General features: G+C 72.9%; 53 protein-coding genes and 1 tRNA gene (2 of these 54 cut by a window edge). 15 read left to right on the forward strand and 39 right to left on the reverse strand.

The window, feature by feature from the left end; genetic code table 11:
* Both AC0VX4_RS08580 and manA read left to right on the forward strand, forming a co-directional pair.
* A protein-coding gene (locus AC0VX4_RS08580; protein WP_240755396.1) for an LCP family protein crosses the window boundary here: on the forward strand, positions 1 to 105 show its final stretch. The gene continues 1,488 nt to the left of window position 1, outside the view; only the last 105 of its 1,593 coding nucleotides appear in the window; its start codon lies beyond the left edge, outside the window; it ends in the stop codon at positions 103 to 105.
* 41 nt (positions 106 to 146) lie between these two features.
* Entirely contained in the window at positions 147 to 1,391 is a 1,245-nt protein-coding gene (gene manA, locus AC0VX4_RS08585; protein WP_431794691.1) for a mannose-6-phosphate isomerase, class I, read from the forward strand.
* 23 nt (positions 1,392 to 1,414) lie between these two features.
* Here the strand turns inward: manA and glpX are convergent, their stop codons facing one another.
* Positions 1,415 to 2,437, reverse strand: a complete 1,023-nt coding sequence (gene glpX, locus AC0VX4_RS08590) for a class II fructose-bisphosphatase (RefSeq protein ID WP_475464254.1) — start codon at positions 2,435 to 2,437, stop codon at positions 1,415 to 1,417.
* Between the two features lie 107 nt (positions 2,438 to 2,544).
* On the opposite strand from glpX, the gene AC0VX4_RS08595 reads away from it, so the two are divergent.
* From AC0VX4_RS08595 to AC0VX4_RS08605, 3 genes are read left to right on the forward strand one after another with little or no spacing between them, the layout of a single operon-like run.
* The gene (locus AC0VX4_RS08595) at positions 2,545 to 3,135 is read left to right on the forward strand and encodes a DUF4245 domain-containing protein (protein WP_098471267.1); all 591 of its coding nucleotides are present in this window, start codon (positions 2,545 to 2,547) and stop codon (positions 3,133 to 3,135) included.
* On the forward strand, positions 3,132 to 3,803 hold the full coding sequence (locus AC0VX4_RS08600; RefSeq protein ID WP_002854504.1) for a carbonic anhydrase: 672 nt from the start codon (positions 3,132 to 3,134) through the stop codon (positions 3,801 to 3,803). Before AC0VX4_RS08595 ends, AC0VX4_RS08600 begins: the two co-directional genes overlap by 4 nt.
* Positions 3,804 to 3,858: 55 nt before the next feature.
* Positions 3,859 to 5,280, forward strand: a complete 1,422-nt coding sequence (locus AC0VX4_RS08605) for a class II fumarate hydratase (protein WP_065573341.1) — start codon at positions 3,859 to 3,861, stop codon at positions 5,278 to 5,280.
* 90 nt (positions 5,281 to 5,370) lie between these two features.
* Here the strand turns inward: AC0VX4_RS08605 and AC0VX4_RS08610 are convergent, their stop codons facing one another.
* Both AC0VX4_RS08610 and AC0VX4_RS08615 read right to left on the reverse strand, forming a co-directional pair.
* Positions 5,371 to 5,874 (reverse strand): prepilin peptidase, encoded by a 504-nt coding sequence (locus tag AC0VX4_RS08610; protein ID WP_475464255.1) that lies wholly within the window; start codon positions 5,872 to 5,874, stop codon positions 5,371 to 5,373.
* Between the two features lie 331 nt (positions 5,875 to 6,205).
* The gene (locus AC0VX4_RS08615) at positions 6,206 to 7,654 is read right to left on the reverse strand and encodes a PhoH family protein (RefSeq protein ID WP_049147419.1); all 1,449 of its coding nucleotides are present in this window, start codon (positions 7,652 to 7,654) and stop codon (positions 6,206 to 6,208) included.
* 228 nt (positions 7,655 to 7,882) lie between these two features.
* On the opposite strand from AC0VX4_RS08615, the gene AC0VX4_RS08620 reads away from it, so the two are divergent.
* Positions 7,883 to 8,524 (forward strand): rhomboid family intramembrane serine protease, encoded by a 642-nt coding sequence (locus tag AC0VX4_RS08620; protein WP_230277924.1) that lies wholly within the window; start codon positions 7,883 to 7,885, stop codon positions 8,522 to 8,524.
* On the opposite strand, the gene AC0VX4_RS08625 is transcribed toward AC0VX4_RS08620, so the two are convergent.
* Complete coding sequence (locus AC0VX4_RS08625; RefSeq protein ID WP_119217513.1) at positions 8,503 to 9,276, reverse strand: isoprenyl transferase; 774 nt, start codon at positions 9,274 to 9,276, stop codon at positions 8,503 to 8,505. The two genes, AC0VX4_RS08620 and AC0VX4_RS08625, sit on opposite strands and share 22 nt — an antisense overlap.
* Positions 9,277 to 9,381: 105 nt before the next feature.
* Here AC0VX4_RS08625 and trhA point away from each other — a divergent pair, with 105 nt between their 5' ends.
* Positions 9,382 to 10,101 (forward strand): PAQR family membrane homeostasis protein TrhA, encoded by a 720-nt coding sequence (gene trhA / locus AC0VX4_RS08630; protein ID WP_095353416.1) that lies wholly within the window; start codon positions 9,382 to 9,384, stop codon positions 10,099 to 10,101.
* Between the two features lie 152 nt (positions 10,102 to 10,253).
* On the opposite strand, the gene AC0VX4_RS08635 is transcribed toward trhA, so the two are convergent.
* Together AC0VX4_RS08635 and mca are read right to left on the reverse strand one after the other, a co-directional pair.
* A complete protein-coding gene (locus AC0VX4_RS08635; protein WP_101965739.1) occupies positions 10,254 to 10,658 on the reverse strand; it encodes a hypothetical protein in 405 nt (134 codons plus the stop codon).
* A 48-nt stretch (positions 10,659 to 10,706) separates the two neighbouring features.
* Entirely contained in the window at positions 10,707 to 11,699 is a 993-nt protein-coding gene (gene mca, locus AC0VX4_RS08640) for a mycothiol conjugate amidase Mca (RefSeq protein ID WP_101965738.1), read from the reverse strand.
* Between the two features lie 115 nt (positions 11,700 to 11,814).
* On the opposite strand from mca, the gene AC0VX4_RS08645 reads away from it, so the two are divergent.
* The 3 genes from AC0VX4_RS08645 (at position 11,815) to AC0VX4_RS08655 (ending at position 13,748) form a co-directional block, all read left to right on the forward strand.
* On the forward strand, positions 11,815 to 12,261 hold the full coding sequence (locus AC0VX4_RS08645; RefSeq protein WP_366365477.1) for a DUF4307 domain-containing protein: 447 nt from the start codon (positions 11,815 to 11,817) through the stop codon (positions 12,259 to 12,261).
* Positions 12,262 to 12,518: 257 nt separating this feature from the next.
* A complete protein-coding gene (greA, locus tag AC0VX4_RS08650; RefSeq protein WP_002856531.1) occupies positions 12,519 to 13,013 on the forward strand; it encodes a transcription elongation factor GreA in 495 nt (164 codons plus the stop codon).
* Between the two features lie 96 nt (positions 13,014 to 13,109).
* Entirely contained in the window at positions 13,110 to 13,748 is a 639-nt protein-coding gene (locus AC0VX4_RS08655; RefSeq protein ID WP_475464256.1) for a GPP34 family phosphoprotein, read from the forward strand.
* A gap of 10 nt (positions 13,749 to 13,758) precedes the next feature.
* On the opposite strand, the gene ilvA is transcribed toward AC0VX4_RS08655, so the two are convergent.
* From ilvA to AC0VX4_RS08755, 20 genes are all read right to left on the reverse strand, one after another.
* A complete protein-coding gene (ilvA, locus tag AC0VX4_RS08660; protein ID WP_410992788.1) occupies positions 13,759 to 15,090 on the reverse strand; it encodes a threonine ammonia-lyase in 1,332 nt (443 codons plus the stop codon).
* On the reverse strand, positions 15,090 to 16,307 hold the full coding sequence (locus AC0VX4_RS08665; RefSeq protein ID WP_145032142.1) for an AI-2E family transporter: 1,218 nt from the start codon (positions 16,305 to 16,307) through the stop codon (positions 15,090 to 15,092). The genes ilvA and AC0VX4_RS08665 overlap by 1 nt, the downstream gene beginning before the upstream one ends.
* Positions 16,304 to 17,275, reverse strand: a complete 972-nt coding sequence (locus AC0VX4_RS08670) for an aldose 1-epimerase family protein (RefSeq protein ID WP_475464257.1) — start codon at positions 17,273 to 17,275, stop codon at positions 16,304 to 16,306. Before AC0VX4_RS08670 ends, AC0VX4_RS08665 begins: the two co-directional genes overlap by 4 nt.
* Before the next feature lie 122 nt (positions 17,276 to 17,397).
* Positions 17,398 to 18,273, reverse strand: coding sequence for a Bax inhibitor-1/YccA family protein (locus AC0VX4_RS08675; RefSeq protein ID WP_475464258.1), 876 nt, complete (start codon positions 18,271 to 18,273; stop codon positions 17,398 to 17,400).
* 184 nt (positions 18,274 to 18,457) lie between these two features.
* A tRNA-Leu gene (locus AC0VX4_RS08680) sits at positions 18,458 to 18,534 on the reverse strand.
* Positions 18,535 to 18,625: 91 nt separating this feature from the next.
* On the reverse strand, positions 18,626 to 20,041 hold the full coding sequence (locus AC0VX4_RS08685; RefSeq protein ID WP_002856540.1) for an NAD(P)/FAD-dependent oxidoreductase: 1,416 nt from the start codon (positions 20,039 to 20,041) through the stop codon (positions 18,626 to 18,628).
* A gap of 53 nt (positions 20,042 to 20,094) precedes the next feature.
* Complete coding sequence (locus AC0VX4_RS08690; protein ID WP_002856542.1) at positions 20,095 to 21,693, reverse strand: DUF501 domain-containing protein; 1,599 nt, start codon at positions 21,691 to 21,693, stop codon at positions 20,095 to 20,097.
* 50 nt (positions 21,694 to 21,743) lie between these two features.
* Complete coding sequence (locus AC0VX4_RS08695; RefSeq protein ID WP_475464259.1) at positions 21,744 to 22,562, reverse strand: FtsB family cell division protein; 819 nt, start codon at positions 22,560 to 22,562, stop codon at positions 21,744 to 21,746.
* Between the two features lie 136 nt (positions 22,563 to 22,698).
* The gene (gene eno, locus AC0VX4_RS08700; protein ID WP_060774492.1) at positions 22,699 to 23,976 is read right to left on the reverse strand and encodes a phosphopyruvate hydratase; all 1,278 of its coding nucleotides are present in this window, start codon (positions 23,974 to 23,976) and stop codon (positions 22,699 to 22,701) included.
* Between the two features lie 177 nt (positions 23,977 to 24,153).
* Positions 24,154 to 24,960 carry a MazG nucleotide pyrophosphohydrolase domain-containing protein gene (locus AC0VX4_RS08705; protein ID WP_475464260.1) on the reverse strand — a complete coding sequence of 269 codons (807 nt, stop codon included), beginning with the start codon at positions 24,958 to 24,960 and terminating at the stop codon, positions 24,154 to 24,156.
* A gap of 7 nt (positions 24,961 to 24,967) precedes the next feature.
* On the reverse strand, positions 24,968 to 26,179 hold the full coding sequence (locus AC0VX4_RS08710) for an adenosine deaminase (RefSeq protein WP_475464261.1): 1,212 nt from the start codon (positions 26,177 to 26,179) through the stop codon (positions 24,968 to 24,970).
* A 24-nt stretch (positions 26,180 to 26,203) separates the two neighbouring features.
* Positions 26,204 to 26,851 (reverse strand): DedA family protein, encoded by a 648-nt coding sequence (locus tag AC0VX4_RS08715; RefSeq protein WP_002856558.1) that lies wholly within the window; start codon positions 26,849 to 26,851, stop codon positions 26,204 to 26,206.
* A gap of 4 nt (positions 26,852 to 26,855) precedes the next feature.
* Positions 26,856 to 28,190: a thymidine phosphorylase gene (locus tag AC0VX4_RS08720; RefSeq protein WP_475464262.1), complete on the reverse strand. Its 1,335-nt coding sequence runs from the start codon at positions 28,188 to 28,190 to the stop codon at positions 26,856 to 26,858.
* A gap of 74 nt (positions 28,191 to 28,264) precedes the next feature.
* Entirely contained in the window at positions 28,265 to 28,696 is a 432-nt protein-coding gene (locus AC0VX4_RS08725) for a cytidine deaminase (protein WP_475464263.1), read from the reverse strand.
* 2 nt (positions 28,697 to 28,698) lie between these two features.
* Complete coding sequence (locus tag AC0VX4_RS08730) at positions 28,699 to 30,006, reverse strand: ABC transporter permease (protein WP_002856564.1); 1,308 nt, start codon at positions 30,004 to 30,006, stop codon at positions 28,699 to 28,701.
* Positions 30,003 to 31,418 (reverse strand): ABC transporter permease, encoded by a 1,416-nt coding sequence (locus tag AC0VX4_RS08735; protein WP_369022653.1) that lies wholly within the window; start codon positions 31,416 to 31,418, stop codon positions 30,003 to 30,005. The genes AC0VX4_RS08730 and AC0VX4_RS08735 overlap by 4 nt, the downstream gene beginning before the upstream one ends.
* Positions 31,415 to 33,013, reverse strand: a complete 1,599-nt coding sequence (locus AC0VX4_RS08740; RefSeq protein ID WP_269600537.1) for an ABC transporter ATP-binding protein — start codon at positions 33,011 to 33,013, stop codon at positions 31,415 to 31,417. Before AC0VX4_RS08740 ends, AC0VX4_RS08735 begins: the two co-directional genes overlap by 4 nt.
* A gap of 126 nt (positions 33,014 to 33,139) precedes the next feature.
* Entirely contained in the window at positions 33,140 to 34,297 is a 1,158-nt protein-coding gene (locus AC0VX4_RS08745) for a BMP family lipoprotein (RefSeq protein WP_144824690.1), read from the reverse strand.
* Between the two features lie 145 nt (positions 34,298 to 34,442).
* Positions 34,443 to 35,699, reverse strand: coding sequence for an amidohydrolase (locus AC0VX4_RS08750; protein WP_144824691.1), 1,257 nt, complete (start codon positions 35,697 to 35,699; stop codon positions 34,443 to 34,445).
* A gap of 61 nt (positions 35,700 to 35,760) precedes the next feature.
* Positions 35,761 to 36,912, reverse strand: coding sequence for a mannose-1-phosphate guanylyltransferase (locus AC0VX4_RS08755; RefSeq protein WP_060775495.1), 1,152 nt, complete (start codon positions 36,910 to 36,912; stop codon positions 35,761 to 35,763).
* Positions 36,913 to 37,159: 247 nt separating this feature from the next.
* Here AC0VX4_RS08755 and sdhC point away from each other — a divergent pair, with 247 nt between their 5' ends.
* From sdhC to AC0VX4_RS08775, 4 genes are all read left to right on the forward strand, one after another.
* The gene (gene sdhC, locus AC0VX4_RS08760; protein ID WP_078025777.1) at positions 37,160 to 37,564 is read left to right on the forward strand and encodes a succinate dehydrogenase, cytochrome b556 subunit; all 405 of its coding nucleotides are present in this window, start codon (positions 37,160 to 37,162) and stop codon (positions 37,562 to 37,564) included.
* A 3-nt stretch (positions 37,565 to 37,567) separates the two neighbouring features.
* A complete protein-coding gene (locus tag AC0VX4_RS08765; protein ID WP_036314556.1) occupies positions 37,568 to 38,047 on the forward strand; it encodes a succinate dehydrogenase hydrophobic membrane anchor subunit in 480 nt (159 codons plus the stop codon).
* A gap of 77 nt (positions 38,048 to 38,124) precedes the next feature.
* Complete coding sequence (sdhA, locus tag AC0VX4_RS08770) at positions 38,125 to 39,912, forward strand: succinate dehydrogenase flavoprotein subunit (RefSeq protein WP_078025778.1); 1,788 nt, start codon at positions 38,125 to 38,127, stop codon at positions 39,910 to 39,912.
* Entirely contained in the window at positions 39,912 to 40,703 is a 792-nt protein-coding gene (locus AC0VX4_RS08775; RefSeq protein ID WP_036381948.1) for a succinate dehydrogenase iron-sulfur subunit, read from the forward strand. The genes sdhA and AC0VX4_RS08775 overlap by 1 nt, the downstream gene beginning before the upstream one ends.
* Before the next feature lie 179 nt (positions 40,704 to 40,882).
* Here AC0VX4_RS08775 and AC0VX4_RS08780 read toward each other — a convergent pair whose 3' ends face one another.
* The 8 genes from AC0VX4_RS08780 to AC0VX4_RS08815 all read right to left on the reverse strand — a co-directional run bounded on the left by AC0VX4_RS08780 (position 40,883) and on the right by AC0VX4_RS08815 (position 47,609).
* Entirely contained in the window at positions 40,883 to 41,410 is a 528-nt protein-coding gene (locus tag AC0VX4_RS08780) for a hypothetical protein (protein WP_095695385.1), read from the reverse strand.
* Between the two features lie 7 nt (positions 41,411 to 41,417).
* Positions 41,418 to 42,032 (reverse strand): hypothetical protein, encoded by a 615-nt coding sequence (locus AC0VX4_RS08785; RefSeq protein ID WP_179288602.1) that lies wholly within the window; start codon positions 42,030 to 42,032, stop codon positions 41,418 to 41,420.
* Between the two features lie 78 nt (positions 42,033 to 42,110).
* On the reverse strand, positions 42,111 to 42,725 hold the full coding sequence (locus AC0VX4_RS08790; protein WP_475464264.1) for a hypothetical protein: 615 nt from the start codon (positions 42,723 to 42,725) through the stop codon (positions 42,111 to 42,113).
* Between the two features lie 55 nt (positions 42,726 to 42,780).
* Positions 42,781 to 44,064, reverse strand: a complete 1,284-nt coding sequence (locus tag AC0VX4_RS08795; RefSeq protein WP_475464265.1) for an ABC transporter permease — start codon at positions 44,062 to 44,064, stop codon at positions 42,781 to 42,783.
* Entirely contained in the window at positions 44,061 to 44,822 is a 762-nt protein-coding gene (locus tag AC0VX4_RS08800; RefSeq protein WP_138976777.1) for an ABC transporter ATP-binding protein, read from the reverse strand. Before AC0VX4_RS08800 ends, AC0VX4_RS08795 begins: the two co-directional genes overlap by 4 nt.
* A 188-nt stretch (positions 44,823 to 45,010) precedes the next feature.
* Positions 45,011 to 46,093 (reverse strand): tryptophan--tRNA ligase, encoded by a 1,083-nt coding sequence (gene trpS, locus AC0VX4_RS08805; protein WP_144825423.1) that lies wholly within the window; start codon positions 46,091 to 46,093, stop codon positions 45,011 to 45,013.
* A gap of 26 nt (positions 46,094 to 46,119) precedes the next feature.
* A complete protein-coding gene (locus AC0VX4_RS08810) occupies positions 46,120 to 47,046 on the reverse strand; it encodes an exodeoxyribonuclease III (protein WP_060973412.1) in 927 nt (308 codons plus the stop codon).
* A complete protein-coding gene (locus AC0VX4_RS08815; protein WP_475464266.1) occupies positions 47,046 to 47,609 on the reverse strand; it encodes a hypothetical protein in 564 nt (187 codons plus the stop codon). The genes AC0VX4_RS08810 and AC0VX4_RS08815 overlap by 1 nt, the downstream gene beginning before the upstream one ends.
* 102 nt (positions 47,610 to 47,711) lie before the next feature.
* Between AC0VX4_RS08815 and AC0VX4_RS08820 the strand changes: the two genes are divergently transcribed.
* The gene (locus tag AC0VX4_RS08820; protein WP_227449108.1) at positions 47,712 to 49,214 is read left to right on the forward strand and encodes an MFS transporter; all 1,503 of its coding nucleotides are present in this window, start codon (positions 47,712 to 47,714) and stop codon (positions 49,212 to 49,214) included.
* 16 nt (positions 49,215 to 49,230) lie between these two features.
* On the opposite strand, the gene AC0VX4_RS08825 is transcribed toward AC0VX4_RS08820, so the two are convergent.
* The 5 genes from AC0VX4_RS08825 to glyA form a co-directional block, all read right to left on the reverse strand.
* On the reverse strand, positions 49,231 to 51,099 hold the full coding sequence (locus AC0VX4_RS08825; RefSeq protein ID WP_319799879.1) for an ABC transporter permease: 1,869 nt from the start codon (positions 51,097 to 51,099) through the stop codon (positions 49,231 to 49,233).
* Positions 51,100 to 51,102: 3 nt separating this feature from the next.
* Positions 51,103 to 52,089, reverse strand: coding sequence for an ABC transporter ATP-binding protein (locus AC0VX4_RS08830; RefSeq protein ID WP_227449109.1), 987 nt, complete (start codon positions 52,087 to 52,089; stop codon positions 51,103 to 51,105).
* 123 nt (positions 52,090 to 52,212) lie between these two features.
* Complete coding sequence (locus tag AC0VX4_RS08835) at positions 52,213 to 53,976, reverse strand: oleate hydratase (RefSeq protein WP_002856600.1); 1,764 nt, start codon at positions 53,974 to 53,976, stop codon at positions 52,213 to 52,215.
* A 101-nt stretch (positions 53,977 to 54,077) separates the two neighbouring features.
* A complete protein-coding gene (locus AC0VX4_RS08840) occupies positions 54,078 to 54,989 on the reverse strand; it encodes a bifunctional methylenetetrahydrofolate dehydrogenase/methenyltetrahydrofolate cyclohydrolase (RefSeq protein WP_475464267.1) in 912 nt (303 codons plus the stop codon).
* Between the two features lie 7 nt (positions 54,990 to 54,996).
* A protein-coding gene (gene glyA, locus AC0VX4_RS08845; protein ID WP_010079361.1) for a serine hydroxymethyltransferase crosses the window boundary here: on the reverse strand, positions 54,997 to 55,958 show its 3' portion. It continues 319 nt past the right edge of the window; the window shows 962 of its 1,281 coding nt (coding positions 320–1,281); the start codon falls outside the window, past its right edge; its stop codon occupies positions 54,997 to 54,999.

The raw sequence follows: 55,958 nt of genomic DNA on the forward strand, positions 1-55,958 counted from the left end.
GAGCCCTTCACCGCCGAGGACCTGATGACGGCCGAGGACCTGGGCCAGGAGGACGTGCTGAACCACGCGTCCTCGTCGAACGGGCTGTGCGTCCCCGCCCCGTGAGGCGCGACGCGCGGGCCGACGGGCTGACCTAGGCTGGGCGCATGCACGTCCTGAAGCCCGTGATCCGTGACTACGCCTGGGGCTCCCCCACGCTCCTCGCCGACCTGCAGGGACGCGAGCCCACCGGCCGCCCCGAGGCCGAGCTGTGGCTGGGCGACCATCCGGGCGCCCCGTGCGTCGCCGTCGTGGCGGATGGCGCCCACGTCGGTCTGGACGAGGTGGTGGCCGCGGACCGCGAGCGCTGCCTCGGTCCCGCCGCGCCGGAGGGCCGTCTGCCCTTCCTGATGAAGCTGCTTGCCGCGGGCGCCCCGCTGTCCATCCAGGCGCACCCCACCCTGGAGCAGGCCCGCGCGGGCTACGCCGCGGAGGAGGCCGCCGGCGTGCCGGTCGACGCCCCGGAGCGCAACTACAGGGACGCGAACCACAAGCCGGAGATGCTGCTCGCGCTGACCCCCTTCGCGGCGATGTGCGGCTTCCGCTCCCCCGAGGTCTCCTCGGACAGCTTCGAGGCCCTGTCTCGCGCCCTCACCGAGCGGGCGGACGGGGACACGTCCGCCGTCGCCGTCGCCGCCGCCCGGATCAGCCAGGCCCTCGCCGCCGGCGACCTCGAGGACGCGTTCACCTCGATCCTCGACCCCGACTCCGTGTGGGGCGCTCCCGGCGCCGTCGCGCAGGTCGTGGACGTGCTGCGGGCCGCGCCGGACCTGGCCGAGCGCGACCCCTCGCTGGCCACGGCCCTCGAGGTCGCCCAGCACCACCCGGACGACCCCGGCGTGGTGGTGGCCATCCTGCTCAACCGCGTGGATCTGGCCCCGGGTCAGGCCGTCCACCTGCCGGCCGGCAACGTGCACGCGTACCTGCACGGGCTGGGCGTGGAGGTCATGGCGGCCTCGGACAACGTGCTGCGCGGCGGACTCACCCCGAAGCACGTGGACGTGCCCGAGCTGCGCCGCGTGGTCACCTTCGAGGCGCTGCCGGTGCCCTCCACCGAGCCCGAGCGCGTGGCCGACTCCGTGGTGGCCTTCCGCCCGCCGTTCGAGGAGTTCGAGCTGCTCCAGGCCACCCTCGAGGACGACGCCGTCCACGGCCTCGACGTGCACGGGCCCGGGATCGCGGTGGTCACCCGCGGCAGGGCGCGCCTGGCCCTGGCCGGCCAGGAGATCGAGCTGGGCCCGGGCGAGGCCGTGTTCCTGCCCGCCGCCGAGACGGCGTCCGGCCCGCTGGCCGTCCGCGCCGCGGCCGGCGCCCCGGCCACGGTGCACGTGGCCGGCCTGCCGCGGGGCTGAACCCGGCAGTCCGGCCCGCGGGCTCAGCGGGCGTCGCGGTCCTCCAGCCACTTGGACCACTTCTTCACGTCGTGCTCGGCGTCCACGGTGCGGACCGTGCCGGACGACGAGCGCATCACGATGGACTGCGTGTGCACGCGGCCGTCGGCGAAGCGCACACCGCGCAGCAGGTCGCCGTCGGTGATGCCGGTGGCCGCGAAGTAGCAGTGGTCGGAGGTGACCAGCTCGTTCGTGGTCAGCACGGCGTCGAGGTCGAGGCCGGCGTCGAGGGCCTTCTGCTTCTCGGCGTCGTCGGTGGGGGCCAGGCGACCCTGGATGATGCCGCCGGTGGCCTTGATCGCGCACGCGGTGACGATGCCCTCCGGGGTGCCGCCGATGCCCATCATCATGTCCACGCCGGTGTCCGGGCGGGCAGCGGCGATGGCACCGGCGACATCGCCGTCCAGGATGAACTTCACGCGGGCGCCGGCCTGACGGATCTCCTTGACCAGGCCCTCGTGGCGGGGGCGGTCCAGCACGCACACGGTCACCTGGGAGACGGGCTTGTCCAGGGCCTTGGCCACGAGGTTCACGTTCTGCTTCACCGGCAGGCGCATGTCCACGAAGTCGGCGGCCTCGGGGCCCACCACGAGCTTGTCCATGTAGAACACGGCCGACGGGTCGAACATGGTGCCGCGCTCGGCCACCGCGAAGACGGAGAGCGCGTTGTTGTAGCCCATGGCGGTCAGGCGGGTGCCGTCGATCGGGTCCACGGCCACGTCCACGGCGGCGCCGGAGCCGTCACCGACCTGCTCGCCGTTGAACAGCATGGGGGCCTCGTCCTTCTCGCCCTCGCCGATCACCACGGTGCCGTCCATGGCCACGGTGTCCATGAACGCGCGCATCGCGTCCACCGCGGCGCCGTCCGCCTTGTTCTTGTCCCCGTAGCCCACCCAGGGGCTCGCGGCGATGGCCGCCGCCTCGGTCACCCGCACCAGCTCCATGGCCAGGTTGCGGTCCGGGACGTGGTTCTCGTAGCCGGTCTTCTCCGAGGACGCGCTGGTCATCGCTGCTCCGATCCTTGCTCGCGGCGCTCCGTCCGCACGGGACGGGGCGTGAGGGCGGCTCTGCCCCGGTCCTCATCCTACGGGGGCGGCCTCCCGCGGGTGGCACAATGCTGACCGTGAGCTCCGCCGACCCCCACTCCCCCGCCCCCCGCCCCGTCCTGACCGCCAAGCAGGCGCAGCGGGCCCGGCAGCCGTGGATGGCCATGGTGCTCTCCCTGGTGGCGCTGCTGGCGATCGTGGCCGTGGTCCTCCTGCTCAACCCGGAGCCGCCGCAGCGGCCCCGCGAGGACCGCGTCGACGTCGCCGCCGAGGCCGCCACGGTCCCCCACGACGACGGCGACCTGCCGGCCCTGGCGCCCGAGGTGCCGGAGTCCTGGTACGCCAACTACGCCCGCCTGCAGAAGCTGGACGGCGTCTCCACGTGGGACGTCGGCTGGGTGGTCACGGACACGGTGTTCGCGGGCCTGCAGCAGGCCGAGGACGTCGACCCCACCTGGGTGAGCCTGCGGGTGGACCAGGTCCCGACGTCGGAGACGATCGAGATCGACGGGATCGCGTGGGACCTCCACGCCGATCCGAAGAAGCCGGAGCGACGGCTCGTGGCGGAGGTGGACGGCACCACCGTGGTGCTGACCACCACCGGCGACCAGGCCGTCCTCGAAGACCTGGCGCACGGCGTCGCGAAGGAGACCCGATGACCCCCCACACCCGCCCCGAGACGACGCCGGCCCCCGACGTCGTCGTCCCCACCTCCGACCTCACGCCTGCTGAGGCGTGGGAGGTCCTCGCCGAGGGCAACCGCCGCTTCGTGGCGGGCGAGCCGAGCCACCCGAATCAGAACGCGGAGCGGCGCAGCGACCTGACCGCCGGTCAGGCCCCGGTCGCCGTGATCTTCGGCTGCGCCGACTCGCGCCTGGCGGCCGAGATCATCTTCGACCTCGGCCTCGGCGACGTGTTCGTGGTGCGCACGGCAGGCCACGTGATCGACGACGCCGTGCTGGGCTCCATCGAGTACGGCGTGGACGTGCTGGAGATCCCGCTCGTCATCGTCCTGGGCCACAACTCGTGCGGCGCCGTCACGGCGACGGTCGAGTCCTACATCTCCGGCACCATGCCGCGCGGCTTCGTGCGCCCCCTCGTGGAGCGCATCATCCCGTCCGTGCTGGCCGGTCGCCGCCGCGGCCTGGAGGAGGTCGACGAGTTCGTGGCCGAGCACGTGGACCAGACCTGCGACCACCTCCTGGAGACCTCGCAGTCCGTCCGCGCAGCCGTCGAGTCGGGGCGCACCGCCGTCGTCGGGCTCACCTACTCACTGTCCGAGGGCACCGCGCGGCCGGGCCGCGTGCACGGCGACCTGGCGGTCTGACGACGCCGGGCGTCCGGTGCGGCACCGGGCGCCCGCGCCGTCCTAGGATGTGACCATGACCGCAGAGAACACCGATCAGCAGTTCCGCATCGAGCACGACACCATGGGCGAGGTGAAGGTGCCGGTGAACGCGCTCTACCGTGCCCAGACCCAGCGCGCCGTGGAGAACTTCCCGATCTCCGGCAAGGGCCTCGAGCCCGCCCACATCCACGCCCTCGCGCAGGTCAAGAAGGCCGCGGCCAAGGCGAACGCCGAGCTGGGCATCATCTCGCAGGAGCGCGCGGACGCCATCGTCGCCGCCGCGGACCAGGTCATCGCCGGCGACCACGACGACCAGTACCCGATCGACGTGTTCCAGACCGGCTCCGGCACCTCCTCGAACATGAACACCAACGAGGTGCTCGCCACCCTCGCCACCCGCGCCCTGAAGGAGGCCGGCTCCGAGGACGAGGTGCACCCCAACGACCACGTCAACGCCTCCCAGTCCTCGAACGACGTGTTCCCGACCTCCGTGCACGTGGCCGTCACCGCCGCCCTCGTGAACGACCTCGTCCCGGCGCTGGACCACCTGGCCGTCTCCCTCGAGAAGAAGGCGGAGGACTTCGCCGGCATCGTGAAGTCCGGCCGCACCCACCTCATGGACGCCACCCCGGTGACCCTGGGCCAGGAGTTCGGCGGCTACGCCGCGCAGGTCCGCTACGGCATCGAGCGCATCCAGTCCGCGCTGCCGCGCGTGGCCGAGGTCCCGCTCGGCGGCACCGCCGTGGGCACCGGCATCAACACCCCGAAGGGCTTCTCCGCCCGCGTGATCGAGCTGCTCGCCGAGGAGACCGGCCTGCCGCTGACCGAGGCGCGCAACCACTTCGAGGCCCAGGCCAACCGTGACGGCCTCGTGGAGGCCTCCGGCCAGCTGCGGAACATCGCGTTCTCGATCATGAAGATCAACAACGACCTGCGCTGGATGGGCTCCGGCCCGAACACCGGCCTCGGCGAGATCGCCCTCCCGGACCTGCAGCCGGGCTCCTCGATCATGCCGGGCAAGGTCAACCCCGTGATCTGCGAGGCCGCGATCATGGTGTGCGCCCAGGTGATCGGCAACGACACCACCGTCGCCCTGTCCTCCACCAACGGCGCGTTCGAGCTCAACGTGGGCATCCCCGTGATGGCCGCCAACCTGCTCGAGTCCATCCGCCTGCTGGCCAACACGACGCGCGTCATGGCGGACAAGATGATCGACGGCATCGAGGCCAACGAGGAGCGCTGCGCCTTCCTCGCCGGCGCCTCGCCGTCCATCGTGACCCCGCTGAACAAGGTGATCGGCTACGAGGCCGCCGCCAAGATCGCCAAGCACTCCGTCGCGAACAAGATGACCGTGCGCGAGGCCGTCGTGGACCTCGGCTACGTCGAGCGCGGCGAAGTCACCGAGGAGCAGCTGGACAAGGCCCTGGACACCATGTCCATGACCCACCCGGAGTGATCCGGCGGATCCGGTGAGCGGCGCGACGCCGCCTCCCGAGCCACGACGACGAGCGGCCGTCCTCCCGTGCGGAGGGCGGCCGCTCGTCGTTCACGCCAGCACCAGCACTCCGGCGGCCGCCGCCACCATCGCCGGCCCGAACGGCAGCGCCGTCCGCCCCGTCGCCCGGCCCGCGAGCACCAGCACCCCGGCCACCACTCCGCCGAGCAGGATCGCGCCCACCCCCGCGGCGAGCACCGCCGTCGGACCGAGCACCCCCGTGTACACGCCCAGGCCGCCGGCGAGCTTCACGTCCCCCATCCCGAGGCCACCGCGGCTGAGCACGTGCAGCGCGAGCATCGCCACGGTGTAGCCGAGACCGCCCACCAGGCTGCAGAGCGCCAGGTCACCCCGGCCCGCCAGCAGCGCTCCCCCGGTCATCGCCGCCAGCCCGCCCAGCGCCAGCCGCAGCGTCCACCGGTTCGGCAGCCGATGCTCGCGCAGGTCCGTGCGCACGAGCACGCCCGCGCACACCGCGAACCACACCAGCCCCAGGGACCACAGCACCGCCGTCGCCGTCGCGCCGTGCGTCCACGCCCACCCCACCCCGCTCATGCGCCCAGCCTAGGCCGGGCGGCGCGCCCGCCGGGCCGCCGTCCACAGGGCGATCCGGCCACCTCGCGTTCACGGTCCGGCCACCCGGTGTTCTGCCCACAGCGCAACCGGAGCCGCCCATTGCGACGAGCCCTCGCGTGGGTCTACTGTGAAGTCACGAGCTTCCGGCCGTCTGATGGACGTACGGGGCTCACACAGACCCCATGGCCTCAATCCCGTTTCAAAGGGGCCATGGTGGCGGGCTTCCTCGGTCCCCCATCCCCCCTCCGCGGGGCCGAGCACCCCCGCCGGGGGCCGCTGCTTCGGCAGCGGCCCCTTTTTCATGCCCGGCTCAGGCTCGGCCCTCCTCCAGCAGGTCCGTGACCAGCGCGGCGATCGGGGAGCGCTCGGAACGGGTCAGCGTCACGTGCCCGAACAGCGGGTGGCCCTTGAGGCGCTCCACCACGGCCGCGATGCCGTCGTGCCGGCCCACGCGCAGGTTGTCCCGCTGGGCGACGTCGTGGGTCAGCACGACCTTCGAGTTGCGGCCCATCCGGCTCAGCACCGTGAGCAGCACGTTCCGCTCGAGCGACTGCGCCTCGTCCACGATCACCCACGCATCGTGCAGCGAACGGCCGCGGATGTGCGTCAGCGGCAAGATCTCCAGCATCCCGCGGTCCACCACCTCGTCCACCACGGACGGGGAGACCAGGGCGCCCAGGGTGTCGAACACGGCCTGCGCCCACGGGCCCATCTTGTCGCCCTCGGAGCCGGGCAGGTAGCCGAGGTCCTGGCCGCCGACGGCGTACAGCGGGCGGAACACGACCACCCTGCGGTGCTCGCGGCGCTCCATCACGGCGTCGAGGCCCGCGCACAGCGCCAGCGCGGACTTGCCGGTGCCCGCGCGGCCGCCGAGGGAGACGATGCCCACGCTCGGATCCGTCAGCAGCTCGATGGCCAGCCGCTGCTCGGCGGAGCGGCCGTGCAGGCCGAACACGTCGCGGTCCCCGCGCACCAGGCAGGCTCGGCCGCCCTCGCCGACCCGGGCCAGGGCGGAGCCCCGGGGCGCGGTGAGCACCAGCCCCGTGTTGACCGGCAGGCGGACCGCCTCGGCCGGGGCCTCCTCCGGCCCGGTCTCGACGCCCGTGCCGGTCAGGGTCCCCAGCGGGACGCCGGCCAGGTCGACCTCGCCGTCGTCGTAGAGGGCGTCCAGCCGCTCCTGCGCCACGCTGAGGGAGACGGTGCCGCGCCAGCCCGAGTCACGCACGAGCTCGTGGCGGTACTCGTCCGCGGCGAGGCCCATGGCCGCCGCCTTCACGCGCATCGGCAGGTCCTTGGACACGACCGTGACCGTGGCGCCCTCGTCCGCGAGCGCCTTCGCGACGGCGAGGATGCGGGAGTCGTTGTCCGTGCCGCGGATGCCCAGGGGCAGCACGTCCACGGATACGTGGTTCAGTTCGATCCGCAGCGTGCCGCCCTCGGGGGTGATCGGCACGGGCTGGTCCAGCGCGCCGTGGCGGCCGCGCAGGTCGTCGAGCAGGCGCAGGGCCGTGCGCGCGTAGTAGCCGAGGTCGGGGTCGGCGCGCTTGGCCTCGAGCTCCGAGACCACCACGAGCGGCAGGACCACCTCGTGCTCGGCGAAGTGCAGCAGGGCGCGCGGGTCCGAGAGCAGCACGGACGTGTCCACCACGTAGGTCCGCAGGCCGGTCGCCTCCGCCGGCCCCGCCTCGGCGCGCGCCTGGCCCGGCCGGCTCGGCGGCTCCTGCCGGGTCTGCGCGTGCTCCACGAGCTCTGCCACCATGTCTGCCTCCTGTGCCGGTGAACCATGTGGGCGGGGGTCCGCCCACGGGCCACGCTAGGAAGCGGCGTCGTCCGCCGGGGCCCGGCACGGTGAACCCGGGATGAAGTCGCGGTGACGGTCCGTCCGGGCCCCGCCACGGTCCCCGAGGGCCAGTGCTCTCTACACTGGAGACGCGCCGCCGACGTCCCGACGGCCGCCCGCTCCCCGTCCCCAGGAGGGCCCTTGAGCATGCACCGCCCGTCCCCCGGCCTGCCCGATCTGCCGGGCGGCCCGGCCCCCGCCCCGACCCTGGCCGAGCGCGCCGGCGGCCGCCTGCTGGGCGCCGTCGCGCCCACCGCCGTGCTGATCGCGGCCATGTGGGTCGCGCAGTTCGTGCTGATCTTCCTCGGCCGGGTGATCATCCCCGGCGTGGGGCTGATCCCGCGACGCCTCGAGGGCCTGGACGGGGTCCTGTTCTCCCCCGTGCTGCACGCCGGCTGGGCCCACTTGATCGGCAACACGACGGCGCTGCTCGTCCTCGGTCCGCTGGCCGCCCTGGTCTCGCGCCGACCGGTGGCCCTGCTCGTCTGCGCCTGGCTGGGATCGGGCCTGCTGACCTGGGTGATCGGCACCCCGGGCGTGCACATCGGCGCCTCCGGGATCGTGTACGCGCTGATCGCGTTCCTGATCGTCTACGGGATCGCGGTGCGGCGGATCGGGGCGGTCGTCGTCTCCGTGCTCGTCGCGCTCACGCACCTGGGCTCGAGCCTGATCGGCCTGCTGCCGGCCCCCGGCATCTCGTGGACCGGCCACCTGGCCGGGGCCGTCGTCGGGGTGCTGCTGGGCCTGTGGTGGGGCCGCGCCGACCGTCAGGTGCCGAACCGGCGCTGACGGCTGCCGTAGTCGCGCAAGGCACGCAGGAAGTCGACCTTGCGGAACGCGGGCCACATGGCCTCGCAGAAGTAGAACTCCGAGTACGCGGACTGCCAGAGCAGGAACCCGGAGAGCCGCTGCTCCCCGGACGTGCGGATGACCAGGTCCGGGTCCGGCTGGCCGCGCGTGTAGAGCCGGTCCGCGATCTGCTCGACGGTGACGGACTCGGCCACCTCCGCCGCGCTGTGGCCCAGGGCGTGCTCGTCCCGCAGCAGCTCGCGCACGGCGTCGAGGATCTCCTGGCGGCCCCCGTAGCCCACGGCCACGTTCACGTGCACGCCGTCGTGGCCCTTGGTCTGTTCGGCCACCTCGGCGAGCCGTCGCGCCATGGGCTCGGGGAGCAGGTCCACCGCGCCGACCGGCTGCACGCACACGGGGGCGCGGCCCTCGGCCGACTGGGCGAGGCGCTCCGCCGTCGTCTGGATGATCTCCAGGAGCGGGGCGAGCTCCTCCGCCGGACGCCGCAGGTTCTCGGTGGAGAGCATGTAGAGCGTGACCACGGGGATGCCGGCCTCGTCGCACCAGCCGATGAAGTCGAGGATGCGCTCAGCGCCGGCCTGGTGGCCCTGCTGCGTGGACGCCCCGAACGCGCGGGCCCAGCGACGGTTGCCGTCCACCAGCACGCCGATGTGCCGTGGCAGGCGCTCCGGGTCCAGGCCGCGCGTCAGCCGCCGCTCGTACAGGCGGTAGAAGGCCTCGGGTCGACCCACGGCGCGCTCCCCTCTCGGACGGTCCTGCGAGCCTCCAGGATACGCGCGCGGCACACAGCGACCATCCCGTGCCCCGGCCCCGGGCCGACCGACGACAATGGAGGCATGGACCCTGTGACACCCCTCCGCGAGACCGACGCCGCCCGTCGCCTGCGCTGGCGCATCGAGCGCATCCGCGACCCCGACCATCCGCTGTACAAGCCCCGACTGCGCGGTTGGATCCACGCGGTCATGGCGCCGCTGACGCTGGCGGCCGGCATCGTGCTCATCGTGCTCGCGCCGACCGCGACGCTGCGGTGGGCCAGCGCGGTCTACACCGTGACGGGCCTGCTGCTGTTCGCGGTCTCGGCGACGTACCACCTGGTGCAGTGGAACGAGGTGGTCTCCCGTGTCCTCAAGCGGTTGGACCACACGAACATCATGCTGGTCATCGCCGGCACCTACACGCCGCTCTCCCTGGCCCTGCTGGCTCCGGACCGGGCGCGGGTGCTGCTCACCCTGGTGTGGGTGGGGGCCGTGGCCGGCGTCGCGTTCCGGGTGCTGTGGACGGATGCCCCGCGCTGGCTCTACACGCCGGTGTACGTGGTGCTCGGGCTGGCGGCGCTGCTGTACCTGGGCGACTTCTTCGCCGCGGATGCGGCGGCGGGGTGGCTGATCGTGGCCGGCGGCGTCGCGTACATCACGGGCGCGGTCTTCTACGCGCTGCAGGCCCCCACGATCCACCGCGAGTGGTTCGGCTTCCACGAGCTGTTCCACGCCTTCACGGTGGCCGGCTTCGTGTGCCACGCCGTCGCCATCTATCGGGCGGTGCTCGTCGTCGCCTGAGGGTGGCGGGGACGGGGGTCTGCGCCCCGCCGGGCAGCGCCGAGGCCCGCAGACGCGCCGCTACGGCAGGGACGTAGCGGCGCGTCTGCGGGCCTCAAGGGTTGGGCGTCGAGTCCCGGGCGGCGCCTGAGCGTGCCCGGGCCCGACGGCGGTCAGTCGCGTCCGGTGTCCGGGGCCTGGGGCTCCGGGGCCGGCTCCTGGAGGTAGCCGGGGTACTTCTCCTGCAGGCGGCGCAGCCGGTCCTCGGAGTCCGCGTCCAGGTGCTCGCCGCCCGCGCGCGCCTCGTCCGGCAGGTGCTGCTGATGGCGCTCCACGAGCATGGCCTCGGCCTGCGGGGAGCGCTGCTGGACGCGGCGCACGGAGCGGACCATGACGCGGAAGACGATGATCGCCATGACCACCATGAGCGCGGTGAACAGGAACCCTTCGATGCCGGGGGTGACCTCCGCCTCCTCGAGCCCGGGGCGCAGCGTCGGCTCCGGGACGGCGGGCACCGGCGCGGGGCTCGCGGCCGCGAGCGCGGTGAGGACGAGGGGAAGGCCAGACAGGGGTGTCACGCCGCCCCACTCTACCGGCCCCGGCCGCACGGCCCGAGCCGGGTCGGCTCAGCGCAGGCCGGCGAAGAGGTCGTGCTCCGGCAGCTCGGAGGGCACGCGCGAGTCGATCAGCGCGAAGTCCTCCCACGGCCAGGCGCGCCGCTGCAGATCATGGGGGGCGTCGAAGAACATGCCGTCGGGGTCGATCTGGGTGCGATGCGCCCGCAGGGCGGCGTCGCGCTCGTCGAGGAAGCCGGTGACGTCCACCTGCGTGGTGACGTCGTGGTCCGCGGTGACCCACGGCGGGATGACCTCCGGGTCGGGCACGTCCTCCCCGGCTTCGCGGCGGCGCAGCACCTCGCGCATCGCGTCCATCGCGTCGAACATCATCAGGCGTCGGGCGAACGGCACGTCCTCGCCGTCGGCCTCGGCCACCGCGGCCATCGTGCGGAACTTCCGCGGGTTGAAGCCGCAGTCGTAGTAGACCTTCGAGACCTCCCAGGCGGGCCCGGCCTCGGGGTACTCGTCGGCGAGGCCCGCGGCCCGGTACGCCTCCATCGTCACGGCGTGGGCCTGCAGGTGGTCCGGGTGGGGGTAGCCGCCGACCTCGTCGTAAGAGATGAGCACGTGCGGGCGGAACCGGCGCACGAGCGAGATCAGCGGGGCCGCCGCATCCCGGAGCGGGATCTCGGCGAAGCAGTTCGCCGGGAGGGCCGGCAGCGGATCCCCCTCGGGCAGGCCCGAGTCGAGGAAGCCGAGCCAGGCGTGCCGGATGCCGAGGATGCGCGCGGCCTCCGCCATCTCCTCGCGGCGCACGGCCGCGATGTCCCGGTCGGCCCGGGTGGTGTCCCCGAACGACGGGTTGAGCAGGGTGCCGGCCTCGCCGCCGGTGCACGTGACGACCATGACCTCGGCCCCGGCCGCCGCGTAGGCGGCCATGGTGCCGGCCCCCTTCGAGGACTCGTCGTCCGGGTGGGCGTGCACCGCCATGAGGCGCAGCCCGGTGGAGGGCGGCAGGGCGGTGCCTGCGGCGGGCTGGGCCTGGGGGGTCTGATCGGCCACGGGGATCGCACACTCCTGTCCGGATGGCGGGGCCGCCGCGGGGGCGACGGCGTGAGGGGGCTGGGCCGACGTCCTTATCGGCCTCCGGCGGCGGGCAGCGGCTAGGGTGGAGGGGATGTCCCACCACGCCCCCGCGGTCCGCGCGCAGGACCCCACACTAGCCAACCGGTACGGCACGGACCACACGCGTCCGGACCGTCGTCGGCTGTGGGCGGGCCTCGGCGGGCTCGGGCTGGTCGTGGCCGTGCTGCTGTCCGTGTGGATCGGCCTGAACATGTCCGTGGGCGCCATCGAGTACAAGGACGTCGGCTTCACCATCGAGGACGACGGCCACGCGACCGTCACCTTCCAGGCCTCCGTCCCGGAGGGCGTGCAGGCCGAGTGCGATGTGCTCGTCACCGACTCCCACGCCGCCCCCGTCGGCTTCCGCACCGTCCGCCTGGAGACCCTGCCGGCCGACCGGCGGGACTCCCCCTCGGACGCGCAGCAGCGCTACACCGTGGACGTGCGCACCGTGGTGCGGGGCGACTCCGGCATCGTCGAGACCTGCCGCAAGGTCTGAGCCCTCCCGGCCGCTCCGCCCTCGGCGTAGCGGCCGCCTTTGGTGTGACGCACGCCGCCCGGATAGACTCGTCGGAGCATTCCCGCCCCGCCGGTGAGTCAGGCAGGCGTCGCACGGAGCCCTCGGGTCACGCGCGTCCTCCTGGTCGGCGGGGTCTTTCGCATGCGGGCGCGTCCGCCGGACGCGGATCGCGCACCGGATACGGTGCGCCGCGCCCCGGACTCCGCATCACCCGAGACAGAAAGGCGGAACAGAGCATGACCACCAGCCAGTCCGACGCCCCGTGGCTGACCCAGGAGGCGTACGACCGCCTCTCCAAGGAGCTCGAGCACATCTCCGGCCCCGGTCGCCAGGAGATCATCGAGCGCATCGAGGCCGCGCGCGATGAGGGCGACCTCAAGGAGAACGGCGGCTACCACGCCGCCCGCGAGGAGCAGTCCAAGAACGAGGGCCGCATCGCCGAGCTGAAGCACCTGCTCGAGACCGCCCGCGTCGGCGAGGCCGCCGAGAACGACGGCGCCGTGCACCCGGGCACCGTGGTGACCGCCGTCGTCGCCGGCGACGAGATGACGTTCCTCTTCGGCAACCGCGAGATCGCCGCGGACGACGAGTCGCTCGAGGTCTACTCCGAGCGCTCCCCGCTCGGCGAGGCCATCAACGGTGCCAAGAAGGGCGACAAGGTCTCCTACACCGCCCCGAACGGCAAGGACATCAAGGTCGAGGTCAAGGACGTCCAGCCCTACTCCGGCTGACCGACCCCGACTCCGACGACGGCCGCGGTCCCCTCCAGGGGCCGCGGCCGTCGTCCGTCCCGGGTCCCACCGCGCCCCCGTTGCTACTCTGGCCCCATGCTGACCGTCGAGAAGGCGCACCTGCTGCTCACCCGCGAGGACGGGCTCTCCGAGAGCCCCTCCCACCACCGCGTGGCCCTTGCGGCCGCCGCGCTGGCCGACCACCGCTCCGCCGGGATCGTGACCCTCGAGGACGTCCCCGTGGACCGGGCCCGCGTGCTCGTGACCGCGGCCGGCACCACCGGCGACCCCGTCCTGGACTCCTCCCTCGGACAGGTCGACGCCCTGGCCGGCCGACCGCTCGTGGCCACCGTGGCGGCCGGCAAGCCGGACCTGCGCAAGGCCGTCGTCGCCCATCTGACCGAGACCGGCCGCCTCACCGAGCGCAAGGCCTTCCTGGCCACCCGGCACGTCCCCCGCGGCACCGAGCGCGCCGAGCTGCTCGCGCACCTGACCGCCGTCGTCCTGGACGAGGCAGAGCCCTCCGACGAGGACGTGCTCCTGCTCGGCGTGCTGCAGCACCTCAACCTGGCCCGGCGCCTGCTGCCGGGCGCCCACGAGCGCTATGACCGTCGCGAGATGGTCCGTCGCATCGAGACGCTGACGCGCGCGGACCTCCTGGTCCAGGCCGTGCGCCGCGCGGTGGGCGGGACCTGCGGCACCATCACCGCGGCCGCCGCCGGCTCCGTGGCCTGAGCCGGCCCGGTCAGGGCAGCGGGGCCGGGCTGTAGCCGGCCCCGCGCAGCGCCTCCAGGACCTGGGCGGAGTGCTCGGCGCCGCGGGTCTCCATGTCGATCGTGATGTGCACGCCGCCCATGGACAGCTCCGGGCCGACGCGGGTGTGGTCCACGCGCACCACGTTGGCGTCCGTGTCCGCGATGATCCGTGAGATCGTGGCCAGCTCGCCCGGGCGGTCCCGCAGCGGGATGCGCACGGTCATATAGCGCCCCGCGGCCGACAGTCCGGCCTGGATGGACTTCAGCATGAGCATCGGATCGATGTTCCCGCCGGAGAGGATCACTGCGGTGGTGCCGAGCTCGAAGCCCAGGTCCGCCGTGCGGCCCGCCAGCAGGGCGGCCACCCCGACGGCGCCCGCCGGCTCCACGACGAGCTTGGAGCGCTCGAGGAGGTGGACGAGGGCGGCGGCGATCTCGTCGTCCGTGACGGTCACGACGGCGTCCACCAGCTCGGCGGCGATCCGCAGCGGCAGGGCCCCGGGCCTGCCGACGGCGATGCCGTCCGCGATGGTGGACACGCTCTCCAGCACCTGGACGCGGCCCTCCTCGAGGGAGCCGGGGAACGCGGCGGCGGTGGCCGCCTGCACGCCGATGACGCGCACCGTGCGCCCACGACGCCGGGCGGCCTCCTTGAGGGCCACGGCCGTGCCGGCGATGAGCCCCCCGCCGCCGATGCCCATGATCACGGTGTCCACGTCCGGCAGCACGTCGAGGATCTCGAGGCCGACGGTGCCCTGGCCCGCGATGACGGCCGGGTCGTCGAACGGCGGGATGAACACGGCACCGGTCTCCGTGGCCCACCGCTGCGCCTCGGCGAGGGACTCATCCACGGTGGAGCCGTGCAGGACGACCTCGGCACCGTGGTCCCGGGTGGCCTGCAGCTTGGGCAGGGCCACGCCGTGCGGCATGAAGATGCGGGCGCGGATGCCGAGCTTGGCGGCCGCGAGGGCGACGCCCTGGGCGTGGTTGCCGGCCGATGCGGCCACGACGCCGCGGCCGCGCTCCTCCTCGCTCAGCTGCGCCATCCGCACGTAGGCGCCGCGGACCTTGAACGAGCCGGCCCGCTGCAGGTTCTCGCACTTCAGGTGCACGTCCGTGCCCACGGCCCGGGAGAGCGCCCGGGAGTGCTGCAGCGGGGAGAGCTCGGCGATCCCGCGCAGCGTCTCGCGCGCCCGCTCGATCTCCTCGAGGGTGACGGGCAGCTCTGCCGGGGCCGGCGGACCGTCGGCGGGCCGCACCCACCGGGGCGACGGCGTCGGGACGGTCCGGTCCGGGGTGTTCGTGGCCTGCGCCGCGCCCATCAGGCGTCGTCCCCGTGCCGGGTGCCCGCGTCGGCCTCGGAGGCGAGGGCGGCGTCCTCGTGCGTCGAGGGGCGGTCCCGGTGGGAGCCGGCCGTCTCGTCCTCCGCGCCGCCCGGTTCGAGGGCGTGGTCCGTCCGCTCCGTGAGCTCCTCGGGAGTGTCGGCGGTGAGGGCGCGGACGAAGCTGTTCACGAAGGCCAGCACCGGCACGGCGAACACGGCGCCCGCCAGACCGAGGACGGTGGAGCCGGCGGCGACGGCCAGGAACACGGCCAGCGGGTGCAGCGCGACGGCCTTGCCCATCACGAGCGGCTGCAGGACGTTCGACTCGATCTGCTGCACGAGCAGCACCACGCCCAGCATGAGCAGCGCGTTGACCAGGCCGTTGGACATCAGCGCCAGGAGCACCGCCATCGCGCCGGTCAGGGTGGCGCCGATCATCGGGATGAACGAGGCCAGGAACACGAGCACGGCCAGCGGGATGGCCAGCGGCACCCCCAGGATCAGGGCGCCGATGCCGATGCCGACGGCGTCGATGAACGCCACGAAGATCTGGACCCGCACGTAGGAGCCGAGCGACTGCCAGCCCGAGCGGCCCGCGCGGCCCACGGTGGCCCGGTGCGCCTTCGGCACGAAGATCAGCAGGAAGCGCCAGATGCGGTCGCCGTCGTAGAGGAAGAAGATCAGGGAGAACAGGGCGATGAACAGGCCCGCACCGATGTTGACGGCCGTGGAGCCGAACGAGACGGCGCTGTTCATGACCGTGGTGGAGTTGTCCCGCAGCGTCTGCCACAGGCCCTCCAGCCCGGCACCGGAACGGGGGATCTCCACGCCCACGCCGGCCAGCCAGGCGATCGCGTCGTCGACGGCCTGGCCCAGCTGGTCGCCCAGTTGGGCGAAGCCCTGGACGATCTGCTGACCGGCGAGCCCCATGAGGCCCACCACGACGACGACCAACAGCAGCACGCACAGCAGGGCGGCCGCGACGCCCGGCACCTTGATGCGCCGCATCGCCTGGTACACCGGGGCCAGCAGGGTGGCCAGCAGCGCGGCCACCAGGATGGGGATCAGCACGAGGCTCACGAAGCTGAGCAGGTACACCACGACGCCGACGCCGATGACGACGGCCACCAGCCGCCAGGACCAGGCTGCGGCCACCGTCAGCCCATAGGGCACGTCCTTGTTGATCTTGGTCTGGGCCGCCAGGGTCGAGCTCACGCGCGATCCTCCTCGTGTGGGTGGTCGGGGACATGGGGGGTCAGACCCCACTGGACGCTCCAGCGGGCGTGCGGGGCGAGCCGGTGCAGGCCCTCCCCCGAGTTCAGGGCGTCCGCGGGAGCGGTGAGCGGCTCCACCGCGAGTGCCGTGTCACGGCCGGGCAGCCGGTCCGTGACGAAGACGTGGGTGTAGGCGAACGCGTGGTCGGTCCACAGGGTCACGGCGCGGCCGTCCGCGGCGAGCAGGGTCTGGCGGTGCCGGCCGTCGGCGTCCGGGGTCAGGCCGGTGAAGCACACGTCCAGGGCGGCCTCGCCCACGGCCCGGCCGCGGCGGAAGTCCAGGTCGGTGCCGTCCACCGGCAGGGTCTCCACGGGGATGAGGTCCTCCCCCGTGCGGATCCAGGCGTCCGCGGGCACGCGCAGGCTCAGCTCCGCCGTCGGGACGTCCCCGATCCGCAGGAACGGGTGGGAGCCGACCGCCACGGGCACGGTGGCGTCCGTGTGGTTCTGCACCTCGGCGGTGACGGTGAGGCCGCCGTCCGCCTCGAGCTCGTACGTGACGCGGTGGGTGAGCCGGAACGGCCAGCCGTGCTGGGGGTGGATCTCACCGCGCAGGGTCACCGCGTGGGCGGAGAACGTCTCGGTGACGAAGTGGGTGTTGCGCAGCAGGCCGTGGCTGGCGTGGCCGCGCGCGGGTTCGGTGACGTCCAGGCGCTGCTCGACGCCGTCCAGGATCCAGCGGGCGCCGGCGACGCGGTTCGGCCAGGGGCTCATCTGGATGCCGTTGGCGGCGGGCGGGACCACGTCCGGGCCGTACGGCTCGGTGAGGTCCACGCCGGACACGCGGTACCTGCGCAGGGCACCGGCCAGGCCGACGACGACGGCCTCCGCGGACCCGCGGTGCAGGCGGTGCTGGGTGCCGGTGGCGTCCGGGGCCCCGAAGGCGGGCAGGTCGCTGGTCTCGGTCACGGGACCTCCTGGGTGACGGCGAGGGACCCCCTCAATCTACGCCCTCGCGGACGCAGACCGCCCCGGCCTGTGCAGGACCGGGGCGGCGGTGCGGGTCTCCGTGCGGAGACGGGACGGACGGGTCAGTCGTTGCTGCGCAGGATGGAGAGGATGCGCAGGATCTCGATGTACAGCCAGACCAGGGTCACGGTCAGGCCGAACGCGACGGACCAGGAGTACTTCTGCGGGGCGCCGTTCTTCACGCCCACGGCGGCCATCTCGAAGTCCATGGTCAGCGAGTACGCCGCGAGAAGCACGGCGAGCGCGCCGATGATCAGGCCGAGGCCGCCGGTGCGCAGGTTCGCGATGCCCGTCCAGGTCAGGACCAGGTTGACGAGCATGAACACGAGGTAGCCCAGCATGGCCGTCATGACGATCTTGGTCATGCGCGGGGTGGGGCGGAACTTGCCCGAGGTGTACAGGGCCAGCATCACCGCGAACACGGAGAGGGTGCCGAGCACGGCCTGCACCACGATGCCCGGGTAGGACGCCTCGAACACGGCGGAGATGCCGCCGAGGAACAGGCCCTCGGCCAGGGCGTAGAGCATGATCAGCACGGGGGAGGGCTCGCGCTTGAACGAGTTGACCAGGCCGAGGACGAGGCCGGCGATCGCGCCGATGATCATCAGGCCCGGCGAGAACCAGCCCACGGCGCCCGCCACCACGACGAGCACGAGCATCAGGCCGGTCTTGCCGACGACGTCGTTGAAGGTCATCCGGCCGGTCTGCTCCGGGCCGGCGGAGGGCGCGCGGAAGGCGTCCTCCATGGACTGCTGGTGCGCGTACTGCTGGGCCGCCTGGCCGGCGCCGAACGCCTGGGCCTGGCCGTACGGGCTCTGCTGCTGGCCGTACGGGGACTGCGCGGACTGCTGCCCGCCCTGGTACCAACCGGGCTGCGCCTGTCCGCCGCCCTGCATCTGCTGCTGGAAGTTCTGAGAGTTCATGACCGGATTCGCCACGGCTCGCTCCTTCGGGTCGAGTCGGCCCGGTCGCACGCCGCCGCAGTGAGCAGCGCTCGTGCCCCGGGGTTCAGCACGATCCTATCGGGATGTCTGCGTCCGCGCGCGGGGCCGGAGCGTGGATCCGCGCCGGTTCACCGGCTGTTCACGGTGGGCGCAGAAGCGAGGCGCGCGGGGAGACGCGTGGTGCCCCCGGCGGGACTCGAACCCGCAACACGCCGATTTTAAGTCGGCCGCCTCTGCCAGTTGGGCCACGGGGGCGTGGCGGGCCCGTGGACGCGGGCCCGGGTGCGGACGACGCCGGCCCCGCCCGATGCGCTCGGACGGGGCCGGCGGCCCGCTGGCTGCGGGATCAGCCCTTCGAGGACTCGAGGGCCCGCTGCCGCTCGAAGCGGCCGGGCTCGAGCTCGACGCCCGCGGCGCGGCGGAACGGGTTGAACGGGGTGTCCAGGCCCGCCACCGAGGTGGAGTCACGGCCGAACAGGGTCTCGGCGACCCAGCCGGACAGGATGCGGAACTTCCGCTCCAGGGTGGGCATCGCGTAGCCGTGGTAGCCGCGGTGGGCCAGGAACGCCGGGATGCCGGCGATCTTGGTGCCCAGCGGGTTGCCCACGCCGCGGCCGAAGCCCAGCCCCGCCACGGTGCCCAGGGACTTGTGCACGTACTCCTGCACCTCGCCCTTGCCGTGGCGCACGGCCATGTAGTTGGCGGCCAGACGCTTGGCCTGACGGATGGCGTGCTGGGCGTTCGGGACGCAGAAGCCGCCCGGGCCGGCCCCGGTCAGGTCCGGCACGGCGGAGACGTCGCCGCAGGCCCACGCACCCTCGAGCGCGCCGGCCTCGCCGTCCTTGATCTGCAGGGTGGGGGTGGCCTCCACGCGGCCGCGGTCGTCCACCGGGAAGTCGGTGCTCTTGACCACGGAGTTGGCCACCACGCCGGCGCACCACACGAGGGTGTCCGCCGCGAAGGTCTCCGCCTCCTCCTTGGAGGGCATGGCCACGAGCTTCATGACGCCGTCCGTGGCGTCGCCCAGCGAGGTGTTGAGCAGGACCTCGATGCCGCGGTCCTTCAGGTGCTCCACCACGCCCTGGGCCTGCTCCTCGGAGACCTCGGGCATGATGCGGCCCATGGCCTCGACGAGGACGATCCGGATCTCCGACTGGGAGAGGCGCTCGTTGCGCTCCACGGCGTTGCGGATGAGGTTCTCCATCTCCGCGATGGCCTCGATCCCGGCGAAGCCGCCGCCCACCACCACGAAGGTCAGGGCACGCTTGCGCTCCTCGGCGTCCGTCATCAGGGAACCGGCGTCCAGGCGCTCCAGGATCTGGTTGCGCAGCTGGACGGCCTCCTCGACCGAGCGCAGACCGATGCCCTGCTCGCCCAGACCCGGGATCGGGAACACGCGGGTCACGGCGCCCGCGGTCATCACGATGTCCTGGTACGGGATCTCGAACTCGTCGCCGCCCTCGCCGCGCACCACGGCGGTGCGGCCGGCGTGGTCCACGGACACGACGGCGCCGCGGACGACCTCGGCGTCCTTGAGGTGCGTCTGCAGGTCCACGTTCACGTGGCGGCCCTCGATGTGGCCGCCCACGACCTCGGGCAGGAACGGGTAGTACGTCATGTACGGGCGGGGGTCGACGACGGTCACGACGCCGCCGCGCTCGGCGACCTTCTTCTGCAGCTCGCGGGCGACATGGAACCCGGCGTAGCCGCCGCCGACGATCAGCAGGCGCGGCTTGGGAGACAGTTCAGGGGTGAGAGACATACCGCCAGTCTACGCACGCACGGGCCCGGCCCCTCCACTCTCCGCCGTCGTGGTCAGGACCGCAGCGAGAGCACGATCCCGTCCAGGATGTCGTGCTCGCTCGCCCAGGCCTCGGTGACGCCCGCGACCTCGGCCACCCGCTCCAGGACGGTGCTCCACAGCAGCGCGCCCGCGCCGATCACGTCCACCCGTCCCGGGTGCATGAACCCCCGCTCGGCGCGTTCGGCCCGGGTCGCCGCCACGAGGCCCTCCGCCGCCGCGCGGAACTCGGCGATCGGCAGGCGCGCACCGTGGATGGCCTCGGGCTCGTACGTGCTGAGCCCGAGGGCCTCGGCGGTCACGGTGGTCACCGAGCCGGCCACGCCGACCACGCGCGCCACGCGTTCCAGCGGCAGGCGGGCGGCGGCGTCGTCGAGGAGACGGAGCGCGTCTGCGCGGGCCGCGGTGACCTCATCCGACGTCGGGGGGTCGGAGCGCAGATGACGCTCGGTGAACCGCACGCAGCCCATGTCCAGGCTGACCGCGCCCACGACCTCGCCCGCGGGCGTGCCGACGACCAGCTCGGTGGAGCCGCCGCCGAGGTCCACGACGAGCACGAGGTCCTCCGGGCCCAGGTCCGCGGTCTCGACGGCGGAGACGGCGCCCGCGAAGGACAGGCCGGCCTCCTCGGCGCCCGAGACGACCTCCGGCTCGACGCCGAGCCGCTCCCGGACGCCGTCGACGAACGCGGCCCGGTTGGAGACGTCCCGGCTGGCGGAGGTGGCCACGAACCGGACCCGGCCGGCGTGGTGGCGCTGGACCAGGCGGGCGTACTCCTCGACCGCCGCGAAGGTGCGCTCCAGCGCGGCGTCGGAGAACGCGCCGGTGGCGTCCACGCCCTCGCCCAGGCGCACCACGCGCATCTCACGCACGACGTCGGCCAGCGGCGCCGCCGGATCGGCCCCGGCCCCGGTGGTCTCATCCGTCCCGGCCGGCCGGGAGATCAGCAGGCGGATGGAGTTCGTGCCGCAGTCCACGCCGGCCACCGTGACCTCCTCGAGCGCGGCGACGCGCTCGAGGTGCTTCACGTGCCGGGAGAGGTCCTTCGTGGGCACCGCCGCGTCCTCGTCCCACGCGCCCTCGCACGCGCAGACCTCGGGCGTCCACCACGGGGCCACCAGGGCGATCGCCTCGTCACCGAGCGGGTTCACCCCCGGCCCGGCCGCGAGCGCGTGGCCCACGAGGGCGTGCAGGCACTTCACGCGCTCGGGCATGCCGCCGGCCGAGACCCCGGCGATCTCCGGGACGGGCCCCGTGCCGGCCTCGGCCCCGACCCGGTCCCGCTCGGCGATGTAGGCCTCGTGCGCGGCGCGGTGCGCGGCGGCGAGCACGGGGTCCTGGGCGAGGCGGTCGTTCATGCGCGCCATCTCCCCGTCCGCCTCCACGCGCGAGACCGCCGCCGTCAGCACGGGGTGCGTCAGGTAAAAGGTCGTGGGGAACGGGATGCCGTTGGAGAGGCGCGGCGCGGTGGTGGCCACGAGGGGGTTGCCGCACACGCAGCGGGCGCCGATCTCCACGACGTCCCGGACCGGGCGGCCGAGCTGGCGGGACAGGGTGTCCAGGTCCTTCTCGGTGACGGTGCGGTCCTGGGCGGGGCGGGGGCTGACGGTCATGGTGTCCTCAGGGGTGCGGGGGCGGTGCGGGCGGGGGCGGGACGCGGGACTCACTCGAGCCCGGCGCGGACGGCCGAGTCCCACAGGCCCTCGGCCCACGGCAGGCGGGTGTTGACGGTCTCGTCCGCGCCGGCGGCGGGCGTGTCCTCGGCCTCGGTGTCGGTCTCGGTCTCGGAGGGCCGCCCCGTCACGGAGTACAGGGTCTCCCCCGGCATGACCAGCTCGAGACGCTCACGCGCCTGCTGGGTCACGTAGGAGGGATCGTCCCACAGCTGGATCCGCCGCTCGTAGTCCTCGCGCTGAGCCTGCATGGCGGCGATCTCCTCGCGCGCGGCCGAGATCTCCAGCTGCTGGTTCAGGAACGCGCGCAGCGTGGGCGCCACCAGGACGGCGGCCACCAGCAGCACGGCGACGACGATGAGCGCGCGGCCCGTGATCTGCCGGGCCGGCACCGGCTCCGGCAGCGGGGCCCGACGGCGGGCGGCCGTGGCGGCGGCCGATGCGGCGCGGCGGGGGGCGGGCCGGGGCCGACGCCCGGCCGGGCGGACCGGCGCCGTCCGGCGCGGGGGTGCCGACGGGGACGCGGGGGCGGCGGTGTCCTCGGCGGGGGCCGTGTCGGCCCGGTCCGCGTCCGGGTGCCCGTCCAAGTGTCCGTGGTGACCGGCCTGGCGGCGCTCCTGGACGCTGTGCAGGTCGATGACCTCGGCGTCCGTCGCCGCGGGCGTCGGCGTGGTGGCCTCAGGGGTCGGCGTGGGCGCGTCCGCCTGCGGGGAGGCCGTCGTCGGGGCCGCCGGGGCCGCGACGGCGGGCCGGCGCGGGGCGCCCGTCGTCGGGTCGACACGGGGCACGCGGGGGCGGCGCGGACTCATCGCGGACTCCTTCGGACGCGTGGCGGGGACCCTCACAGCCTACTGCCCGCCCCTGGCAGGCTCCTGGCCGCCCCCGGGACGGGCGCGGGCCCGCCCGGAAGGATCCGGGCGGGCCCGCGCGTCGTCGTCGGGACGGTCAGCCGCGGAAGCGCGGGAAGGCGGAGCGGCCCGCGTAGACGGCGGCGTCGGCCAGGTCCTCCTCGATGCGCAGCAGCTGGTTGTACTTGGCCACGCGGTCCGAGCGGGCCGGGGCGCCGGTCTTGATCTGGCCGGCGTTGGTGGCCACCGCGAGGTCCGCGATGAACGTGTCCTCGGTCTCGCCCGAGCGGTGCGAGATCATGCAGTGGAACATGTGGCGCTGGGCCAGGGAGATCGCGTCGAAGGTCTCGGTCAGGGAGCCGATCTGGTTGACCTTCACGAGCAGGGCGTTGCCGGCCTTCTCGTCGATGCCGCGCTGCAGCCGCTCCACGTTGGTGACGAACAGGTCGTCGCCCACCAGCTGGACGCGATCGCCCAGCTGCGCCGTCAGGTGCTGCCAGCCGTCCCAGTCGTCCTCGTCGAGCGGGTCCTCGATGGAGACGATCGGGTAGTTGTCCACCAGCTCGGTGTAGTAGGCGGCCATCTCCTCGGCGGAGCGCTGCTGGCCCTCGAAGGTGTAGGAGCCCTTGTCGAAGAACTCGGAGGAGGCGACGTCCAGCGCCAGCGCGATGTCCTCGCCCAGGCGGTAGCCGGCCTTCGTCACGGCCTCGGCGATGAGGTCCAGGGCGGCGCGGTTGGACTCCAGGGACGGGGCGAACCCGCCCTCGTCGCCCAGGCCGGTGGACAGGCCCTTCTCCTGCAGCACGGTCTTCAGGGCGTGGTAGACCTCGGTGCCCCAGCGCAGGGCCTCACGGAAGGACGGGGCGCCGATCGGGGCGATCATGAACTCCTGGATGTCCACGTTGGAGTCCGCGTGGGCGCCGCCGTTGAGGATGTTCATCATCGGCACGGGCAGCACGTGGGCGTTCGGGCCGCCCAGGTACTTGTAGAGCATGAGGTCGGAGGCCTGCGCGGCGGCCGCGGCGACGGCCATGGACACGCCCAGGATCGCGTTCGCGCCCAGCTTGCCCTTGTTGGGGGTGCCGTCCAGGTCCCGCATCGCACGGTCCACGGCGCGCTGGTCCGCGGCGAACTCGCCCTCGAGCTCCTCCGCGATGCCCTCGACGGCGGCGACGGCGTCCAGCACACCCTTGCCGCCGTAGCGCTTCTTGTCCCCGTCACGGCGCTCGACCGCCTCGAACTCGCCGGTGGACGCGCCCGAGGGCACGGCCGCGCGGCCCAGGGAGCCGTCGGTCAGCAGGACCTCCACCTCGACGGTGGGGTTGCCGCGCGAGTCGAGGATCTCGCGAGCGTGGATGGCGTCGATCAGGGCCATGGACGGGTCTCCTTCAATCGAAGTCGGAAGTCGTGCCCGCGGCGTGGACACGGCCTCAGCCTAGCGGGGACCTCAGGTTCCGGTCGGCCGCGCGCCGGCGACAAGACCGCCGTTCCCCCCTGCTGCGATGTCGCTGGGGCGCGGTCGGGACTGCGGCCGGGCCGGAGCGGCGGCGCGTCAGCCGGACGGGCGCAGCGCCGCCCAGTCCCCGGCACGCACCCGGGCCACCGTGGCGCGCAGGGCCCGTTCGGGGTCCAGCCCCGCCGCCCGGGCCCGGCGCACCAGCGTGAACAGCTCCGCCCCGAGCGCGGCCTCGTCCGGCCACCCCGCCGCCGGGCGCTCCCCCGCCTCCGCGACCGGCGCCGGGACGTGCGCGGCGAGCGGGTCCGGCTCCTGCCGAGCCGCGCGGTCCACCACCTTCGCGGCGGCGGCCAGCGCCGGCAGCCGGGCCGGGACGTCGCCGACGTCGAGGCCCGGGCCGGTGCCGCCGTCGTCGTGGGCCGGGGCGGCGGGCGAGAGCCCCGCGGCCGCCCGCTCCCGCGCCTTGACCCGCTCCCAGGCCAGCTCGACGGCCTCGGGCGTGACGGCGGCGAGCTCCTCGGCCGGGCGCAGGCCGCCCTCGGGGGTGAGCACGAGCGGGTTGCGCCGGATCATCTTGGCGGTGAGGGCGTCGGCGGCGTCGTCCAGGCGGAACCCGGCCGTCTCCGCCGGGGCGCCCGGTGCCCGGGAGACGGCGGCGTGCAGGACCACCTGGAACAGGACGTCCCCGAGCTCGGCGGCCAGGGCGGGGTACGCGCCGTCGGCCCGACGCGCGGGCACGTCGGCCCACGCGGCGGTGTCGCGGGTCTCGATCTCCGCCACCGCCTCGTACGCCTCCTCCACGAGGTACTCGGCGAGGTCGGCGTGGGTGAGCGCAGCCGTCCAGGGGCAGTGGTCGCGCAGGGCCTCGACCACCGCCACCAGACGGTCCACACTCTCGCTCACGGGAGGATCAGTCGTCCTCGTCCTCGTCGTCCAGCTCCTTGAGGACCGGGCCCACGGCGTCGCCGGAGATGACCTCGCCCCAGCCGGCCACGAGGATCTCGGCGAGGTCCTCGCGCTCGTCCACGGACAGGAAGGCCGCCTCGGCGGCGTTGAGCTGCAGGTCCAACAGTTCGGAGAGCGAGTAGCCGAAGGTCTCGGCGAGCAGGTAGAGCTCGTCGGTCAGGGACACGTCCGAGACGAGCCGGTTGTCCGTGTTCACGGTGACGCGGAAGCCGAGCTGCACGAGCAGGTCGATGGGATGGCCCGCGATGCCCGCCGCGGCGTCCACCGCGCCGGTCTGCAGGTTCGAGGACGGGCAGACCTCCAGGGCGATCTGCCGGTCCCGCACCCACGCGGCGGTCTCGCCCAGGTCCACGAGGCCGGTCAGCTCGTCCAGCTGCTCGCCGTCCTCGTCCACGCCGCCGTACTCCACCGAGATGTCCTCGGCCAGGCGCACGCCGTGGCCCAGACGCAGGGCGCGGCCGTCCACGAGGGCCGAGCGGACGGAGTCCAGGCCGTCGCCCTCGCCCGCGTGCACGGTGACGGGCAGGTGGTGGGCGGCCAGCCACGTGAAGGTGTCGGCGAAGCGGGAGGGCGGGAACCCGGCCTCGGCACCCGCGATGTCGAAGCCCACGACGCCGGCCTCGCGGTGGCGCACGGCCAGCTCGGCGATCTCCTGGGCCCGGTCGGCGTGCCGCATCGCGGTGACCAGCTGTCCCACGCGGATCACGTGGCCCGCGGCGTCGGCGGCCTCGACCGCCTCGTCCAGACCGGCCTGCACGGCCTCGACGGCCTCGTCCAGGGTCAGCCCGCCGGCCAGGTGCTGCTCGGGGGCCCAGCGGATCTCGCCGTAGACGACGCCGTCGGCGACCAGGTCCTCGACGAACTCGCGGGCCACGCGGCGCAGCTGCTCGCGGGTCTGCATCACGGCGGTGGTCAGGGCGAAGACCTGCAGGTACTTCTCGAGGGACTCGCCGTTGGCGTGCTCGGCGATCCACTCGGCCAGGCCCTCGACGGTGTCCGCGGGGACCTCGACGCCGGCCTCGCGGGCCAGGTCGAGGACGGTGCCCACGCGCAGGCCGCCGTCGAGGTGGTCGTGGAGGGAGACCTTGGGCAGGACGGCCAGGTCGACCTCGAGCGGGGAGGGGGATGCGGTGTCCGGAAGCTGCGTCGTCGTCACGGGCGTCACTCTACGGCAGGGCGCTCAGCGCAGGGCCTCCTGCTCGGCCAGGGTGAGGCCCTTCACCCCGGAGCCCAGCCGGCGGCGCAGCAGGGCCTTGAGCAGACGGTCCAGCAGCAGGCCCACGAGCGCGGCACCCGTCACGGAGACGGCGATCTGCAGCACCGGATTCTCCAGCCAGCCCGCGGTCAGGCGCGCGATCATGATCGAGTACGCGGCCCAGCTGGCCGTGGAGAGCAGGTCCAGCGCCACGAACCGCACCGGCGGATAGCGGGTGGCGCCGGCCGTGAGGTTCAGGGCCACGCGGCCGCCGGGGATGAACCGGGCGGTGAACAGCAGCAGCGCGCCGTGGCTGTGCAGGTGGTGCCGGGCGACCTCGACCGTGGCCCGCACCCGCCGCAGCCGCATCCACCGGAACCGCTCCACGCCCACGGCACGGCCGATCGCGTACGCGGCCACGTCCCCCAGGAACGCGCCCGCGAAGCCGACCCCCCACAGCGCCCACAGGGAGAACGGGTGCCCGTCGCGGACGATCGCGCCGAGGGCCACCAGCACCGACTCCGACGGGAAGATCGGCACGATTCCGTCGAGCAGGCACAGCAGCAGCGTCAGCGGCAGGACCCACCACTGCGCGGAGGCGTGGAGGATCGCCTCCTCGAGCCACGCGAGCATCCGGTCAGCCGATCCGGTCCAGGATCACGGAGCGCTCGCGCAGGGTCCGGGCGTCGACGTCGTCGAGCTCGCCGACGGCCCACCCGCCGGCGAGCGCGGCCCTCGCCCGCTCGAAGCGCTCCGGCGTGTCCGTGTGCAGGGTCAGCACCTTCTGACCCTGGGCCACGCGCTCACCGGGGCGCACGTGCAACTCGACGCCGGCCGCGGCCTGGACGGCCTGGCCCTGCCGCTCCCGTCCGGCGCCGAGGCGCCACGCGGCCAGGCCCACGGCCATCGCGTCCAGCTCGGTGAGGACGCCGTCCGTCTCCGCGACGACGTCCTCGGTGTGGGCCGCCGTCGGGAGGGCCGCGCGGGGGTCGCCTCCCTGGGCCTCGATCATCCGGTTCCACACGTCCATCGCCCGGCCGTTGGCCAGGTGCTCGGCCGGGTCCACGTCCGTGACCCCGGCGCCGGCGAGCATCGCGGCGGCGAGCGCCACGGTGAGCTCCACGACGTCGGCCGGGCCGCCGCCGGCGAGCACCTCCACCGACTCGCGGACCTCGAGGGCGTTGCCGGCCGTCCGGCCCAGGGGCACGGACATGTCCGTGAGCAGCGCCGAGGTGTCCACCCCGGCGTCCCGGCCGAGGTCCACCATGGTCCGGGCCAGCTCGCGGGCGGACGCCTCGTCCTTCATGAACGCGCCCGAGCCGCACTTGACGTCCAGCACGAGGGCGCCGGTGCCCTCGGCGATCTTCTTGGACATGATCGAGGAGGCGATCAGCGGGATGGCCTCCACCGTACCGGTGACGTCGCGCAGGGCGTACAGGCGCTTGTCCGCCGGGGCCAGGCCCGAGCCGGCCGCGCAGATCACGGCGCCCACCTCGGAGAGCTGGCGCAGCATCGCCTCGTTGCTGAGGTCGGCCCGCCACCCGGGGATCGCCTCGAGCTTGTCCAGGGTGCCGCCGGTGTGGCCGAGGCCGCGGCCGGACAGCTGCGGCACGGCCACCCCGAAGGAGGCCACGAGGGGGGCCAGCGGCAGGGTGATCTTGTCCCCCACGCCGCCGGTGGAGTGCTTGTCCGCGGTGGCCAGGGGGCGGCCGTCCGGGGTGGTGAGCCCGCCGAAGTCCATGCGCTCGCCCGAGGCGATCATCGCGTCCGTCCAGCGGGCGATCTCGGCGCGGTCCATGCCGTTGAGCAGGATCGCCATGGCCAGGGCGGACATCTGCTCGTCCGCCACCACGCCACGGGTGTACGCGTCCACCACCCAGTCGATCTGCTCGGGGGACAGCGTCCCCCGGTCCCGCTTGGTGCGGATCACCTCGACGGCGTCGAAGGGCTCGGCCTGCGGCTGCGCGGTCATGGGGGTCTCCTCGGGGGACGGCTGCGACGGTCAGCCTCCGACTCTAGCGAGCGGGCCCGGGAGCGCGCCGCGGGTCAGGGACGGTCCGCCCGCTCCAGGTTGGCCGGGCCGAAGGCGTCCGGGAGCACCGCGTCGATCCCCCGCTCCCCCGCCGGGGTGAGCAGCACGAGCCCGGGGGCGCGGAACTCGTACAGCAGCTGGCGGCAGCGGCCGCAGGGCATGGTGAGCACGCCGTCGCCGTCCACGCAGACGAACGCGGCGAGTCGGCCGCCCCCGCCCATGCGCAGGTCGGCCAGCAGCGCGCACTCGGCGCACAGCGTCAGCCCGTAGGACGCGTTCTCGATATTGCAGCCCGAGACGAGGCGGCCGTCGTCGGTGAGCGCGGCGGCGCCCACCCGGAACCCCGAGTAGGGCACGTAGGCGTGCTCCGTGGCGGCCAGGGCCGCGGCCCGCAGCCGGTCCCAGTCCACGCGCGGCGCCGTCGTCGTGTGCTGCCCGTCCGCCACGGCTACTCCTTCACGTACGGCACGCCCGAGGCGGCCGGGCCGCGCGAGCGGCCCACGAGGCCGGCCACGGCGAACACCGTGACGAGGTACGGGAGCATCGCCATGAACTGGCTCGGCACCGGGGTGCCGAGGATCGCCAGGACGTACTGCATGTTGGTGGCGAAGCCGAACAGCAGCGCCGCGAAGAACGCGCCGATCGGGTTCCAGCGGCCGAAGATCACGGCCGCGAGCGCGATGAAGCCCTGGCCCGCCGTCATCTCCTTGGTGAAGGACGACGCGGAGACGAGCGTGAAGAACGCCCCGCCCATGCCGGCCACCGCACCGCCCAGCAGGACGGCGGCGTAGCGCGTGCGGTTCACGTCGATGCCCACGGTGTCCGCGGCCTTGGGATGCTCGCCCACGGCGCGCACGCGCAGGCCCCAGCGGGTGCGGAACAGGGCGAACCACAGCGCGATCACGAGCAGGTACATCGCGTAGCCCAGGATCGTCTGGTCGAACAGGATGGGCCCGAGCACGGGGATGTCCGCCAGGCCCGGAATCCGCAGGTTCGGGAAGTGCGGCGGCGCGTTGAGCTCGGTGTCCCCGCCCGTGAGGACGGTGGAGTACAGGAAGCTCGTCAGGCCGGCCACGAGCACGTTGAGCACGACGCCGACGATCACCTGGTTGACCAGGTACTTGATCGAGAACACGGCGAGCAGCCAGGACACGAGGACGCCGGCCACGATGGCGGCGGCCAGGCCCGCCCAGGGCGAGCCGGTGGCGGTGCCGACGACGGCGGCCGTGAACGCGCCCGCCAGCAGCTGACCCTCGATCGCGATGTTCACCACGCCCGAGCGCTCGGCCAGGATGCCGGCCATCGAGCCGAAGATCAGCGGGACGGCCAGCGCGAATGAGCCGGCGATCAGGCCGGTGAGGAACACGGTGGTGTTGTCCGCCGAGCCGATCACCCAGATGAGGAACGCGGCCACGAAGGCGACGGCGAACAGGGCGGCGGCCCAGCCGGGGGTGCGCCCCGAGCGCAGGGTCGCCAGCCAGGCCACCACGGTGAGCGCCGCCATGAGCCCGACGAACAGCCAGCCGCCCAGCACGGGGTCGGCGGTCAGGTCCGGGAGCACGACGGCGTCGGACGGGGTGGAGAGCCGGAAGGTCGCCGTCGCCTCGGGGGCGCCGAGGGCGAAGACGGCCAGGGCCAGCAGGGTCAGGACCGTCAGGGCGATCGGGGTGGTCCAGTGCCGGACCACGACCCGGGCGGGCTCGGCAGCCTCGGGGCGGACGACGTCGGCGTGGGGCCGGGCGGCGGTCGCGCTCATCGGGCGTCCCCCTTCTGCTCGTGCGGGCGATGGGTCGGGGCGGCGTCCGTGGGCTGGGTGGTCGGAGCCTGCGGGTCCGCGACGGCGGCGGCCGCGGCCTCCTGGACGCCCGTGGACGGGGCGGCGGCGTGGCCGGCTGCGCCGGTCACCGCGGCGCCGGCCACGGCGGGCTGGGTCACGGGGTCGGCGGCGCGGCGGGCGCGGGCGGCGCCCGGGGCGGGCAGCCGGAAGATGGCGCGCACCAGCGGCGGGGCCGCGATGAGCAGCACGATCACGGACTGGACGACGAGGACGATGTCGACCGGCACCCCGGTCTCGGTCTGCATGGTCACGCCGCCGGCGCGCAGGGCGCCGAAGAGCAGGCCCGCGAACAGCACGCCCACCGGGTGGGACCGGCCGAGCAGGGCCACCGTGATCGCGTCGAAGCCGAAGGACCCGGCCACGGACGTGTTCAGCGTGCTCTCCGTGCCGGCCACGTGGGTGGCGCCGGCCAGGCCGGCGAGGCCGCCGGAGATCGCCATGGCGGCCACGTAGGAGCCCTTCACGGAGATGCCGGCCGTGCGGGCGGCGTCCGGGTTGGCGCCCACGGCGCGCAGGCGGAAGCCGAGGGTGGAGCGCTGCATCAGCCACCACGTGAAGAGCACGGCCAGCAGCGCGACGAAGAAGCCCCAGTGCAGCCGGAAGTCGGTCCCCAGCAGCCGCGGGAACATGGCGGAGCGGTCCAGCGGAGCGGACACCGGGTTCGTGGTGGCGGGCGCCCGCAGGACGGGGGTGTTCAGCAGGTAGGCGAGCAGGTTCACGGCCACGTAGTTGAGCATGATCGTGAGGATCACCTCGTGCGCGCCCGTCCAGGCCTTGAGCACGCCGACGACGGAGCCCCACAGCACGCCGCCGAGCACGCCCATCACGACGACGAGCAGCAGGTGCACGCCGGCCGGCAGGTGCAGGTGCACGCCGAACCACGTGGCGAACATGGCGCCGAAGATGAACTGGCCCTGGCCGCCGATGTTGAACAGGCCCGCCCGGAAGGCGATGGCGATGCCCAGCGAGATGATGATCAGCGGGGTCGCCACGGTGAGGGTCTCGGTGAGCGGGTAGAGCATGCCCGTCGCGTCCGAGGCCCGGTAGTTGAAGACGGCGCCGCGGAACAGGGCCGCGAAGGCTCCGGCGAACGCGGCCCAGGCGGCGGACAGCAGGTCGCCCGGGCGGGCGAAGAAGTAGCCGGCGGCGTCGCGGACGTCCTCGTCCACGGCGATGATCAGCAGGCCGGAGATCAGCAGGGACAGCAGGATCGCCAGGGCGGTGACGGTGCCGTTGCCCGAGAGGATCCGGCGCAGGGCGGAGTCGGCGGGGGCGGGCCGGGCGGCTGTGTCGGACGCGGGGGCCGGGCGCTGCGGGGCGGCGGTGCTCACGGGCGCTCTCCTTCCGTGGTGGGGTGGGCGGCGGGCGCCGCGCCGGCGGTGCCGGGCGTGCCCGCGGCGACGTCCGCGCCGGAGGCGAGGGCCGCGTCGTCGGGGGTCTGGCCGGCCATCATGAGGCCGAGCGTCTCGCGCGAGGTGCCCCCCGGCACGATGCCGACGATCCGCCCGTGGTACATCACGGCGATCCGGTCGGCCAGCTCGAGGACCTCGTCCAGCTCGGTGGAGACGATCAGCACGGGGGTGCCGGCGTCGCGCTCGGCGATGATCCGGTCGTGCAGGAACTCGATCGAGCCGACGTCCACGCCGCGCGTGGGCTGCGAGGCGATGAACAGGCGCAGCCCGTCCACGAGCTCGCGGGCCATGACGACCTTCTGCTGGTTGCCTCCCGAGAGGGAGGAGACCGGCAGGTCCACGCCCTGGGTGCGGACGTCGAACTCGGCCACGCGGCGCTCGGCGAGCGCCCGCACCGCGGCGGGGCGCATCTGCACGGCATTGCCGGCCGGGGCGACGTCGTACCGGTTGAGCACCATGTTCTCCGCCACGGAGAACGGGCCGACGAGCCCGTCCGTGGAGCGGTCCTCGGGCACGAAGCCGACGCCGGCGCGGATGATCTGGCGGGTGGACCGGCCGATCAGCTCCCGGCCGTCCAGGGTGACGGAGCCGGTGGCCTTGACCAGGCCCATGATCGCCTCGGTCAGCTCGGTCTGGCCGTTGCCCTGCACACCGGCCACGGCGAGGACCTCGCCCTGGCGGACGGCGAAGGACACGGCGTCCAGCAGCACCTGGCCCGTGGGCGAGACGACGGAGAGGTCCTCGACGCGGAACGTCTCCTCCCCCAGGGTCGGGGCCGTCTTGCGCCGCTCGAGGACGACGCTCCGGCCCACCATGAGGGCGGCCAGCTCGGCGGCCTCGGCGGAGGGGTCCGCCGTGCCGACCACGCGGCCGCGGCGCAGCACGGTGATGTCGTCCGAGACGGCCTTGACCTCGCGCAGCTTGTGGGAGATGAACACGATCGCCGTGCCGTCCGCGCGCAGCTGGCGGATGATGCCGAGCAGCTCGTCGGTCTCCTGCGGAGTGAGCACGGCGGTCGGCTCGTCCAGGATGAGGATGCGCGCATCGCGGACGAGGGCCTTGATGATCTCGACGCGCTGCTGCACGCCCACGGGCAGGTCCTCGACGACGGCGTCCGGGTCCACGTCGAAGCCGTACTGGGCGGAGATCTCCCGGATCCGCCGGCGGGTGGCCTCGAGGTCGAGCACGCCCAGGGCGCGGGTGTGCTCGTCGCCGAGGGCCACGTTCTCGGCCACCGTGAAGACGGGCACGAGCATGAAGTGCTGGTGCACCATGCCGATGCCCGCGCGCATGGCCTCGCCGGGGCCGGAGAACCGGACGGGCTCGCCGTCGAGCAGGATCTCCCCCTCGGTGGGCTCGTAGAGCCCGAAGAGGACGTTCATCAGGGTGGACTTGCCGGCGCCGTTCTCGCCGAGGAGGGTGTGCACCCGCCCCGACTCCACGGTCAGGTTCACGTCCTCGTTCGCGGCGAACGAGCCGAAGCGCTTGGTGATCCCGCGCAGTTCGAGCCTCATCGAGGGCCTTCCGTCTGGTCGATGCTCGTGGTGCCGCTCTCGGCGGCGGGGGCGGGCCGGGCGCCCGCGCGCCGCGGGGCCGGTCCGGAGGGGTCCGGGCCGGCCCTGCGGCGATGGCGAGGCGGGTCAGGCCTCCGGGGAGTACTCCGAGCCGACCTTCAGCTCGCCCGAGACGATCTTGGCCTCGAGGTCCTTGAGCTCGTCCTTGAGCTCCTGCGGCACCGTGTCCTCGAAGTCGTGGAACGGGGCCAGTTCGACGCCCTTGTTCTCCAGCGTGCCCACGTAGGGCTCGGCCGAGAACTCGTCCTTCAGGTCTGCGGCGATCACGTCGGAGACGGACTGGCCCATGTTCTTCTTCACCGAGGTGAGGATCAGGTTGCCGTCCTTGGTGGACTCGTAGCCGTCCGAGTCCGGCCAGATGACCTTGACGTCCTTGCCGCCCTGGTTCGCCTCGCGGACGGCGTCCAGGGTGCCCAGGCCCACGGGGCCCGCCACCGGCATCACGATGTCGGCGCCCTCGTTGATGAAGTTGGCGGTGTTCGTCTTGCCGTTGGCCACGTTCTTGAAGTCGCCCGTGAAGGAGCCGGTCTTCGCGTCCTTGTCCCAGCCCAGGACCTTGACGTCCTTGTCCTTGACCTCGTTGTAGTGCTCCACGCCGCGGGCGAAGCCGTCCATGAAGATGGTGACGGTGGGCAACTCGGCCCCTCCGTAGGTGGCCACGGTGCCGGTCTCGGTGGTGCCCGCGGCCAGGTAGCCGGCCAGGAACGCCGCCTGCGCCGTGTCGTAGGTGAGCTTCTGCACGTTGTCGGTGAAGTCGCCGTCGACGACGTCCACGCCGAAGAAGTGGGTGTCGGTGTGCTGCGCGGCGATCGGCTTCATGGTGTCGCCGAGGAGGAAGCCAACCCCGACGACGGCGTCGCAGTCGGCGTTGACCATGGCGGTCACGTTCGGGGTGTACTCGCTGGGCTCGTTCGACTCGGCCTCGCTGGTGGTGATGCCGTAGGCCTTCTCGGCGGCCTTGAGGCCCTCGTAGGAGGACTGGTTGAAGGAGCGGTCGTCGAAGCCGCCCTCGTCCGAGACGATGCAGGCCTTGTAGTCCTTGTTGTCCGAGCCGACGCCGTCCACGGTGGCGATGGCCTCGCTCTCGGCGGCGCCGGAGCCCGAGGCCTCGGACTGCTCCGGCGGGGCGCCGCACGCGGTCAGCAGCAGGCCGGAGACGCCGAGCGCGGCGGCGGGGAGCAGGAGACGACGGCGGCGCGCGGCCGACGGGGTGGCGATGCCCATGGGGTTCCTCATTTCGGAAGGCACGGTGCGAGGTCCGCGGCCGGTGGCCGCGGAAAGACGGGGCCCGTGCGGGTGGCCCCGTCCGGATGTGCGCGAGTCTACCGAACGGTTGGCCCGTCCCCTCCGGCGGGTGCGGGCGGCGGGGTCAGTGGTGGTCCTCGCCCGTGAGCACCTGCAGCGCGGCGGCGGTGAAGACCCGCATGCCCACGCCGATGGCCCGCTCGTCCGGCGCGTAGTCCCCGCGGTGCAGATCGTAGATGGGGCCGCCCGGGGACCGGGTGCCCAGGCGCAGCATGGAGCCGGGCACCTTCTGGGTCATCCAGGCGAAGTCCTCGCCGCCCATCGACTGAGGCGTCAGGAGGATCGCGCGCGAGCCGAGCTCCCGCCGCGCCGCGGTCTCGATCAGCGCCGTCTCGCCCTCGGTGTTGTGCACCGGGGGGACGCCGCGCACGTGCTCGAGCTGCACGTGCACGCCGTACGGCGCGGCGACCTGCCGGACCACCTCGTCGAGCAGCGCACCGGCCTCCTCCCACACGTCCGCGTCGAGGCAGCGCATGGTCCCGGCCAGGTAGCCGGTGTTGTCGATCGCGTTGGGCGCGCTGCCGGCGGCGATCTGCCCCCACACCACGGAGACGGCCGAGCGCACGTCGATCCGCCGGGAGAGCACGGCCGGCACGTTCACGGCGATCTGGGACAGGGCGAAGACCATGTCCTCGGTGAGGTGGGGCCGCGAGGTGTGTCCCCCGCGTCCGGTGAGGGTGATCCGGATGGTGTCCGCCGCCGAGGTGATGGCGCCGATGCGGGTGCCGATCGAGCCGACGTCGACCTGGGGGTCGCAGTGCGCCGCCAGGATGCGGGGCACGTCGTCGAGGACCCCCTGGCGCAGCACGGCCAGCGAGCCGCCGGGCAGCCGCTCCTCCGCGGGCTGGAAGATGACGCGGACCGTGCCGTGGGCCCGCTCACCGGCCGCGCGCAGGTCGGCGTCGGCGGTGGCCCCGCGGAGGATGCGGCCGAGGGAGACGGCCACACCCGCCATGACGGCGGTGTGCATGTCGTGGCCGCACGCGTGCGCGACGCCGTCATTGACGGACACGTAGGGCAGGCCGGTCTCCTCCTCGACCGGCAGCGCGTCGATGTCGGCGCGCAGGGCCAGCACCACCGGCCCCTCCCCGACGTCCACGTAGGCGCCCGTGGACTCCATCCGCACGGGCGAGAGCCCGTAGCCGGACAGCAGCTCCACGATGCGGTCGGTGGTGCGGTACTCCTCATAGGAGAGCTCGGGATGCCGGTGCAGGTCCCGGCGGAAGGACACGATCTCGTCCTCGAGCTCGGCCACCACGGGGCCCACCGAGGGGACGGAGGTCGGACGGGGCCCGGTCAGCACGGAGTCGGAGGTGGTCATGGCCCAGCACCCTACTCCGGGGGTGCCGGTCGGTGGGGGCCGGACCCGGCCGGGGACACGGTCAGAGGACCTCGTCCACGCCCTCCGCCTTGAGCGCCTCGACGGCCTTCTTGACCTCCTGGGCGTGCTCCGTGGTGGTGACCAGCAGCGCGTCCTCGGTGTCCACCACGACGACGTCCTCGATGCCGATCAACGCGATGACGCGCTTCGTGTCCGTCACCACGACGCCGGACGCGTCGTCCGAGTACACGCGCGGGGTGTCCCCGATCACCGTGATGCCGGAGGCGTCCTTGACCGGGTTCAGGCGGGCGATCGCCGCGAAGTCCCCCACGTCGTCCCACGTGAAGGAGCCGGGGATCACGGCCACGTCGCCGACGGCGGCGGCGGGCTCGGCCACGGCGTAGTCGATGGCGGTCTTCGTCAGCTCGGGCCACACCCGGGCCATGACCTCGTCCCGCTCCGGCGTCTCCCACGCGCGGGCGATCTCCATCAGGCCGGCGTGCAGCGCGGGCTCGTTCTCCTCGAGGTGGGCCAGCATGAGGCCGACGGGCGCCACGAACATGCCCGCGTTCCAGAGGTAGCGGCCGGACTTCACGTACTGCTGGGCGACCTTCAGGTCCGGCTTCTCCACGAACGCGGCGACGTCGTGCGCGTCCGGAGCGCCGGCCACGCGGAGACGGCGGCCCCGGCGGATGTAGCCGAAGCCCGTGGCCGCGTGCGTGGGCTCGATGCCGATGGTCACGATCCGGCCGGTGGCCGCCGTCTCGACGGCCTGCCGCACCGCGTCCTGGAAGACCTCCACCGGGGAGATCACCTGATCCGCCGCGAACGAGCCCATGATCGTGTCCGGGTCACGCAGGGAGAGGATCGCCGCGGCCAGGCCGATGGCGGCCGCGGAGTCCTTGGGCGAGGGCTCGAGCACCAGATCCGTCTCCGCCAGATCCGGCAGCTGCATGCACACCGCCTCCCGGTGGGCCTCCCCGGTCACCACGAGCATGCCCGCGGCCAGGGGCGCCAGACGGTCCCACGTGGCACGGATCAGGGTCTGGCCCGAGCCGGTGAGGTCGTGGAGGAACTTCGGGGCGGCGGCCCGCGAGAGGGGCCACAGGCGGGTGCCCACGCCCCCGGCGGGGATCACGGCGTGGAAGCGGGACAGGGCCGTGCCCGGCGCGGCCTCGCGCGGGGCATCGGTCAGGTTCGGATCGGTGCTCACCGGCCCAGACTACGGAACCGTCCGGACGGGGGACCACTCGCCGCCTCCCAGGCGGGGCACAGCCCAGACCGAGCAGGACGGCGGCGGGGCGCCGCGCGTGTCACAGTGGCCGCCCCGGCCCCCGATCGGGCACGGAGGCGCGGGAAGGGTCTACCCTAGGCGGAGGAATCCACTCGCACACGCCCCTGCCCGTCGTCGTCCCACGGCGGAGGACCGGGATCGTGCATTCCCCCTGGAGGTATCAACCGTGTCTAGCGCCACTGCGCAGGCCCCGGCCAAGAACGGCCGCGGAACCCTGTACCGGGGCCACGGCGGCATGTGGTCCTGGGTGGGCCACCGCGTCACCGGCGTCGTCATCTTCTTCTACCTGCTCGTCCACGTGCTGGACACGGCCCTGGTCCGGGTCTCCCCCGAGGCCTACAACGCCGTGATCGGCTCGTACAAGACGTGGTACTTCGCGCTCGGCGAGGCCGGCCTCGTCGCGGCGATCATCTTCCACGCCCTGAACGGCCTGCGCATCATCCTGGTCGACTTCTGGAAGGGCGGCACCCAGCACCACAAGACCCTGCTGTGGATCGTGCTGGGGCTGTGGGTCGTCCTGACCCTGGGCTTCGCCATCCGTCACTTCAGCCTCGCACTCGGAGGTCACTGAGCCATGAGCACCACCGCTGAGACCACCATCGCGGCGCCCCGCAGCCGCCGTCTGGACCCCAAGTACACGCGCGACGGCGGCGGCCGCGGCAACTTCGAGATGCTCGCCTGGCTGTTCATGCGCATCTCGGGCGTCTTCCTCGTCGTGCTGATCGCCGTGCACCTGACCACCAACCTGCTGGTGGGCGACGGCATCCACGCCATCGACTTCGGCTTCGTGGCCGGCAAGTGGGCGCACCCGCTGTGGCAGTTCTGGGACCTGGCCCTCCTGTGGCTGGCCATGCTGCACGGCGCCAACGGCGTGCGCACGATCATCAACGACTACACCCGTCGCGGCAGCGCCCGCTTCTGGCTGACGATGATCCTGTACATCGCCACGGCCGTGATCATCATCCTCGGCACCCTGGTGATCTTCACCTTCGATCCCTGCATGGTGGACGCCTCCGGCGCCCTGCTCGAGGGCTCCCCGGCCTTCTGCGGCTGACCTCGGAAACGCTCACCCTGCGGTGCGGCCGGCCCGAGCGGCCGCCGCGTCACAGACACCCAGAAAGAGAGACCTGAATGCAGGTGCACAAGTACGACGTGGTGATCGTCGGCGCCGGCGGCGCGGGCATGCGCGCGGCCATCGAGGCCGGTCAGCGCGCGCACACCGCCGTCCTCACCAAGATCTACCCCACGCGTTCCCACACCGGCGCGGCCCAGGGCGGCATGTGCGCGGCCCTCGCCAACGTCGAGGAGGACAACTGGGAGTGGCACACGTTCGACACCGTCAAGGGCGGCGACTACCTGGTGGACCAGGACGCCGCGGAGGTCATGGCCAAGGAGGCCATCGACGCGGTGCTGGACCTCGAGAAGATGGGCCTGCCCTTCAACCGCACCCCCGAGGGCAAGATCGACCAGCGCCGCTTCGGCGGCCACACCCGTGACCACGGCAAGGCGCCCGTGCGCCGCGCCTGCTACGCCGCGGACCGCACCGGCCACATGATCCTCCAGACGCTGTACCAGAACTGCGTCAAGCACAACGTGGAGTTCTTCAACGAGTTCTACGTGCTCGACCTGCTGCTGGTGGAGGAGGACGCCGTGCGCGAGGACGGCACCGCCTACAAGCAGAAGCGCACCGCCGGCGTCGTCTCCTACGAGCTGGCCACCGGCGAGATCCACGTCTTCCAGGCCAAGTCGGTCATCTTCGCCACCGGCGGCGCCGGCAAGGTGTACAAGACCACCTCGAACGCCCACACCCTCACCGGCGACGGCATGGCCATCGCCTACCGCGCGGGCCTGCCGCTCGAGGACATGGAGTTCGTGCAGTTCCACCCGACCGGCCTGGCCGGCCTGGGCATCCTGCTCTCCGAGGCCGCACGCGGCGAGGGCGGCATCCTCCGCAACGCGGACGGCGAGCGCTTCATGGAGCGCTACGCCCCCACCATCAAGGACCTCGCCCCGCGCGACATCGTGGCCCGGTCCATGGCCGAGGAGGTCCGTCAGGGCCGCGGCGCCGGCCCCAACAAGGACTACGTGCTGCTCGACCTGACGCACCTGGAGCCCTCGCACATCGACGAGAAGCTCCCGGACATCACCGAGTTCGCCCGCACGTACCTGGGCGTCGAGCCCTACACGGAGCCGGTGCCGGTGTTCCCCACCTGCCACTACTTCATGGGCGGCATCCCCACGAACATCCAGGCCGAGGTCCTCCAGGACAACGACACCGTCGTGCCGGGCCTGTACGCCGCCGGCGAGGTGGCCTGCGTGTCCGTGCACGGGTCCAACCGCCTGGGCACCAACTCGTTGCTGGACATCAACGTGTTCGGCCGCCGCGCCGGCATCTACGCCGCCGAGTACGCCGCGCAGGCGGACTGGGTGGAGCTGCCCGAGGGCGGCGAGCTGCCGACCGTGGAGCACATCGAGAACCTGCGCTCCGCCACCGGCTCCGAGCGCGTCGCGGACATCCGCGCCGAGCTCCAGGAGTCCATGGACGCGGACATGCAGGTCTTCCGCGACGAGGACTCGATCCGCCGCGCCCTGGCCAAGATCGAGGAGCTGCGCGGGCGCTACGAGAACGTGTCCGTCCAGGACAAGGGCCACCGCTTCAACCTCGACCTGCTCGAGGGCATGGAGCTGGGCTACCTCCTGGACATCGCCGAGGCGATGACCCTCGCGGCCCTGGGCCGCAAGGAGTCCCGCGGAGGCCACTACCGCGAGGACTACCCCGACCGCGACGACGAGAACTTCATGGCGCACACCATGATCTACCGTGACGAGACCGCGGAGATGGAGGGCGTCAAGGGCATCCGCTTCGAGACCAAGCCCGTCGTCGTGACCCGTTACCAGCCGATGGAGCGTAAGTACTGATGAGCCACTCAGCAACCGAGACCGAGGCCCCCGTGGCCCAGGCGCAGACCCAGTCCGCCGGCGGCGGCGCAGGCGAGGTCGAGAGCTTCGACATCGTGCTCAAGGTCCGCCGCTACCTCCCGGAGTCCTCCGAGGAGTCCTACTGGGACGAGTGGCGCCTGACCATGTACGGCACCGACCGCGTGCTGGACGCCCTGCACAAGGTCAAGTGGGACCATGACGGCACCCTGTCGTTCCGCCGCTCCTGCGCCCACGGCGTGTGCGGCTCCGACGCCATGCGCATCAACGGCCGCAACCGGCTGGCCTGCAAGACGCTCCTGAAGGACCTCGACCTGTCCAAGCCCATCCTGGTGGAGCCCATCAAGGGCCTGCCGGTGGAGAAGGACCTGATCGTGGACATGGACCCGTTCTTCCAGTCCTACCGCGAGATCATGCCGTTCCTGGTCGCCGAGGGCCACGCGCCCACCAAGGAGCGCTACCAGTCCCAAGCCGACCGGGCGATCTACGACGACACCACCAAGTGCATCCTGTGCGCCGCGTGCACCTCGTCCTGCCCGGTGTTCTGGACGGACGGCCAGTACTTCGGCCCGGCCGCCATCGTCAACGCGCACCGGTTCATCTTCGACTCGCGTGACGAGGCCGGTGACATGCGCCTGGAGATCCTGAACGACAAGGAGGGCGTGTGGCGCTGCCGCACCACCTTCAACTGCACCGACGCGTGCCCCCGCGGCATCCAGGTGACCAAGGCGATCGCCGAGGTGAAGCAGGCCATCCTGGCCCGCCAGTTCTGATCCCCCGCACCACGACGGCAGCCCGTCTCCTCACCTCGAGGAGGCGGGCCGCCGTCGTCGTGGGTGGCGCCCCTCCCGCCGAGGCCCGCAGACGCGCCGTCACCGGCCCGGCGTAGCGGCGTGTCTGCGGGCCTCGGCGTGGGGACGGGGGCGGGACCGGAGGTGGAGGCGGTGCGAGCTCAGCCGTCGAAGGCGGCGCGCGTCTCCCGCCGGTGCGCCACACGCAGCCACACCGCGCTGGACACGAGCATCCCGACGACGGCCCCCAGCACGACCGGGCCCCCTCCCCCGGCCTGCACCATCCGCCCGCCGTCGACCATCCAGAAGGCCGCCGTGAGCATCCCCAGCACCACGAACACGCTCCCCACGGGGCGCACCGCCCGGATCCGACGCGTGATGCCGGCCAGGAGCACCAGGGTCAGGACGACCACCGCCGCGGCGGCCACCGGCCACGCCCCCGCCGGGGTGAGGAACGCGGCGACGTCGGCGTCGGTGACCTCGCTCGCGCCCCAGGAGCGCGCCTCCAGCACGGCACGGGCGTAGCCGGGCGCCGACTGCAGCGCAAGCACGCCCCCCACGCCGGCCGCGCTCAGTGCGCCCGTGACGGCCGTGACGGTCTGGAACAGGCGCAGGGGACGCAGGGCCGCGCGATCGGGGGCGGGGTCGCGGTCCGTGGCGTCGTGGGGATCGTCGGCGAGGGGGTGCATGCCCCCATCATGCCCGGCGGCGCAGGAAGGTCGTCGCGAGGCCCGGGTTGAAGGCGCACACGAGCCAGGCCGCATTCACGAGCGCGAACAGCCCGCCCAGGACCAGGGGCAGCACGACGTCCCCGGCGGGGAAGACGAACAGGCGGATGGTCCCCAGCAGGGTCACGAAGATGGCGATCGAGGCGAACAGGGCGCCCATAATGCGCGCCGTGTTGCTGTGCCGGGTCAGGCCGACGAGGACGATCGCGTAGACCGCCAGGCCCAGCAGGGTCGAGAACCAGACGCTGCCGGTGAGGGCGCCCTCGATCGCCTCGGCGGTCATCGCGGGCGACTGCGCGCTGCCCTCCGGCAGCGAGTCCGCGATGTCCTGGGCCGCGCCCGGGAGGAGGTTGCGCAGGATCGACGCGGCGTAGAGGACCGCGGATGCCACCGTCAGCCCGAGCAGCGCCCGGAACACGCCGGGGGTACGGGCGTCGGGGCGGATCAGCGGGCGGGCGTCCGGACCGGAGTGCCCGGCGATGCGCCGCCGCGCCTCATCCGGGCCCACTTCGGGCCGCCCGCCGCCGTCCAGGTCGTCGGGGTGGGGGGACACGGGATGCGGGGGTCGATGATCGGAGGCCATGTCGCCATGGTCTCCGCTGGCCGACGCCGGGGCGAGGGCTGGCGACCCCGGACTCGCCGCCGGCGAACGGCGTCGGGATCAGGCGCGGCGGCCCTGACGGGTGTAGGCCGCGACCTGCGGGTTGAAGGCCTTGACCAGCCACAGGATGTTCACGATCACCAGCGCCAGGCTCAGCACGGAGGCCAGGACGCCGCCGATGCCGGGGAAGGTCACGAAGGAGAAGATGCCGCCGACGGCGCTGAGGGTGCCCAGGATCGCCAAGACGATGCCGAGGATGCGGGCCCAGTTCTTGGCCCCGCGGAGGTTGAAGTACACCAGGGCGTACAGGGCCACGCCGATGAGCAGGACGATGATCGAGCCCACCGTCACGGAGGCGCCCACAACGGGTGCGATCTCCTCCACCTGCTCCGGGGTGAGGCCACTCTGGCGCAGGGAGTCCCGCATGCGTTCGATGCTCTCCTCGCCGCCGAACAGGCCCGGCAGGGCGGACAGCACGTACAGCGCGAGCGACGTGAGCGTCAGCGTCAGGAGGGCGGGGAACGTGGTCGGCTCCGGGACGACGCCGTACGGGCTGCCCGGCTGGGCGCCGTAGCCCGGGGCCGCGTAGGGCTGCGTGCCGTAGCGGGAGCCCGCGGCGGGCTGGCCCGGGTTCGGGGACGGGTTCGGGTCCTGGTGCGGTCGATCGGTGGTCATGATGTGCTCCTCGGTGTCGTGGGTGACGGTGGTGGTGACGGGCGCGGCGGCAGCATCACTCGTGGCGCAGGGCCTCGATGGGATCCTTCCGGGCCGCACGCAGGGCGGGCAAGGTGCCGGCGATGAACGCGATGGCCACGATCAGCAGCAGGATCAGCAGCAGGGCGAGGGGGTTGACCGCGAACAGGACCAGACCGGTGACGCCGCTGAGGGGGCCGGTGGTCAGCAGCTGGTTCGCGATGAGGCCGACGGCGACGCCCAGACCGATGCCGATCAGCGAGCCGAGCAGGCCGATCACGACGGCCTCCATGGTGAACAGGCCGAAGATCTTCCCGCCGGTCATGCCGAGTGCCTTCATGAGGCCGATCTCCCGGGTGCGCTCCTGCACCGCCATGAGCAGGGTGTTGATGATGCCGAAGCTGGCGGCGAGCAGGGCGATGAGCGCGAAGCCGGTGAGCACCCACGTGACGGCGTCGATGACGCCGCGGATCACGCCGAGCTGCTCCTCGAGGGTCTGCGCCAGCAGGCCCTGGTCGGCCAGCGCCTGCTTCACGGCGTCCTCGTTCGCCTCCGGGTCCTCGACGATCGCCGTGGCCTGGAAGTAGGTGTCCCGCTGGGACTCCGGCAGGCCCTCCGTCGTGATGTCGTAGATCGCCTGCTCGAGCGACTTCGACGGCGTCGGGGCGGTGCCCGCACCGGACGCGGCCGCCTCCGTCACACCGACCACGGTGGCCTTCACCGACTTCTGCTCCTGCAGCGGGGTCGCCGCCACGACGGTCAGCTCCGTGCCGATCAGGTCCTCGGCGTCGCCGGCGCCCAGGTCCGCCACCCACGACTCGGGCATGACGATCTCCTCGGCGCCGGCCTCGGGGGCACGGCCGGCGGAGAAGGTGAGCATGTCGATCTCACCGGAGCTGCCCATGAAGCCGGTCTGCCACTTGCGGTCGTCCGGGCCCTGGATGTACTCCGGCTCGGCCACGCGATAGGTCTTCACCTCGGTGACGTGCTCGGTGTCCTCGATCGCGGCGAGGTCCTCCTGCGTGAGCAGCGGCATGCCGAACATCTCGCCGCCGGCGGCGTCCTGCTCCGTGTACTCCTGGGGCGAACCGCTCGCCGCGCCGGACGAGGACATGTCCTGCTGCTTCATCACGGTCAGCTCGCCGGGCTTGCCGAAGCCCTCGACCACGTTGTCCACGTACTTGTTGATGCCCGCGCCGAGCCCCGTGGTGAGGGTCAGCGTGAATGCGCCGATCACGATCGCGACGACGGTGAGGAAGGTGCGCAGCTTGGAGCGCATCGTGTTGGCGAGCGCCGTGCCCGCGACGTCGGTGACCTTCATGCCCGTGCTCCGTCCCGCTCGGTGCCGACGCGCTCGTCGGCGATGACCACGCCGTCCTGCAGCTCGACGCGACGGTCGCACTTCGCGGCCAGGTCGTCGTCGTGCGTGACCACCACGAGGGTGATGCCCTCGTCGCGGTGCAGGCCGAAGAGGATGTCCTCCACGGCCGCCGAGGTGGCGGAGTCCAGGTTGCCCGTGGGCTCGTCCGCGAACAGCACCGTCGGGTTGTTCACGAGCGCGCGGGCGATGCACACGCGCTGCTTCTGACCGCCGGAGAGGTCCGTGGCCTTGTTCTTCGCCTTGTCCGCGAGCTCGAGCCGCTCGAGCACCGCCATGCCGCGGCGGGCGCGCTCGGCCCGGCCCACGCCGGCGATCTTCAGCGGCAGCACGGTGTTCTCCAGGACCGTCTGGTTCGGGTTCAGGAAGAACTGCTGGAACACGAAGCCGAACCGCTCGTTGCGCAGCTGCGAGATCTCTGCGGCCTTGAGCTGGGAGACGGGACGGCCGTCCATCGCGACGACGCCGGCGGAGGGCTGGTCCAGCAGCGCCAGCAGGTGCATCAGGGTGGACTTGCCGGAGCCGGACTTGCCGACGACGGCCAGGGACTCGCCGCGCTGGATCTGCAGGGTGATGCCCTTCAGCGCGTCGAAGCGGGACGCCCCGCGACCGTAGACCTTGACGAGGTTCTCCGTCTCCAGGACGGGTTCGGCGCCGGGCGGGACCTCGGCGACGGCGGGGATGGGGACAGCGGTGGACATGGCTCCGGCACTCCTCTGTCGGTGGGGCTCGCCCCCGCTGCGGCAGGAGCGGAGGCAGTGCCTCCATCCTGACAGCCGCGCACGCGCCGCCGCCTCCACCTCGAGTCGGAGAACACGACGGCCCGCGTCCCCCGCAGGTCGGGGGCGCGGGCCATCGTCGGGAGGCCGCGGGGCCGGTGCGGCCCGGCTCAGCGCAGCGGCGGCAGGAAGCCGACCTTGGCGTAAACGTCCTCGAGCACGGGCGTGGCCACGGCGCGGGCCTTCTCGGCTCCGGAGGCGAGGATGCGGTCCAGCTCAGCGGGGTCGGCGAGCAGCTCGAGGGCGCGCTCGCGCACGGGGGCCAGGCGCTCGACGACAGCGTCCGCCACCGCGACCTTGAGGTGCCCATACATCTTGCCGACGAACTCCTCCTCGAGCTGCGGGATCGGCGTGCCGGAGACCGCGGAGAGGATGGTCAGCAGGTTGGAGACGCCGGGCTTGAGCTCACGGTCGAAGCGCACCTCGGTGCCGTCGTCGGTGACCGCGGACTTGATCTTCTTGGCGGTCTTCTTCGGCTCCTCGAGGATGTTGATGAGCCCGTTCGGGGACGCCGCGGACTTGGACATCTTCGACGTGGGGTCCTGCAGGTCGTAGATGCGCGCGCCGGTCTCCGGGTAGAAGCCGGTCGGGACCACGAACGTCTCGCCGTAGCGGTGGTTGAAGCGCTGGGCGAGGTCGCGGGTGAGCTCCACGTGCTGGCGCTGGTCGTCGCCCACGGGCACGCCATGCGGCTGGTAGAGCAGGATGTCCGCGGCCATGAGCATGGGGTACGCGAGCAGGCCGACCCCGGCCGCGTCCGCGCCCTGCTTGGCGGACTTGTCCTTGAACTGGGTCATGCGCATGGCCTCGCCCATGCCGGTCATGCAGGTCAGCACCCACGCCAACTGCGCGTGCTCGGGCACCTGGGACTGGACGAACAGCGTGGAGCGCTCGGGGTCGATGCCGCCGGCGATGAACTGCGCGGCGGCCACCCGCGTGCGCTCCGCGAGCGCGGCCGGGTCCTGCGGCACGGTGATGGCGTGCAGGTCGGGGATGAAGAAGAACGCCTCGAAGTCGGCCTGGGTGCGCTCCCAGTTCACGAGGGCGCCGAGGTAGTTGCCCAGGTGGAGGGAGTCCGCCGAGGGCTGCATGCCGGAGAGCACGCGGTGCCGGGCGGACGCGCCGGCCAGGTGGGCGGTGGCGGCGGCGTCCTGGGCCAGCACGTCCTGCACGGAGTTCTTCTTCATGGTCATCTCAGCCTCGGGTCTCTCCTGCACGGTCAGAACTGGTAGTCGACCACGAGCGGGGCATGGTCGGAGAAGCGGGTCCCCCAGCTGGGGGCGCGGTCCACGACGGCGGTCGTCGCCCGCTCGGCCAGGCCCGCGGTCGCCATGTGGTAGTCGATGCGCCACCCGGCGTCGTTGTCGAAGGCCTTGCCGCGCATGGACCACCACGTGTACGGGCCCGGCACCGGCCCGGCGAGGGCGCGGTGCACGTCCGTGAAGCCGAGCTCGCCGAAGAACCGGTCGAAGTAGGCGCGCTCCTCGGGCAGGAAGCCGGCCTTCTTCACGTTGCCCTTCCAGTTCTTGATGTCCAGCTCGGTGTGGCCCACGTTGAGGTCGCCCGTGACGAGGGCATGCCCCTCCCCCGCGGCCAGCTCGGAGAGGCGGCGGACCATCTCGTCGAGGAACCGGTACTTGTCCACCTGCTTCGGGGTGTCGACCTCGCCCGAGTGCACGTACGCGGAGACCACGGTCAGCGGCGAGCCGTCCGGCAGGCGCAGGTCGGCCTCGATCCAGCGGCCGGCGTCGTCGAAGTACCCGTCGGCGTCGGCGATGCCCGTGCGGACCTCGCCGAGCGGGAACCGCGAGGCGATCGCGACGCCGGCCCGCCCCTTGGCGGCGGCCACGGCGTCCGCCAGGTGCACCTCGTCCCAGTCCTCGCCCACGATCTCGCGGACCAGCTGCGCCGTGACGTCCGCGGGGGCGCGCACCTCCTGGAGGGTGAGCACGTCCACGCCGCGGCCGGCGAACCACTCCCGCATGCCCTTGCGGTGCGAGGCGCGGATGCCGTTGACGTTCACGGTGGCCACGCGCACGGCGCCGTCGGCCTTGGGCGCCCCGGCGTGGGCGTGCACCACGGGCTCGCCCTCGGCGGGCTCGGGGTACTTCCCGGTGACGGGGTCCTTCTCGGGCAGCGCCGTCATCAGCCGATCACCGTCCCGCTCACCGGGCCCTCGGCGCCGCCGGTCCGGGACTCCTTGATCATGTCGCGGGCGTTGGAGGCCGTGATGTCGATGGTCTCCAGGGCGCGGTCCACCATCTCGCGGTCCATGCCCTCGCCTGCGGCGAGCTGCTCGCGCACCACGCGCACCTGCACCTGGGCGATCTTGAACGAGTGGTCCAGCTTGGTGTCCCGCAGGGGGTCCGCGGCCGGCGCCTGCGGGGCCACCGCGGGGGCGGCGGCGTCGGTGTCCCGGCCGCGCAGGGCGGCGACGTCGGCGCGGGCGTTCTGCATGGCGGTGTCCACCTTGCGGCCCGCGGCCTGGACGCCGCGGCGCATCTGCAGGTACACGACCACCGCGAACACGAGCCAGCCGGCGGCGACGGCGACCACGAGCCACCCGATCACGTCGTTCTGGTTCGCGGCGAAGATGATCGCCACGATCAGGATGACGATCATCGCGACGAAGCCGAGCGATCCCACGCGCAGGCCGGCGCGGGGGCCGCGGCGCGCGCCGTCGGGACCGGGGGTCAGGGACTGGGACATGGGTGCTCCTCCGGAGGGGCTCGTGGGGTCTGCCCTCCATCATCCCGCATCGTGGGGTGCGCTCCGAATCGGGCGTCCCGCGTCGGTGCCTATCCTGAGGCGATGACCCCCCGCCCCCCGCGCCCCGCCGACCCCGCGTCCGGGGCCTTCACCCCTGACCAGCGCCGCATCCTCACCGCGCTGCTCATGCCGCTCTTCCTCGCTCTGATGAGCGTGTCCGTGGTGAACGTGGCGCTGCCGGCCATCGAGTCGGGCCTGGACGCCACGAGCGCGGATCTGCAGTGGGTGCTGGCGGGGTACACGCTGACGTTCGGCACCGTGCTCGTGGCCGCGGGCCGCGCCGGCGACCTGTGGGGCCGCAAGAGCCTGTTCCTGGCGGGCATCACGCTGTACATGCTCGGCTCCCTGCTCTCCGGCCTGGCCGGGGACACCCTGCTGCTCAACGCGGGGCGCCTGCTCACGGGCCTGGGCGCGGGTGTGTTCAACCCCCAGGTCATCGGGTTCATCCAGTCGAACTTCCACGGCCGCGCCCGCGGGCGGGCCTACGGGCTCTTCGGCACCGTGGTGGGCCTCGGCGTGGCCGTGGGACCCCTGCTCGGCGGGCTGTTCCTCGGCGCGTTCGGCCCCGAGTGGGGCTGGCGCTCCACGTTCCTCATGAACGTGCCCGTGGGCCTGGCCGCCGTCGCGATGGGCGCCCTCTGGCTGCCGCCGCCCACCCGCGTGCACGGCCTGCCCGCCGCCCCCGGACCGCGCGGGATCGCCGCGCTCGACCCGGTGGGCGCCCTGCTGCTCGGCGCCGGCGGGGTGAGCCTCATGGTGCCGTTCATCGTCCCGGGCACCGCCTGGCTGCTGGTGCTCGCCGCCGCGCTCGTGACGGCGTGGTGGCTCTGGGAGAAGCGCGTGAAGGCCCGGGCGTCGGCCACCGGCGTGCAGCCCATGGTGGACCCGGCCCTGTTCCGGCGGCCGTCCTTCACGATCGGCGCGCTCGAGTCCACCATCTACCTGGCCACGATGCCGGCGGTGTTCGCGATCGTGGCGATCTTCCTGCAGCGCGGCATGGGGTTCACGCCGCTCGAGGCCGGACTCGTGGGCCTGCCCGGCGCCGTCGTCGTGGCCTCCCTGTCCCCGTGGGTGGGCTCGATGGTGCAGCGGCGCGGGCCCGTGCTCGTGCTGCTCGGCGCCCTCGTGGGCCTCGTGTCGCTGGGGGTGCTCGCGCTCGCGTTCGAGCGCAGCGCGGCCGGCGCGTGGTCGCCGTGGATCGTGGGGGTGGGGCTGATCGTGCAGTCGGCCTCGCAGGCCCTGCTGCTCACCAGCACGCAGGTGCTGATGATGGACGACGTCGCCGGCCACGAGGCGGGGGCGGCTGGCGGCGTCGCCCAGACGGCGCAGCGCCTCGGCACCGCCCTGGGCCTGTCCGTGGTGACGGGCGCGTTCTTCGCGGCCCTGGCCGGCGCCGCAGCCCAGAGCGCCGGGCCGCCGTCGGCCGCGGCGTACGCACACGCGGCCTCGACCGCCATGGGCATGGTGGCCGTGTGCTGGGCGCTCACCGCCGCGGTCGCGGCCCTGGACGTGGTCCGGCGGCGCCGCGCGGTGCGCGCGGCCTGACCGGCCCGCGGGGGCCTCAGCGCAGGAACAGTGCGCCGAGCCGGCGGGCGGCGAGCCACACCCCGACGCCGGCCATCACCACGAAGTAGAGGACGTGGCCGGCGGTCGCCCAGCTCAGCACGCCCACCGCGAGCGCACGCATCATTTCCACGGCGTGCCACAGCGGGAACACGCGGATCACCCACTGGATCGGCTCCGGGTAGACCGCGAGCGGGAAGAACGTGGCCGAGAACAGGAACATGGGCATCAGCACGATCTGGATCCAGTCCATGTGCTGGAACGTCTTCATCCAGCTCGTCACCGCCATGCCGAGGGAGGCGAAGCCCAGCGCCACGAGCAGGGCGCCGGGGATCATGAGCAGCGCCGTCCACGAGGTGACGAGCCCGGCCACGGTCATGACGATCAGGAAGCCGACCGCGTAGATCAGCCCGCGAAGCAGCGCCATCGCGATCTCCCCGAGGGCCACGTCCAGCGGGCCCAGCCGCGTGGAGAGCATGGTCTGGTACGTCTTCGCGTAGCGCAGCTTGAAGAACACGTTCCACGTGGAGTCGTAGATGGCGCCGTTCATCGCCGAGACCGCCAGCAGTGCGGGGGCGAGGTACATGCCGTACGGGACGGGGGTGCCGTCCGGGCCGGCCACGTCGCCGACCAGCGCGCCGAGCCCCAGGCCCATGGAGGCCAGGTAGAGCACGGGCTCGAAGAACCCGGAGAAGAACACCACCCAGTTGTTGGACTTCAGGGACAGGAACGCCCGCTCCATCACCGCGCGCACGTTGCCCGAGTACGCGCCGGCCAGCGGGCCGCGGCGCACGGGGATCTCGGGCATGGGCGGCACGGCGGCGGCGTGTTCCCGCACCACCGACGACGACGGCGCGGCCGGGCCCGCCTGCGCGGCGGCGGGCGTGACGTCGGCGCGGGCGGCCCCGGTGCGCGCGGCACGGCGGCCCAGGCGCGGGGCACGGTCCCGGCGGGCGGCCGTGACGGCGTCGCGGTCCGGGGTGCCGCGGACCCAGCCGAGGCGGCGCGTGTAGATCCGCACCGCGAGCCAGGCCCCGCCGAGCGCGAGGGCCAGCAGGAACGCCACGTGCACCACGGTGAGCCAGGCCGGCTCGACCATCCCGTAGGAGAGCACGCGGCCGAGCTGGGCGGCATGCCACTGCGGGGAGAGCCAGCCGATCCAGCGCAGCCACACCGGCAGCGCCTCGAGCGGGTAGAAGGTGGCGGAGAACAGGAACAGGGGCATGACCACGAGCCGCTGCAGGGTGGCGAACTGGCCCTTGTCCTCCTTCAGGGAGGCCGCGAACGCCATGATCGGCGCGCCGACGGCGAGCCCGCCGAGCGTGGCGGTGAGGACCTGCACCCACGCCCACGGGCTCGAGACCACGCCGAACGCCAGCATCACCAGCAGGAACACGGCGGCCTGGAACACGAACCGCAGGCTCACGGCCGCGAGGTGGCCCAGGGCGATCTGCGCCGGAGACAGCGGAGTGGCCTGCGCCGCGTAGTACGTGCGCTGCCACTGGAACCCGCCCATCACCGGGTAGGAGAACTCGACGGACGCGGTCATCAGCGCGCCCGAGGCCAGCAGCGCCGGGGCGATGAACGCGACGTAGGAGACCCCGCCCAGGGCGTCCTGCGGCATCCCCCCGCCCATGAGCTGGGCCAGGCCCAGGCCCATGGCCAGCAGGTAGAGCACGGGCTCGCCGAGCGCCCCGACGAGCAGCACCGCGCCGTAGCGACGCATGTTCCGCAGCTGGTGTTCGGCGTAGAGCAGGACGCCGCGGCGCCTCACACGCTCCGCGGACGCCGCCGCGGTGACCGGCGGGCGCAGTGGCTGGGCGGGCGAGGCGGGGCCGGGGGTCGTCGTCGTGGTGGGGGACGGCACGGGTCAGTCCACCAGGGTGCGGCCGGTGAGGATGAGGAACACGTCCTCGAGGCTCGCGCGGCGGGTCAGCGTGGTGGCGGGGGCGGGCAGGGCGCCCTCGTCGACGAGGCGCTGCACGACGTCGTGCAGGTCGTCCGCGCGTCGGGCGTAGACGAGGACGCGGTCCGGGAGGACCTCGACGCGGTGCACGACGCCGTCACCCGCGTGGGCCTGGACGGTGCGGGCCGCGGCCTCGTTGCGGTCCGCGCCGAAGCGCGCCTCGAGGACCTCACGGGAGGCGTGCTCGCGGATGAGCTCGGCGGGGGTGCCGGCGGCCATGATCTCGCCGCCGTCGACCACGACGAGCCGATCGCACAGCTGCTCCGCCTCGTCCATGTGGTGCGTGGTCAGCAGCAGCGTGGTGCCGCGTTCCTTGAGCCGGTAGAGGCGGTCCCACAGGATGTGGCGGGCCTGCGGGTCCAGGCCCGTGGTGGGCTCGTCGAGGAGGAAGAGGGCCGGCTCGTTGACCAGGGCGCGGGCGATCACGAGCCGCCGCTTCATGCCGCCGGAGAGGTCGGTGACCTTGGCGTCCGCCTTCTCGGTGAGCTGGGCGAAGGCCAGCAGCTCCTCGGCCTTGGGCCGCAGGTACGAGTAGGGCAGACCGAAGTAGCGGCCGTAGATCAGGATGTTCTCCCGGGCGGTGAGCTCCTCGTCCAGGTTGTCCTGCTGGGGCACCACGCCCAGGCGCGCACGGACGGCCGGCCCGTCCTCCTCCGGGTCGATGCCCAGGATGGTCAGCTCGCCCGCGGTGCGCTGCGAGGTGCCCGCGAGCATGCGCATGGTGGTGGACTTGCCCGCGCCGTTGGGACCGAGCAGGCCGAAGCACTCACCGGGGCGCACGTCCAGGTCGATGCCCCTCACGGCGTGGAACTCGCCGTACTGCTTGCGCAGCCCACGGGCACGGATGACGGAGGCGTCGCCGGGGGACGCGTGCAGAGTGGTGTGACTCACAAGGCGACAGCATAGGCGCACCACCCGCCCGGACGCGTGCCGCCCCCTCGGCGACGAACCCTGCGATTCGCAGGGTTCGTCGCGGGACGGGGAGAGGTCAGGCTCCGGCGCACTCCCCCGGCGTCAGATCACGCCGTAGCGCTCCATGAGGTCGCCCACCTGGGTCTTCTCCAGGCGGCGGGAGAGCCAGCCGGGCACCGGCAGTCGCTTGCCGTCCCGCATGATGGCGGTGGCCTTCAGCAGCTCTCGCACGTCGTACACCGAGCCCCAGACCTCGGGCACGCCCCGCTCGACGTCCAGCAGCTGGTAGACCGCCTCCATCGCCGTGCGCACGGAGTACTCGGTGGTGAAGATGGTGTCCCGCACGGTCTCCGCGAACTGGCCGAGGAAGGCGAAGTTCGTGACGTGCTCCGGGACCACCTGCGGGCGGTCCCCCTTGGTGCGGGGCATGAAGAACGCGGTGACGAAGGGCAGCGCGCAGGGCCGGGTGATGCAGGAGTTCTTCGCGAGCTCGGGGATCTGATCCTCCGGGACGCCCAGGTGGTACAGCCACTCCTGGCAGATCTCCTCACCCGTGCACTCGCGCATGGGCTTGGGGATGAAGTCGCCGGGGGTGTCGATCATCAGGCCGTAGAACCAGATGGTCAGCTCGTTGGGGCGCTGCTCCTTGAAGTGGGGCTGGCGGTTGATCGTCCAGGACTGCAGCCAGGCCGAGTCGCGGGCCGTGACGATGCCGCCGGTGACCACGCGGCCGGAGTGGGGGTCCCGCTGGCAGATGCGCTCGATGTAGGGCGTGATGCGGTCGTCGAGCGTGGTGATCGTGGCCGACTCCCAGGCCGTCTCGTGCTCCGCGTGGACGTTGGGGGCGTGGATGAACTTGTCCGGCCGCCCGAAGTCGGGGTCCTGACGGGCGATGTTCTTCCACAGCTGCCAGCCGTCGCCCGGCTTGACCTCGTAGTCCCACGTCGGCGCGGTGGTGTTGTCGCCCCAGCTGGAGTTGGTCACGAGGGAGCCGTTGGTGACGAACACCAGGGTGTCCTCGTCGACGTCGACGCCGCCCTCCTGGCCGCCGCGCAGCCACTCGATGCGGCGGGCCGTCTTGCGCTGCGCGGTGATGTCGAAGACCACGTTGGTGACGCGGGTGTCGAACTGCACCTGCACGCCCTGGTCCTGGAGCCAGCGCATGAGCGGCTGGACGAGGGACTCGTACTGGTTGTACTTGGTGAACTTCAGGGCGGAGAAGTCCGGCAGGCCGCCGATGTGGTGAATGAAGCGCTGGACGTAGAGCTTCATCTCGAGGGCGGAGTGCCACTCCTCGAAGGCGAACATCGTGCGCCAGTAGAGCCAGAAGTTGGAGGCGAGGAAGCTCTTGCCCATCACCTCGTTGATGCGCTTGTCGTACAGGTCCTCCTCACGCGCCATGACGAGGTCCAGCAGGTCCTTCTGAGCCTTCACGTCCAGGGTGAACTTGCCGTCGGTGTGCCCGTCCTGGCCGCGGTCCTGGGTGGCCCGCATGAGGGAGTAGTTCGGGTCGTCCTTGTTGAGCCAGTAGAACTCGTCCAAGACGGAGGCACCCTCCACCTCAAGGGAGGGGACGGAGCGGAACAGGTCCCACAGGCACTCGAAGTGGTTCTCCATCTCGCGGCCGCCGCGGATCAGGAAGCCGTCGCGATGCGGGTCCGGAATGCCGTCCAGAGCGCCGCCCGCGATGTCGCTCGCCTCGAGGATGGTGATGTTCTCGCCGGGCATCTGGCCGTCGCGGACGAGGAAGCCCGCCGCGGCCAGGGAGGCCAGGCCGGCACCCACCAGGTAGGCCTTCTTCTTCTCCACGCCCTCCGGCTTGCGGGGGCGGGCGAACGCCTCGTAGTTGCCGCTGCTGTAGTACATGCGATTCCTCCTGGGTCGGATCCTCTCCCCCCCCCCCCCCCCTGCATCGCAATGTACACCCGTGCGGCCGGGGCCCTGTTGCCCCGGCCACACCGCGGATCTCAGGCTCCGACCCGCTCCCCGGCCCAGTCCTCGCCGTCGGCGGCGCGCTCGGCGGCCTCGACGACGTTCGCCAGCAGCATAACGCGGGTCATCGGCCCGACGCCGCCCGGGTTCGGCGCCATCCAGGCCGCCTTCTCCTTCACGGCCGGGTCCACATCGCCCAGGACGCGGGACTTCCCGTCCTCCCCGGTCACGCGGGAGACGCCCACGTCCAGGACGATCACGCCCTCCTTGACCTGCTCCGGTTTCACCATGTGGGCGGAGCCGGCGGCGGCGATCACGACGTCGGCGCTCGCCAGCAGCTCGTCGAGGTTCGTGGTGCCGGTGTGGGCCAGGGTCACGGTGGCGTTGACCTCGCGGCGGGTGAGCACGAGGCCGGCAGGCCGGCCGATGGTCACGCCGCGGCCGATCACGAGCACGTGCTTGCCGGCCAGCTCCACACCGTGGTGGCGCAGCAGCTCGACGCAGCCGGCCGGGGTGCACGGCAGCGGCGAGTCCAGCTCGCCGCCGACCGAGGCCACGAGCCGCCCCAGGTTCATGGGGTGCAGGCCGTCCGCGTCCTTGTCCGGGTCGATGGCCTCGAGCACCTTCTGGGTGTCCACGTGCTTCGGCAGCGGCAGCTGGACGATGTAGCCCGTGCAGGCCGGGTCCTCGTTCAGCTCTCGCACGACGTCGAGGATCTGCTCCTGTGTCGCGTCCGCGGGCAGCTCACGCTGGATGGACTCGATGCCCACCTCGGCGCAGTCGCGGTGCTTGCCCGCCACGTACTTCTGCGAGCCGGCATCCTCACCCACGAGCAGGGTGCCGAGGCCGGGGGTGTACCCACGCTCGGCGAGGGCGGCCACGCGGCCGCGCAGCTCCTCCTTGATCGCGGCGGCGGTGGCCTTGCCGTCCAGGACCTTCGCGGTCATCGGCGGCTCACCAGCCCTCGAGGCCGTCGTACAGCGGGAAGTCCTCGGTGAGCTTCACGACGCGGGCGCGCAGCGCCTCCACGTCCGGGCTCGGCTTGAGGGCCTCGGCGATGACGTCGGACACCTCGCGGAACTCGGCCTCGCCGAAGCCGCGGGAGGCCAGCGCGGGGGTGCCGATGCGCAGGCCGGAGGTGGTCATCGGCGGACGCGGGTCCCACGGCACCGAGTTGCGGTTCACCGTGATGCCGACCTCGTGCAGGATGTCCTCGCCCTGCCTGCCGTCCAGCTGGGACTCGCGCAGGTCCACCAGGACCAGGTGCACGTCCGTGCCGCCGGTGAGCACCGAGATGCCGTGCTCGGCCATGTCCGGGGCGGTCAGGCGCTCGGCCAGGATCTGCGCGCCGGCCAGGGTGCGCTCCTGCTTCTCCTTGAAGTCCGCGGAGCCGGCGATCTTGAAGGCCACGGCCTTGCCCGCGATCGCGTGCATCAGCGGGCCGCCCTGCTGGCCCGGGAACACGGCGGAGTCGATCTTCTTCTTCAGCTCCTCGGTGGAGAGGATGAAGCCCGAACGGGGGCCGGCGAGGGTCTTGTGCACGGTGGAGGAGACGACGTCGGCGTGCGGCACCGGGTTCGGGTGCAGGCCGGCGGCCACGAGGCCGGCGAAGTGGGCCATGTCCACCCAGAGCCTGGCACCGACCTCGTCCGCGATCGAGCGGAAGGCGGCGAAGTCGAGCTGACGGGGGTAGGCGGACCAGCCGGCCACGATCACCTTGGGACGGGCCTCGAGGGCCTTCTCGCGCACCTTGTCCATGTCGATGCGGTGGGTGTCCGGCTCCACCTCGTACGCGGCGATGCTGTAGTTCTTGCCGGAGAAGTTCAGCTTCATGCCGTGCGTCAGGTGGCCGCCGTGCGCCAGGGACAGGCCCATCATCGTGTCCCCGTGGTCCAGCAGCGAGGTCATCACGGCCA

It is taken from the genome of Micrococcus sp. 63XJN7_8_ISO-PGPR-S23-253 (assembly GCF_056173425.1).

What these genes read in the sequence shown, in the direction of transcription:
- manA (WP_431794691.1), top strand. Translation starts at nt 147, where the DNA reads ATGCACGTCCTGAAGCCCGTGATCCGTGACTACGCCTGGGGCTCCCCC.
- glpX (WP_475464254.1), bottom strand. Translation starts at nt 2,437, where the DNA reads ATGACCAGCGCGTCCTCGGAGAAGACCGGCTACGAGAACCACGTCCCG.
- AC0VX4_RS08595 (WP_098471267.1), top strand. Translation starts at nt 2,545, where the DNA reads ATGCTGACCGTGAGCTCCGCCGACCCCCACTCCCCCGCCCCCCGCCCC.
- AC0VX4_RS08600 (WP_002854504.1), top strand. Translation starts at nt 3,132, where the DNA reads ATGACCCCCCACACCCGCCCCGAGACGACGCCGGCCCCCGACGTCGTC.
- AC0VX4_RS08605 (WP_065573341.1), top strand. Translation starts at nt 3,859, where the DNA reads ATGACCGCAGAGAACACCGATCAGCAGTTCCGCATCGAGCACGACACC.
- AC0VX4_RS08610 (WP_475464255.1), bottom strand. Translation starts at nt 5,874, where the DNA reads ATGAGCGGGGTGGGGTGGGCGTGGACGCACGGCGCGACGGCGACGGCG.
- AC0VX4_RS08615 (WP_049147419.1), bottom strand. Translation starts at nt 7,654, where the DNA reads ATGGTGGCAGAGCTCGTGGAGCACGCGCAGACCCGGCAGGAGCCGCCG.
- AC0VX4_RS08620 (WP_230277924.1), top strand. Translation starts at nt 7,883, where the DNA reads ATGCACCGCCCGTCCCCCGGCCTGCCCGATCTGCCGGGCGGCCCGGCC.
- trhA (WP_095353416.1), top strand. Translation starts at nt 9,382, where the DNA reads ATGGACCCTGTGACACCCCTCCGCGAGACCGACGCCGCCCGTCGCCTG.
- AC0VX4_RS08645 (WP_366365477.1), top strand. Translation starts at nt 11,815, where the DNA reads ATGTCCCACCACGCCCCCGCGGTCCGCGCGCAGGACCCCACACTAGCC.
- greA (WP_002856531.1), top strand. Translation starts at nt 12,519, where the DNA reads ATGACCACCAGCCAGTCCGACGCCCCGTGGCTGACCCAGGAGGCGTAC.
- AC0VX4_RS08655 (WP_475464256.1), top strand. Translation starts at nt 13,110, where the DNA reads ATGCTGACCGTCGAGAAGGCGCACCTGCTGCTCACCCGCGAGGACGGG.
- ilvA (WP_410992788.1), bottom strand. Translation starts at nt 15,090, where the DNA reads ATGGGCGCGGCGCAGGCCACGAACACCCCGGACCGGACCGTCCCGACG.
- AC0VX4_RS08685 (WP_002856540.1), bottom strand. Translation starts at nt 20,041, where the DNA reads ATGTCTCTCACCCCTGAACTGTCTCCCAAGCCGCGCCTGCTGATCGTC.
- AC0VX4_RS08690 (WP_002856542.1), bottom strand. Translation starts at nt 21,693, where the DNA reads ATGACCGTCAGCCCCCGCCCCGCCCAGGACCGCACCGTCACCGAGAAG.
- AC0VX4_RS08695 (WP_475464259.1), bottom strand. Translation starts at nt 22,562, where the DNA reads ATGAGTCCGCGCCGCCCCCGCGTGCCCCGTGTCGACCCGACGACGGGC.
- eno (WP_060774492.1), bottom strand. Translation starts at nt 23,976, where the DNA reads ATGGCCCTGATCGACGCCATCCACGCTCGCGAGATCCTCGACTCGCGC.
- AC0VX4_RS08715 (WP_002856558.1), bottom strand. Translation starts at nt 26,851, where the DNA reads ATGCTCGCGTGGCTCGAGGAGGCGATCCTCCACGCCTCCGCGCAGTGG.
- AC0VX4_RS08720 (WP_475464262.1), bottom strand. Translation starts at nt 28,190, where the DNA reads ATGACCGCGCAGCCGCAGGCCGAGCCCTTCGACGCCGTCGAGGTGATC.
- AC0VX4_RS08730 (WP_002856564.1), bottom strand. Translation starts at nt 30,006, where the DNA reads ATGAGCGCGACCGCCGCCCGGCCCCACGCCGACGTCGTCCGCCCCGAG.
- AC0VX4_RS08740 (WP_269600537.1), bottom strand. Translation starts at nt 33,013, where the DNA reads ATGAGGCTCGAACTGCGCGGGATCACCAAGCGCTTCGGCTCGTTCGCC.
- AC0VX4_RS08745 (WP_144824690.1), bottom strand. Translation starts at nt 34,297, where the DNA reads ATGGGCATCGCCACCCCGTCGGCCGCGCGCCGCCGTCGTCTCCTGCTC.
- AC0VX4_RS08750 (WP_144824691.1), bottom strand. Translation starts at nt 35,699, where the DNA reads ATGACCACCTCCGACTCCGTGCTGACCGGGCCCCGTCCGACCTCCGTC.
- AC0VX4_RS08765 (WP_036314556.1), top strand. Translation starts at nt 37,568, where the DNA reads ATGAGCACCACCGCTGAGACCACCATCGCGGCGCCCCGCAGCCGCCGT.
- sdhA (WP_078025778.1), top strand. Translation starts at nt 38,125, where the DNA reads ATGCAGGTGCACAAGTACGACGTGGTGATCGTCGGCGCCGGCGGCGCG.
- AC0VX4_RS08775 (WP_036381948.1), top strand. Translation starts at nt 39,912, where the DNA reads ATGAGCCACTCAGCAACCGAGACCGAGGCCCCCGTGGCCCAGGCGCAG.
- AC0VX4_RS08780 (WP_095695385.1), bottom strand. Translation starts at nt 41,410, where the DNA reads ATGCACCCCCTCGCCGACGATCCCCACGACGCCACGGACCGCGACCCC.
- AC0VX4_RS08785 (WP_179288602.1), bottom strand. Translation starts at nt 42,032, where the DNA reads ATGGCCTCCGATCATCGACCCCCGCATCCCGTGTCCCCCCACCCCGAC.
- AC0VX4_RS08790 (WP_475464264.1), bottom strand. Translation starts at nt 42,725, where the DNA reads ATGACCACCGATCGACCGCACCAGGACCCGAACCCGTCCCCGAACCCG.
- AC0VX4_RS08795 (WP_475464265.1), bottom strand. Translation starts at nt 44,064, where the DNA reads ATGAAGGTCACCGACGTCGCGGGCACGGCGCTCGCCAACACGATGCGC.
- AC0VX4_RS08800 (WP_138976777.1), bottom strand. Translation starts at nt 44,822, where the DNA reads ATGTCCACCGCTGTCCCCATCCCCGCCGTCGCCGAGGTCCCGCCCGGC.
- trpS (WP_144825423.1), bottom strand. Translation starts at nt 46,093, where the DNA reads ATGACCATGAAGAAGAACTCCGTGCAGGACGTGCTGGCCCAGGACGCC.
- AC0VX4_RS08810 (WP_060973412.1), bottom strand. Translation starts at nt 47,046, where the DNA reads ATGACGGCGCTGCCCGAGAAGGACCCCGTCACCGGGAAGTACCCCGAG.
- AC0VX4_RS08815 (WP_475464266.1), bottom strand. Translation starts at nt 47,609, where the DNA reads ATGTCCCAGTCCCTGACCCCCGGTCCCGACGGCGCGCGCCGCGGCCCC.
- AC0VX4_RS08820 (WP_227449108.1), top strand. Translation starts at nt 47,712, where the DNA reads ATGACCCCCCGCCCCCCGCGCCCCGCCGACCCCGCGTCCGGGGCCTTC.
- AC0VX4_RS08835 (WP_002856600.1), bottom strand. Translation starts at nt 53,976, where the DNA reads ATGTACTACAGCAGCGGCAACTACGAGGCGTTCGCCCGCCCCCGCAAG.
- AC0VX4_RS08840 (WP_475464267.1), bottom strand. Translation starts at nt 54,989, where the DNA reads ATGACCGCGAAGGTCCTGGACGGCAAGGCCACCGCCGCCGCGATCAAG.